The sequence below is a fragment of the Frigoribacterium sp. CFBP 13712 genome (genome assembly GCF_014842255.1).
Taxonomy (GTDB): domain Bacteria; phylum Actinomycetota; class Actinomycetes; order Actinomycetales; family Microbacteriaceae; genus Frigoribacterium.
Map to the genome: position 1 here is coordinate 1 of NZ_JACYVH010000003.1, position 56032 is coordinate 56032.

A 56032-nucleotide genomic window follows, 5' to 3' on the forward strand; every position below is an offset into this window, starting at 1 on the left:
GTGTCGACCGCGAGGGCGCTGTAGGTGGTGAACCCGCCGAGAACGCCTGTCCCGATGAACAGACGCAGGTCGCGTCGGCGACCCGCGTCCGGCCCTCGTCGCATCAGCGACTCGAGCAGGAGACCGAGCGCGAACGCACCGACGACGTTGATCAGCAGGATCGTCACGGGGATGCTGCCGGGTGCGGCGGGGAAGCTCAACGCCAGGGCTTCGCGCAGGCCCGTGCCGATCGTGCCTCCGAGGGCGACGAGTCCGATGAACCGCCACCGCAGGTGCACGGGCCGTTCGGTACCCGTGGAGTCGTCGACATCGAGGTCCGGGTTCTGGCCCAGCCCTTCGAAGTCGTCGCCTCTCCTCGACGGCAGCGGCGGAAACGGTGAGTCAGGTGAGGGGGAGGTCATGCATCGTCTTTCGAGCTGAGGCCGGAGGGGAGTCCGGGCAGCGGTTGAGAGGACGACGTCGCCGTCCGGGCATGTGCGCCCACGACGATGTGTCGATGGTCATCTGGTCTCCTATCTCGGTTTCCGGGCTCGCCAGCGGTTGAGATAGGGACTGTTGTCGACCTGAGTCGAGGTTGGTGACGGCGAGCCCCACCGCCGTGGCGTTTCCGCCACGCTCAGTGAAGCACTTATCCGATCGGGCTGCACCTCCCCGTGGAGATCCATCCACGGCTGGGGAGATGCTGGAGCAGCATGTCCCCATAGGACGTCCCTGGTCATCTCGATCATCGTGATCGGCGTCGACGCCGGCGGTCTCTTGACGTCGTCCCTCCGGCGAGAGACCGTAGAACCATGGATACCGACGGCGGCCAGAGCACGAAGCGGTCTGTGGCCGTGTTCCTGCTGATCGTCGCGTCGCTCGTGGCCATCGCTGCAGTGACACTGCTCGTGATCGATCCCTCTCGCACGAGCATGTACTTCACGCTGGGCGGCGCACTCATCACGATCTATCTCAACGCGCGGATCCTCAAGGGCGATCCGACCGCACGGTAGGCGAGTCGGAGGTCGCCGCCTCGAGGCGGACGAGATCGCCGCCTCCTTGACACGATCGCTCCTGGTCAATAGGTTCATCACTGAACCAACTAACCAATGAGGAGGGTCGCCGTGTTCGATGAGAGCAGCCCGATCTTCCAGCAGCTGGCCGACCGCATCGCGGACGACGTGCTCGCCGGCACCTACGCGGAAGAGCAGCAGGTGGCGTCGACGAACGAGTTCGCAGCGTTCTACCGCATCAACCCGGCTACGGCGGGCAAGGCGATGAACCTGCTCGTCGACCGCGGGGTGCTCTACAAGCGACGGGGCATCGGCATGTTCGTGGCCCCCGGCGCCCGTGACCTGCTCGTCGAGCAGCGTCGTGCCCGTTTCGCCGAGCAGTACGTCCGACCGCTCGTCCGCGAGGCCGCCGCGCTCGGCATCGACGCTGCAGCCCTCACGCGCATGATCAATCAGGAGGATCCGTCATGAGCACCGCCGTCGAAGTCTCCGGGGTGCACCGCACCTACGGGTCGACCACCGCCCTCCGGGGCGTCAGCACGACCGTCCGGGAGGGCGCCATCTGCGGCCTGCTCGGCCGCAACGGGGCGGGGAAGACCACCCTGCTCTCGATGATCGCCGGGCAGGAGCGTCCGAGTTCGGGCACGGTCCGCACTCTGGGGCACGACCCGGTCGAGAGCGTGGAGGTCCTGTCGCGCACCTCCTTCGTACGGGACAGCCAGCGCTGGCCCGACGACTTCCGCATCGGTCACGTGCTCTCGGTCGCCCCGGCCTTCCACGCCGGCTGGGACCCGGCACTGGCGCGCGACCTCGTGGCCGACCTGCGCGTTCCGACTCGGACACCGATCAAGAAGATGTCGCGGGGTCAGGCCTCGAGCGTCGCGATCGTGCTCGGGCTCGCATCGCGGGCGCCGCTCACGATCTTCGACGAGCCCTACCTCGGCCTCGATGCCACCGCTCGCCAGATCTTCTACGATCGCCTGCTCGCCGACTACGCCGAACACCCCCGCACCGTCCTGCTCTCCACCCACCTCGTCGACGAGTCGGAATCCCTGTTGGAGCAGGTCGTCGTGCTCGACGAGGGACGGGTCGTCCTCGACGCCGACGTCGACACGGCTCGCGCCTCGGCCTGGACGGCGGCAGGAGCCGCAGGTGCGGTCGATCGGGTCGTCGGCTCCCGGCGGGTGCTCGCCCGGCACGCCCTCGGCGGCCTCGCCAGCGTCACCGTGGCGGGGAGCGTCGACGACGCCCTCCGGCGCGAGGCCCGCGAGGCCGGGGTCGAGCTGGGATCCGTGTCGCTCCAGCACTTCGTCGCAGCCCTGGGCGCCGGTACGCCGACGCCCGGCGTGGACGACCGTGCCGCATCCGTCACCACTGAAGGAGCCCTGTCGTGAGCCGTGCAACCGCTGTCGTCCGACTCCAGCTCGTGCGCCGCACGACATGGTTCCTCGTGCCTCTCGGCATTATGCTCGTCGCGGGCGTGGCGACCGTGATCATCCAGCTAGCGATCCAGCGCGCCACGGGGATGTCTCCGACCTCACCCGGGTACGCCGACAGCGCCCGGAACAATCCGGCCCTCGCCTGGTCCGTCTGCGGGTACCTCGTGGCGACGGGGGTCGCCAGCATCTCGTCCGTGTTCCCGGTGGCGTCGTCGCTCGGCACCACACGCCGCGGCTTCGCGGCGGGCACGTTCCTCACTCACGCGCTGGTGTCCGCCTACCTCGCCGTCGTCGCGGCCGCGATGCTCGGCCTCGAGCTGCTCACCGGCCATTGGTTCGTCGGCATCTACGTCTTCGACACCGCCATCCTCGGCGCGGGGAACGTCGTCGTACTGCTGCTCGTGATGTTCCTCGGCTCGCTGACGGCGTTCACGGTCGGTGCGGTCTTCGGCGGGGTCTGGCTGCGGTTCGGCCCGCGCGGCCCTCTCGGAGTGGCCGTCGTCGCGGTCCTCGTGCTCGCAGGCCTCCTGCTGGCGCTCGCCCCGTCGCTGGGCGACATCGCTGCGGCGTTCGAATTCTGGTGGCTCGCCGTCGTGGGTGTCGCGCTGGTGCTCGTCGCCGCAGGAGGCACGAGCCTGTCGCTGCGCGGAGCGAGCGTCCGATAGATGGAGGGGGAGAGGCGCTCGTCACCCGAGGTCCCGACGGTGACGGGTGTCCGGCCGGTCGGCGATGCTCAGGGCGTGTCGTGGCCCCGGGCCGATGCCCTGCGAACGGATCGTCTCTCGCTGGAGCCGCTCGCCGTGCGGCACGCGAGCGAGATGACGAGGGCACTGGCGCCCTTGGCGCTCTACCGGTTCACCGGTGGGGAACCCCCGACGTACGACGAGCTCGGGGCGCGCTACCGACGTCAGGCACGAGGCCGGTCCGACGACGGACGCGCCGGGTGGTTGAACTGGATCATCCGGCCCATCGGCGGCGGGCCGGCCATCGGATTCGTCCAGGCGACGCTCACGCGCAGGGGCGTCGAGCTCGTCGCCGACCTCGCGTGGCTGGTCACCGTGTCGGAGCAGGGCCGGGGGCTGGCGCGGGAAGCGGGTGCGGCGGTCGTGGCGTGGTTGCCGTCGATCGGCGTCGGACGCCTGCAGGCTCACGTCCATCCGGACCACACGGCGTCAGCACGTGTGGCCGAGGGGCTCGGGCTCGCGCCGACGACGACTCTCGTCGACGGAGAGATGCTCTGGGAGGCCATGACTGCTCCATGACCCGATGGTGGGAACATGCCCGCCAGCCCACGGCCGAGCGTCCGGCTACGAGTCGGATGCGAGCACGAGTCCTGAGCTGCTAGCTTCCGGGCATGACCTGGCCCGCCGTCCACATCTCGCGCTCGCTCGTCCACGATGTCACCACGGTGTCCCGCGTCGCCGGGGACCCTGCGAACCTCCCCGAGTGGGCGGCCGGTCTGAGCACCGGTATGCGTCAGGAGGGCGGGCGGTGGATCACGGACTCGCCCCTGGGCGTCGTCGAGGTGACCTTCACCGGGCCGGTGGAGTTGGGGATCCTCGACCACGACGTGACCCTGCCCGACGGATCGGTGGTGCGGAACCCCTTCCGCATCGTCGCCAACGACGAGGGCAGCGAAGCCGTCTTCACCCTGTTCCGCCGTGAGGGCATGTCGGAGGAGGAGTTCCAGGCCGATGCTGACGCGGTCCGCCGAGACCTCGACCAGCTCGCGGTGCTGCTCGCCGAGCGTTTCCCGTCCACCCGTTAGTCGAACGCCGGCCGAGTGTCGAGCTCTCATCCGGGTGTGTCGAGGGGGCCGGCTCGACCCGTGGAGTGCGGGTCCGGATCGTGCCGACGGTGCTCTCCCTGACGAGACGCCTCGTCAGATCAGCAGCAGTCGCAGGCCTCGACCCGGCGCTCGCCCGTCAGAGCCGACACGGGCGTCTTGCAGGCGTCGCCCCGCCACGCCTCGAGTCCTTCCCGCACGGCGAACACGACGATGACGAGCCCCGCCACGGGGTCGGCCCAGGTCCATCCGAACGCGAGATTGAGCACGAGGCCGACGAGGACGGCCGCCGACAGGTACGAGCAGACGAGCGTCTGCTTCGAGTCGGCGACCGCGGACGCCGAGCCGAGCTCGGTGCCGGTGCGGCGCTCGATCAGGCTCAGGAACGGCATGACCGCAAGGCTCACCGCAGCCAGCACGATGCCCACGGGGGAGTGGTCGGGCTCTCGGATGCCGGTGAGGGTCAGAACGGCATCGACGGACACGTAGGCGGCCAGGCCGAAGAACGACACGGCGATGACACGCAGCGCGAGCCGTTCCCGCTTCTCCGGGTCGGGGGCGGCGAACTGCCACGCGATCGCGGCGGCCGAGAGCACCTCGACGATCGAGTCGAGGCCGAATCCGATCAGGGCGGTCGAGGAGGCGACGGTGCCGGCGGTGATGGCGACGATCGCCTCGATCACGTTGTACGTGATCGTGACGGCGACGATGAGTCTGATCCGGCGTTGCAGCAGGAGGCGGCGGGCCGGAACGAGGAGGCGCGGGTCGGCCGTCGTGGTCATGCGCCCGTCCCGCAGCAGAAAGGGACGTCGCAGGCGTCGTCCGTGCAGGCCTCGCCGTCGTCGACGGCGAGCACGACGTCGACCAGAGCGGTCAGCGACCTCGTGAGGTGAGGGTCCGCGATCTCGTAGCGGGTGGACCGCCCCTCGGGGACGGCGACAACGATGCCGCAGCCGCGGAGACACGAGAGGTGGTTGGAGACGTTCGAGCGCGTGAGGCCGAGACGCTCGGCCAACGCGCCGGGGTAGCCGGGCTCGTCGAGGAGGTGGAGCAGGATGCGCGATCGGGTCGGATCGGCCATGGCGCGCCCGAGGCGGTTCATGACATCGACACGCGACGAAAGGGTCAGCATGTGCTGACTATACAGTCGACGCTGACTGGACGAGGTCGGTCAGCGGGCGCGGCCCGTGCGCCGGCGGACGTAGTCCGCGAAGCCGGGGACGGAGAACTCGAGCTCGCCGTAGACGGGCGCGTGGATGATGCCCTTGCGGATGATGCGGTCGCGGGTGGTCGCCACCTGCGTCAGCGACTTGCCCAGCTCGGCCGCCACCGCACCGGACTGGACCCGAGGCGAGACGCTCGGCTGGGGACGGGCGTCGTGCCCACTGTCGGGCGACGCGTCGGCCACGGCGACCATGGTGTCGACGTACTCGCGTTCGCGCTCGGAGAGCCGGTCGTAGCGCGCGGAGTAGAGGCCCGCGTCGAGCTGCCGCTGCACGGCCGGGATGGCTTCGTCGACGTGCGTCGACTCGATCCGAGCGGCGCCGGCGGCGCAGGTCCACGACTCGCTCGCGTAGAGCTGGAGGAAGTAGGGGTACCGATCGGCGAGCTCGAGGACCCGCTCGAGCGCGTCGTCGTCCCAGATGGTGCCGAGGTCGAAGGCGGGATCGGTGACCGCCGCGCGTGCGTCCGACTCGCCCAACCGGTCGATCAACTCGAAGCGGAACCGCTCGGCGTAGGTGTTCGCCTTCGACAGCTCGGACGCGAGGTAGGGCAGACCGGCGCCGATGAGCACGATCGGTTCGTCCTTGAGCGCCGACAGGGCCTGGACGAGGACGGCGATGTCCCGTTTACGGAAGACCTGCAGCTCGTCGATCAGAAGGGCCACGCCGACCCCGTTCTGACTGGCGTCCCGTCCGAGCAGTCGGAGGAACCGGACCAGTTCGGGGAACGGGTCGGAGTCGTCGCGTCGAGGTGAAGCGGCATCGACGGCGAAGGTGAAGCCGGTCGGCCCCAGCGACAGCTTCATGCCCCCGATCGAGTGCGCCCCCGAGGACAGCGCCTTCCGGAGTCTGCCCTGCGTGAGGTCGGCGCTGTCCCGGACGATGGACCTCACGGCGACACCCGGTTCGACGTCGCGCCGCACCTCGTAGTAGCCGGCGAGCCATCCTCTGGAGCGCAGCACGGCGCCGACCTCCTGGAGGAGCGACGTCTTGCCCACTCCTCGCAGGCCGGTGAACACGACGGGGTTCGACGAGCGGCCCGCTTCGACGAGCTCGGCGAGAGAGCCGACGACCGCCAGCTGGGACTCCCGACCGATCAGGGTCGGCGGTCGGGTGCCGGCGCCGGGCGTGAAGGGGTTGAGAGTCACGGGGCCTCCTGAGCGGACTTGCTATAATATAGCAAATCTCCGCACTGCTCCCGGGTCAGTCGTTCGGGAGGGGGATCGGCGTCGGGTTCTGATCGTCGTTCGTGCAGAACGTCGTCTCGGTGGGGCTCACGTCGGGGTCGCAGATCCTGACGTCCACGTCCTCGCCGTCGATCTCGAGGGTGATGTGGAAGGCGCCGTACGCCACAGCCTCGTAATCCTCGCCGGAGAGGTCGGACCCGTAGGCCTCGTACGTCTCGTTCAGGTGCTTCGCCGCCTCCTGCGATTCCGGTTCGGACTGGTCCACCAGGCCGCACGACGTGAGCATCGTGACGGTGGCGAGCGCCGCGGCGGCTCCGAGCGCGAGACGGGTCAGGCCTGCGGACCGGCGGGGGAGGGAGGCGGTGGTGGAACCATTCTTCGTCATGTCGATGACGCTAGCGCCTTCCAGACCGACAGGTCTGCACCGAGCGCCAGGCGGTCTCCGCCCGATGCACGTCGCATCGCGGTCAGCCGGCGCCTGGCGTCGATGTGAGCCCCGTCAGCAGCACACCGCCCCCGGCGGCGATCATCACGACGGCCCACGCCGGCACCCGCCAGACGACCAGCAGCACGAAGCAGACCAGGGCCAGGCAGAAGGCGCCGACGTCGGTCACCGCCGTGACGAACACCGGGTCGTAGAGCGCCGCGGCCAGCAGCCCGACGACGGCCGCGTTCGCCCCGCGGAGGAGCGCGCCGACGAGGCGGCGCCCCCGCACTGCATCCCAGAACGGCAGCACGCCCGCCAACAGCAGCAGCCCCGGCGCGAAGATCGCGAGGGTGGCCAGCAGGGCGCCGAGCGCGCCTCCCGGCCCGAGATCGGCGACGGCCCCGAGGTACGTCGCGAAGGTGAAGAGCGGACCCGGCACGGCCTGCGCCACCCCGTAGCCGGTCAGGAAGACGCCGTCGTCGACCCAGCCGGGCTCGACCAGCCCCGCGTGCAGCAGCGGCAGCACGACGTGACCGCCACCGAAGACGAGCGCCCCCGCCCGGTAGAAGACGTCGATCAGGGCGATCGTCTCGGACCGCGTCGCGGCGGCCAGCACGGGCAACCCGGCGAGGAGGGCGACGAAGAGACCCAGGCAGACCGCACCCGCCCGCCGACCGATCGGGAACGGCGCGGACCCGACCCGCGCCTCCTCGTCGGACCGGCAGAAGAGCAGCCCTCCTGCGAGCCCGACCGCGATCGCGACCAGCTGCCCGGCCGGACCGGTCAGCACGAGGGCGGCGACCGCGGCGACGACGGCGAGGGAGGCGCGGGTCGGGTCGGGCGCCAGCGACCGCGCCATCCCCGTCACGGCGTGGGCCACGACCGCCACCGCGCCGATGGTCAGTCCCCTCACGACGGCCGAGCCCACGGGCCCGTCGAGCGCCCCGAGGCCGAGCGCCACCGCGAACATCAGCAGGGCCGATGGCAGGGTGAACGCGACGAACGCCGCCAGCGCGCCGAGTGGACCGGCCCGCAGCAGGCCCAGCCCGAAGCCGACCTGGCTCGACGCCGGCCCGGGCAGGAACTGCGCCAGCGCGACCAGCTCGCCGTACCGCCCGTCGGCGAGCCAGCGACGGCGCTCGACCAGCTCGGAGCGGAAGTACCCGAGGTGCGCGACCGGCCCGCCGAACGACGTCAGCCCGAGCAGAGAGAAGACCCGGGCGACCTCGAGGGGGTTCCCTCGGTCGCCCGGGTCTGCGCTGTCTCGTCTCATCACGGGGTCATGATGTCAAACCCCGGTGACTCGTCTGTGACGCGTCGGTGACGCGTCGGTGCCGCGTCGGCCCGGCGAGGCGTCGACTCAGTGCCCGGCGACGTACAGCTCGGGCTCGGGCAGCCCCTTCGCCGAGCGGATCGACCGCGACAGGCGCTCGATCGACACGAGCGCGGCGACCACGTCGGCGGACGTCACCGGGAACGGCATGTTGTGGATGGTCTCCGTCTCGACGGTCGCGGCCTCGGCCACGGCGGTCAGCTCGTCGAGGTCGTCCACCGTCAGGCCGATCTCGGTGAGCGTGTTCGGCAGACCGACGCGGGTGGTGAACTCGACGAAGTCCTCGATCTCGTCGCGGGGCGCCCCCTCGAGCACGAGCTGCGTCATCGAGCCGATGTTGACCTTCTGCCCGTGCGTCAGCCCGTGGGTCTGCGGCGCCGCGGTCAGGCCGTTGTGGATGGCGTGCGCGGCGGCGAGTCCGCCTGACTCGAAGCCCAGACCCGACAGCAGCGTGTTGGCCTCGACGAGGGCCTCGAGGGCGGGGGTGACGACGCCGTCCTCCGCCGCGGCGAGGGCCGAGAAGGCGTTCTCGTGGATGATCCGCCACGACAGCTCGGCGAGCGCCGTGCCGGCCTGCGTCGGGAGGCCGCCGGCCATCGTGGTCGCATGCGAGCTGGCCGAGGCGCGGGCCTCGAGCCACGTGGCGAGGGCGTCGCCGATCCCCGCGACGAGGAACTTGACGGGCGCGTTCGCGACGAGCTGCGTGTCGATCAGCACGAGGTCGGGGTTCCGCGGGAAGAACCGGTACTCGATGAACTCGCCCTCGTCGGTGTAGACGACGGCGAGCGCGGAGGTCGGCGCGTCGGTGGAGGCGACCGTGGGCACGCTGACCCAGCGGATGCCGGCGAGGTGCCCGGCGGCCTTGGCGGCGTCGATGGCGCTGCCGCCGCCGATCGCGACGACGACGTCGGCGGACGTCCCTCGGATGGTCTCGACGAGCTCGTCGATCGAGGCGGGTGTCGCGAAGCGACCGAATCCGACGCGCTCGATGCGCAGGTCGGCCGACTCGAAGCTGGTGGTGACCGACTGCTCGACGAGGCCCCAGACGACGTCGTCCGACACGATCAGCGGCTTCGAGCCGATCGGGGCGACGAACTCGCCGAGCCGGGTGATGGCGTCCTTGCCCTGGACGTAGCGGGCGGGGCTCATGACGGTGCGGATGGGAGTGGTCATCGTGCGGTCCTCTCTGGTGGTGCGTGTCGTCCCGACGGTACGCGCGCCTCCTCCGTGGCCCCTCCGTGCTCGCGTCGCGGCGGGGGTGCGCGGGGTACGGTCGGCGCATGAGCACCCGCGGCCGTCGCCCAGCCCCCTCGTCCGACCTCCGTGCGAAGGTGCCGACGGCGGCGAGTCTCGTCGTTCCGCAGTCGATGGTGGTGGGGTTCCTGCGTCTCACGGCGGCGAACCGGACCTTCGTCAGCGCGGCGGGCGCCCGTCGTCGCATCCGTGCCCGGTCGCTTCGTCCTGCGCCGTTCGGTCCGCCGAGCGCCCTGCGGTCGGACGTCCGCGTCGACGTCGAGCAGCGCTCCGGCTGGCCGGTGTACCGCGTCTCACGCCGCGACGGAGCGTCCCGCGGCACCGTGGTCTACGCCCACGGCGGCGGCTGGGTCGGCGAGATCGTGTCGCAGCACTGGCATCTCGCCGCGCAGATCGCGGCCGAGGCGGGCACCACGGTCGTGCTCCCGATCTACCCCCTCGTCCCGTTCGGGACCGCCGAGGAGGCGCGGGTCGGCATCATCGACCTCGTCACCACGGCGGATGGTCCCGTGGCTCTCGCGGGGGACTCCGCCGGCGGTCAGATCGTCCTCTCGGCGGCGTTGTCGCTGCGCGACGAGGGCGTCGTCGTGCCTCGGACGGTGCTGATCGCCCCCGCGCTCGACCTCACCTGGAGCAACCCGCGGATCCCCGTGGTCCAGCCGAGCGACCCGTGGCTCGGCACCCCCGGCGGGCGGGTGCTGTCCGAGCACTGGCGGGGCGGTCTCGACCTGCGCGACCCCACGGTCAGTCCGCTGTTCGGCGATCTCGCCGGGCTGGGTGCGCTGACCGTGTTCTCGGGGACGCGCGACGTCCTGAATCCCGACGCGCACCTCCTGCGCGACCGTGCTCGCACCGCGGGGGTCGACCTCGACTGGCACGAGGGTCGGGGGCGGATCCACGCGTACCCGCTGCTGCCGACACGGGCCGGCAGGGAGGCGCGGGTCGAGATCGTGCGGACGCTCCGGGAGACCCTCGCCGGGTGAGCCGCGGGCTACTGGACCGCGGCCGTGAGCCGGGCGACGTTGTCGAGCACCTGCAGCCCGGCGGGTCGTGACAGCCAGGCGGCGAGAGTGAGCTCGTGCGACCGCGAGCGGTAGTCGTCCTCGATGAGACGCACCTCGTCGACGAAGCCCGACCCGCGCACCATCAGCGAGACCTCGAAGTTCAGGCTGAACGAGCGCATGTCCATGTTGCTCGACCCGATGACGGCCACGTCGTCGTCGACCGTGAAGTGCTTCGAGTGCAGCACGGTCGGCTTCTCGTAGAGGAAGATGCGGACGCCCGCACGAAGCAGCGTCTCGTAGTACGAGCGCTGCGCGTGGTAGACCATGAACTGGTCGGCCACCTCGCAGGCGAACAGCTGCACGTCGACGCCCCGCTCGGCCGCCGTGGTGATCGCGTAGAGCATCGACTCGTCGGGCACGAAGTACGGGCTGGCGATGATCAGGCGCTCCTGGGCGCCGTAGACGAGCGCGTTGAAGAGGCGCAGGTTGTTCTCGCCGTCGAACCCGGGGCCGCTCGGCACGACCTGGCACTCGATGGTGTCCGGGCCCGTGCGCTGCTCGACGATCGGCTCGGCCTCCGCGTCGGTCGGCAGCTCGTCGGTCTCGCTGTACCAGTCGGTGATGAAGAGGGCGTTGAGGCCGATGGCGGCGGGCCCGTCGAGTCGCACCATGAGGTCCTTCCACTGCAGGCCCCGGCGCATGTTGCCCCGCTTGTTGTAGCTCGGGTCGATCATGTTCTGCGACCCGGTGAAGGCCACGTGACCGTCGACCACGACGATCTTGCGGTGGTTGCGGAGGTCGGGACGCCGCCACATGCCCTTCGTCGGGTGGAACGGCAGCATCTCCTCGAAGCGGATGCCGGCGTCGCGCAGCCAGCGGCGGGTGACTCGGCCCTGGGGGTTGCGGATGGTCGCCCAGTGGTCGTAGAGCACCCGCACCTTGACCCCGCGGTCGTGGGCGCGCTTCAGCGCGTCGAAGAAGAGGTAGGTCGTCTCGTCGCGGGTGAGGATGTAGAACTCGACGTGCACGTAGCGCTCGGCGTCGTCGACCGCCGCGGTCATCGCGGCCACCGAGTCGGCGTAGTCGGGCAGCAGCGTCGCGGTGTTGCCCGGGATGAGCGGCATGGCGCCGAGCGTGCGGTTCAGCTGCACGACGGTGCCGAACCACGGCGGCTGGGTGACCGTGGGCACCCGCGAGTCGAGACCCTGCGTGTTCTCGAGGATGAGGCTGTTGATCTCGCGCTGCTTGTCGCGGCGGTCCTGCGGCAGCTTCGTCGAGCCGATCAGCCCGAAGAGGACGCTGCCGGGGATGGGCGCGACGAAGATCGCCATCAGCCACGCCATCGCCGAGCTCGGGCGCCGATTGCGGGGGACGAGCACCACGGCCACCACGCGGATGACGATGTCGACGACGAGCACGACGGTCGGGAAGGCCTTGAGGACTCTGCGCCAGGTCATGCCTCGATCCTCGCAGGCCGCGAGGCCGGGTGCGTCGGGCTGGCCGACTTCGGCTGTTGCACTCTGGGTCTCAGAGTGCAATAGTGCATCTCGGGCATTCCGCCCTCGGCACCGTCGCCGCACCATCGGGACGACGATCGAGCAGGAGGCGCGATGACCGACACGAGCACCGGGGCCGCCCCCGAGACGATCGGCAAGACGGCCCTCCGGCGGGTCCGCGTCCGTGCCGAGCTGATCGCCGAGGCCCGCCGACGGACGGCGGCCGACGGGCTGGCCGGCTTCACCCTCGACGAGCTGTGCGCCACCGTGGGCATCTCGCGTCGCACGTTCTTCAACCACTTCGCCTCGAAGGACGACGTCGTCGTGGGCACGGCCATCGACGACGACGACCACGCCCTCGAGGCGTACGCCGCCTCGTCACGCGACCCGCGCCTCCTGCCCCTCTCGTCCGTGTTCGACGACCTGTCGCGCCTGATCGTGGCCCGGATCGAGCAGGTCGGGCTGACACGCGAGCGCGCCGCGGCCTTCCGCGCCGTGCTCGAGCGCGAGCCCAGGCTCTTCGCCGCGATCATGCGCCAGGGCGACGAGCAGAAGCGCCGGGTGATCGCCGCCATCGCCCGCCACGAGGGGCTCCCGGTCGACGACCCGCGCGTCGACGCCGCGTTCACGCTCGCCACCGCGCTGACCCAGCGCGCCGTCGAGCAGTTCTTCTTCGAGCTCGACGCCCCGTCGCGCCGGTTCGACGACGTCCTCGCGAGCTGGTTCGACCTCGCCCGCGATCTGCTCGCCGTCTCGAGCACGACGGCCGCCGCGAGCCCCGCCGCGACCCCCATCACGACCCCCGCCATCACCGAACCGTCCGACCGAGAGGCCCGTTGAGTCGACCATGACCACGTCCACCACCGCCACCGCCACGAAGGGCGACGCGCCGTTCCTCCTCACCAAGAGGCGGATCTGGATCATCTTCGGCGCCCTCATCTCGGGCATGCTGCTCTCGAGCCTCGACCAGACCATCGTGTCGACCGCCATGCCGACCATCGTCGGCGAGCTCGGCGGCGTCGAGCACCAGGCCTGGATCACCACCGCCTACCTGCTCGCCACGACGATCGTCATGCCGATCTACGGCAAGTTCGGCGACGTGCTCGGTCGACGCAATCTGTTCCTGGCCGCCATCGCGATCTTCACGCTCGCCAGCATCGGCTGCGCCTTCGCCGACGACTTCTGGATGTTCGTGGTGTTCCGCGCCATCCAGGGGCTCGGCGGCGGCGGGCTCATGATCCTGTCGCAGGCGATCATCGCCGACATCGTGCCCGCCTCCGAGCGCGGCAGGTACCTCGGCCCGCTCGGTGCCGTCTTCGGCCTCTCGGCCATCGGCGGCCCGCTGCTCGGCGGCTTCTTCGTCGACCACCTCACGTGGCAGTGGGCGTTCTACATCAACATCCCGGTCGGCGTCGCCGCGTTCATCATCGCGTGGATGGCGCTCACCCTGCCCGGGAAGAAGGCCACCAAGCGGATCGACGTGCTCGGCGTCGTGCTGCTGTCGGCGGCGACCACGTGCCTCATCTTCTTCACCGAGTTCGGCGGTCAGGCCGACCACGGCTGGGGCGCCGGCGAGACCTGGCTCTGGGGCGCGGGCGTGCTCGTCGCCGTCGGGCTGTTCGTGTTCGTCGAGTCGCGGGCCGACGACCCGATCATCCCGCTGTCGTTCTTCCGCAACAAGGTGTTCGTGCTCGCCACGGGCATCGGCTTCGTGCTCGGCATCGGCATGTTCTCGGCGATCGCCTTCGTCCCGACGTTCCTGCAGATGTCGTCCGGCGCCTCCGCGGCGGTGTCGGGACTCCTGCTGCTGCCGATGATGGCGGGTCTGATCGGCACGTCGATCCTCTCGGGCAACCTGATCTCCAAGACCGGCCGATACCGCATCTTCCCGATCGTCGGCACGATCCTCACGGGCATCGCCATGCTGCTCTTCACGACTCTGACGGCCGACACCCCGCTGCCGCTGATCTGCGTGTTCCTGTTCGTCTTCGGCGCGGGGCTCGGCCTCATCATGCAGGTCGTGGTGCTCGTCGTGCAGAACTCGGTCGACGCCGCGAACGTCGGCACCGCGACCAGCACGAACAACTACTTCCGCGAGGTCGGGGCGGCGCTCGGCGTCGCGGTCTTCGGCGCCATGTTCACCAGCCGCCTGACCTCGAACCTGACGACGGTCTTCACCGACGCGGGGGCGTCGCCGAGCGACGCGTCGTCCGCGACGGCGACCCTCGACCCGGCCGCGCTCAACGAACTGCCCGAGGCCATCCGCCGCCTCGTCGTCGAGGCCTACGCCGACTCGCTCGCGCCGGTGTTCGCGTACCTGGTGCCGTTCATCGCGGTGGCGCTGATCCTGGCGCTGTTCCTGCCGCAGATCGCGCTGAGCGACGTGGCCGGGATGGTCGCGCGGGGCGAGGCCGTCTCGGGGGACGAAGCGGAGGAGCTGGAGGCGGCGAGCCGCGGTCGCTCGACACCTGCGCCGTCGGCCGCGACGTCTGCTGCGACCTCCGCCGCCGGCGAGTCGGCCACGGCCGCCGCGGTCGCGTCGGGTGCTCCCGTGGTGCCGCCGGCCGATGCGGATGCCGACACCGCGCCCCCTCGGGAGCCCCGCGGCGACTAGGCGCCGCTGCGGCCGTCGGGGCGCGGACCGCCCGACATCGGGTGCAGTCTGCGCCCCGCCGTCCGCAGCACCGCCTCCGTCACGGCGTCGAGCAGGGGCGACCCGAGCGTCCACCGCTGCCAGAACAGGGTGACGTCGACGGGGGAGTCGGGGGCGAGCTCGATCAGACGGCCCGCCTCGATCTCGGGCCGGGCCTGCTCCTCGGGCAGCATGCTCCATCCGAGTCCGAGCACGGTCGCCCTGGCGAAGTCGGCCGAGGCCGGCACATGGTGGCGAGGCGAGCGGGCGTCTCGGCCGCTGACGCGTCGGACGAACTCGTGCTGCAGGGTGTCCGTCCGATCGAAGACGACCATCGGCACCCGGTCGACGAGGTCGAGGTCGACGCGGCCGCCGAACCGGCGCTCGACGAAGGCGGGGCTCGCCACGGCGCGGTAGCGCATGACGCCGAGCGGTTCGACGACGCAGCCCTGCACGGGCTCCCGGGTCGCAGTGACCGCGGCCAGCACGTCGCCCGCCCGGAGCAGCGCCGAGGTGTGCTCCTGGTCGGCGCGGCGGAGGTCGAACACCACCGGATGACTCGCCGCCACGTCGGCCAGCGCGTCGAGGAACCACGTCGCCGACGAGTCGGCGTTGACGGCGATCGGCAGGGTGGACGGTCCGTGGTCGGTGCCCGCGCCTCCCAGCTCGGAGGCGACGTCGGCGGACAGCAGGTCGATCTGCCGGGCGAGACGGAGCACGACGTCCCCCGCCGGGGACGTCGCGACCGGGCTCGTCCGTCGGAGGAGCACCGCGCCGGCCGCCGTCTCGAGCAGCTTGATGCGCTGCGAGACCGCCGACTGGGTCATGTGCAGCCGCTGAGCCGCCGCCTCGAACGTGCCCTCGTCGACGATCGTCCGCAGGGTGTCGAGCTGATCGAGGGTGAACCGGGCCATGAGCTGAGCTTATGCGCCATCGAGAACATGAGCTGGATAGATGCCGAAGGGGCCCGTACCGTCGACGTCGTGCACCTAGAGACCAGCCTTCCGATCGCCCTCCTCGGCTTCGGCACCAGCCTCGCGCTCATCGTCGCCATCGGTGCGCAGAACGCGTACGTGCTGCGGGTCGGTCTGACCGGGGTGACCCGCGTGGTCGTGCCCGTCGTGGTGGTCTGCGCGGTCAGCGACGCCGTGCTGATCAGCGCCGGAGTGGCCGGTGTCGGCGCCCTCATCACGGCCGTGCCCGAGGTCGTCGTCGTGGTGCGACTCGTGGGTGCCGGGTTCCTCCTGGTGTACGCGGCGTTCGCGGCGGTCCGCGCGCTGCGGCCGGTGGGTGCGCTGGTCCCCGTCGCCGCCCCGGGCGGTGCTGACGGTCGCCAGCCGGTACAGACGGTCCGCGTCTCGACGGCCGTGCTGACGGCCCTCGCCTTCACATGGTTGAACCCGCACACCTATCTCGACACGATCGTCTTCCTCGGTTCGGTGGCGAATCAGCAGCCGGGGGAGCTCCGCTGGTGGTTCGCGGCGGGTGCGGTGGTGGGCAGTCTCGTCTGGTTCTCGGCCCTGGGATTCGGCTCGCGCCTCCTGCGTCCCGTCTTCGCGAGGCCCGGGGCCTGGCGGGTGCTCGACGCCATCATCGCGGTGGTGATGACCGTGCTCGGTCTGCGCCTCCTCCTCGGCGCCTGACCCCGGACCGCGGCGTGTCCCGACTCGTCGACCAGACCCGGGGGCCCCGAGGAGGCGCGGGTCGACTCAGCCGCGCCGCGTCGACTTCCAGAGACGGCCGGCCAGGCGCCCCACCGCGACGAGGGCGAACGACAGCGCGATGAGGGCGAGCAGCAGCACCCCGACGTAGATCGCCACGCCACCCGCGCCGCCCTGGGCCGCCGGGTCGTAGAACGGGTACGGGTAGAAGCCGATGAGGGCCCCGCGCACGATCGTGTAGACGCTGTAGACCACCGGGGTCACGAGGCCGACCAGGGCGGCCGACCAGGGGAGTCGTCGACCGGCCGGCAGCACGAGCCAGTCGATCAGCGCGGCCACGGGCACGAGCATGTGCACGACCACGTTCACCCACGGGATGACTCCGCCCCCGACGCCGGCGAGCAGCAGGTTGAAGACGAGACCGACGAACACCATGTTGACGACGTTGACGAGTCGAACGGTGTCCCAGGCGCGACTGCCGGGTCTCCGTCGCAGGGTGCGCACCGCCCCGACGGTGAAGACGACCACGGCGAACAGATTGCTGAGGTTCGTGTAGTACGAGAAGAAGTTGACGATGCCGTAGTCGTTCGTCAGGGTGACGCCGAACTGCGTGCCGACGGCCGCGAGGCCGAGCACGGCGAGGACGAGTCGGAAGGGGACCATCAGCCGGGCGCGCGTCATGGCGACAGCCTACTGAGCGGCGCTCCGGTCGCCGCTCCCGACCCGGAGCCGCCGATGCCGTCGAGGAGGCGCGCCCCGCCGCTCCTAATCAGTCGACGTCGACGACGGTCAAGGAGGCGCGGGCCGCCTCGATCGTCGACAGGATCGACCTCGAGTCGGCCAGCGAGTGCAGGGGCGAGTCGCGGAGCCCGGCGTCGACGAAAGAGGCGAGCGCCGCGGCCTGGTAGGCGAGCCCCTGGCGTCCGGTCGGCACGGACGGGTCATCCCAGATCGCCGTGCCGCTCGCCGTGGTGAGCTCGAACGAGGTCGGGAAGACGAGGTTCCGCAGGGTGCGGAGCGACCCGCCCGACCCCAGCACGGCTCCGATGCCCGGCGATGTGGCCCGCAGGCTCGTGGCCGCCGTCGCGAGCACCCCGTCGGCCGTGCGGGTGACGACGGCCGCGTCGAGGTCGACGCCGTCGGCTCGGGTCGATCCGGTGGCGTGCCGTTCGACGGGGTGGCCGGTGGCGAACTGGGTGAACCAGAACGCGTACACGCCGATGTCGAGCAGCGCCCCGCCGCCGAGGGCGGGGTCGGTCATGCGGCCGGGCGCCGAGAGGTCGTTCGCCCACGCGACGTCGGCCGTCGCGAGACGCACGTCGCCGATCGCGCCGTCGGCGAGGAGGCGCGCCATCACCGTCGTGTGGGGCAGGTAGCGCGTCCAGAGCGCCTCCATGGCGAGCACCCCGGCGTCGCTCGCGGCGGCCCCGATGAGGTCGGCCTCCGCCGGAGTCGTCGCGAGCGGCTTCTCGATCAGCACGTGCTTGCCGGCGGCGATGGCGGTCAGCGCGTCGGGCAGGTGCCGGGTGTGAGGAGTCGCGACGTAGACGACGTCGACGTCGGGGGAGGCCGCCATCGCCTCCGCGCTGCCGAAGGCGGACCCGACGCCGTGTGCTCGGGCGAACGCCTCGGCCCGCTCGAGGCTGCGCGACGCGGCGGCCACCACCCGCTGATCGGTGTGCGCATGCAGGGCGTCGGTGAAGTCGCCGGCGATCTCCCCGGGGCCGATCACCCCCCAGCGCAGAGTCGGCCCACCGCGGAGGGGCGTGTGCGTCGCAGAGGGGAATGCTGGTGCGGGCATGGCTGCTCCTCGGGGTCACGTCGTCGTGCGCCCATCATGCCGTGCCCCGCAGTCTCGCCGGCGGACGACCCGCCTCCTCACCCCGCGAAGCGCTGGCTGCCGATCACCCCGAGCAGTCGCAGCTTCTCGGCGTCCGGCGACCCGGGGCGAGCGGTCAGGACGAGCAGGGTCTGCGACTGATCCTCCGTGAAGAGCGCCTGGCAGTCGACCTCGATGAGCCCGAGCTCGGGGTGCACGAGGGTCTTGCGGTCGTCGAAGCGCTGGTGCACCTCGTGCCGCCGCCACAGCGCGGCGAACTCGTCGCTCGCGTCCAGCAGCGCCTCCACGAGCTCGCGCGGTCGGCCGCCCCCGCCCGCCATGCTCAGGGCGGCACGCAGACCCGACGCCTGCAGCGCGAGCTGGTGCTCGTGGTCGGCGGCGGGGTAGGAGGCGCGCTCGGCCGGATCGGTGAACCACCGGTAGAACGCACTGCGGGCCAGCCCCTCGTGCCGACGCTGATCACCGAGCAGGGCCACCGCGAGCGGATTCTGCGCCAACGTCTCGGCGAGGTCGCTCAGCACGAGCGCCGGGGTGTCGTCGAGCCGGTCGAGCACCCGCAGCAGGGCCGGGCTGACGTGCTCCCCGCCCCTGGTGCGACGCGGCGGATGGTGCCCGGTCAGCCGGTAGAGGTGGTCGCGCTCGTCCAGACCGAGGCGCAGTCCGCGGGTCAGGGCGATCAGCATCTGCTCGGAGGGCTGGGGCCCGCGCTGCTGCTCCAACCGGGCGTAGTAGTCGGTCGACATGCCGACCAGCGCGGCGACCTCCTCCCGGCTGAGACCGGCGGTGCGCCGACGCTCTCCGTCGGGCAGACCGACGTCGGAGGGGCGGAGCGACTCGCGTCGGTGACGCAGGAAGTCGGCGAGCTCGGCACGGTCCATGCCGCCATGCTGTCAGCCCCGGTGGCGCCCGACCAGGGAGCGTCGATCCCTGGACAGGCGCGCTCTGCCGCGCCGCGCCTCCTCGGGCGAGGGTGGTGTCACATCCATTACGAGTAGGAGCACCTCATGAAGATCAGCGGCAACACCGTGTTCATCCCCGGCGGCACGTCGGGCATCGGTCTGGGGCTGGCGCTCCGGCTGCAGGCGGCGGGCAACACCGTCGTCGTGGCGGGCCGCCGTGCCGCGCTGCTCGACGAGATCGTGCTCGACCACCCCGGCATCGAGTCGATCGTGCTCGACACCACCGACCCGGAGGCCGTGGTCGCGGTCTCGCGCGAGGCGCAGCGGCGCTGGCCCGAGACGAACGTCGTCGTCGCGATGGCCGGCATCATGCTGCCGGAGGACGTCACGACCGCCGCGTTCGTCGAGACGGCCGAGGCGACGGTCACGACCAATCTGCTCGGGCCCATCCGACTGCTCGCCGCCTGGACCGAGCATCTGCAGGCGCGACCCGCGGCGGCGTTCGTCACGGTGTCGTCGGGGCTCGCGAGCGTGCCCCTGCCGATGACGCCGACCTACAACGCGACCAAGGCGGCGATCCACTCGCTGAGCGAGGGCATCCGCGTCCAGTTCGCCGACACGTCGGTGCAGATCGTCGAGCTCGTACCACCGGCGGTGCAGACCACCCTGCTCGGTCAGCAGGACGACCCCTCGGCCATGCCGCTCGACGAGTACCTCGACGAGACGATGATGCTGCTCGAGTCGCAGCCCGACGCCCACGAGATCCTCGTCGAGCGGGTCGGGTTCCTCCGTCATGCCGAGGCCGAGGGGCGCTACGCCGATGTGCTCGCGTTGCTGAGCGGCACGCACTGAGCGGTGTGCGCGGAGCGGTGTGCGCGGAGCGGTGTGCACGGATCGGCACGCCCACCGGGCGGCACCCGTAGTCTGTCGGCATGAGCGGATGGGGCGAATGGGGCACGGTGGTGCTCGCGGTGGTGGCCGTGGCCGTCTACGCGGCGATCGTGCTGAGCATCGTGCGGGCAGTCCGGCGACGAGCCGACACGACAGCGCTCGAGCAGACCATCTGGACCATCGCCGTCGTGCTGTTCCCGATCGGCGCCGTGGCCGTCTGGCTGCTGCTCGGGCCGCACCCGCTCGGCCTCCGCGTCGACCGAGAGCTCGACTGACCGCTCGGCCGCGAGCTCCACTGACCGTTCGACCGCGAGCTCGACCGGCAGCTCGACTGACGGCTCGGTCGGCAGCTCGACCGGCAGCGCGACCGCGACCGCGACCGCGACCGCGACCGCGATCGACGCGCGGCCTCGGCGGCCGACTGTCGGTGGCCCCGCCTATCGTGCCGACATGGACACCTCCGAGCTCGGACCCGTCGACACCTGCCGAGGAGGCGCGGGTCGACCCGCCGAAGCACCCTGCGATCACCCCGTGGTCGCCGGCAGCCCCGTCGCCCTCTGTGAATGCCATCTGGTCGTCGCGACCGAGTGGGCGGCTGCCCGCGCCGCCGTCGTCGACGGCGCGACCGACCTCCTGCCCTCGCCCTGCGCGGCCTGCGGGTCGCGGCTCGGCGTGCACTGGCCGTCGGGGTGGCTCTGCGCCGTGTGCGAGTGGCGGCAGGGTGACGTGCCCGACCATGACCTCGCGCCTCCTCGGGTCGACGTCGTCTACTACATCCGCTTCGACGACCGGATCAAGATCGGCACGACGGCCAACCCTCGGCAGCGTCTCGGGCGCCTCTGGCATCACGAGGTCCTCGCGTTCGAGCGCGGCGACCGGGGTGTCGAGCAGCGTCGCCACGAGCAGTTCGGGGCCTGGCGGTTCGGACGCACCGAGTGGTTCGCCGTCAACGAGGTGCTCGACGTGCACGTGGCGACCCTCGCCGCCGGCACGGACGACCCGTGGAGTCGACACGCCCGTTGGACGAGCGAGGCGCTCGCGCTGCAGGGCTGAGGCGCGCAGGGCTGAGACGCGCAGGGGTCACCCCCTCAGGTAGGCGTCGACGAACAGCGACCCGCGGATGACCCGCAGCTCGTCGAGCAGTCTCGGCACCGTCTGGCGGGTGAACCCCGACAGCTGCAGATCGTGGGGGCCGAGCATCGGCAACCTGCCCGTCCTCAGCCGGACGACCTGCCAGCCCGCCGCCCGCAGCGCCGCGTCCTTGCGGCGGTCGGCGACCTCGCGCCGGCCGACGTGCTCGAGTCCGTGCCGGCCGGTGGAGTCGTACTCGATCGCGACCCGCAGCTCGGAGAGGACGATGTCGGGCCACACCTCGACGTGGTCGAAGAACGGCCGACCGACCCGCACGGCGTTCAGGCCGGGTTCGAACTCGAGTCGGGCGGTCAGCTCGGCCCGCAGCTCGGCCTCGACCGCCGAGGCCGGTCTCGGCGCGCAGACGCTGACGAACGGGGTGCCGGTCGTCACGGCGGGGGTCTTGTCGCAGATCGGCTGGGAGGCGCGGGTGGGCTTCGCCCGTCGAACCGCGGTCGGGCGCACGGGGGGAGCGGGGCGCACGGGCGCGAGCTCGGCCGGCGGCGGCCCCGCCGTCTGCGCGACGCGAGGCGATCCGACCACCGGCGCCGCGCCTCCCAGGCTCGCCGCCTGCTCCCGTACGGCGGCTGCCGGTGCCATCGGCGGTCGCATCGGCAGCGCCCGCGGCTTCGCCTGCTCGCTGCAGTCGGGGCACCACGACGAGCGGCGCCGTTCGCGCCCCGGTCGGTTCCGCTGCTCGTCGGGAGTGGCCACGAACAGGTGCCCGGCGTCGCACAGCCAGCAGAGGTACACGTCGGCGGCGGGCGGGATCTGACTGAGCACGATGCCGCCGTTGTGCTCGGGTCGGTACTGCCGCACGAGCACCGGGAACGACGCCCACGCCTCGCGGTACGTTCCCACCGCGTAGGGCACGGCGAGCCCGCGCGACGTCCGCCGTCGCGCCCACCAGCTGTCGATCGGCTCAGGCACGCTGCCACGCTACGAGCGACCACCGACATCCGAGGCCACGCCGGTGGCCCCCCGCCGCCGTGCACCTCTACCATCGACCGGATGCCCGACACCGCGCCTCCCGACCTGCCCCGCTCCGAGATCGACGTGAACGCGCGGGGCTTCGTCAGGGTCCGCGGCGCCCGCGAGAACAACCTGCGGGCGGTCGACGTCGACGTGCCGCGCGACAGCATCGTGGCCTTCACGGGCGTCTCCGGCTCGGGCAAGTCGTCGCTCGCGTTCGGCACGATCTACGCCGAGGCGCAGCGCAGGTTCTTCGAGTCCGTCGCCCCTTATGCGCGTCGACTGATCGCGCAGGGCGGGTCGCCCCACGTCGACGAGATCACCGGCCTGCCCCCGGCCGTCGCCCTGCAGCAGCGCCGCGGCGCCCCGAGCTCGAGGTCGACCGTCGGCACCGTGACCACCCTCTCGAACTCGATGCGCATGCTGTTCTCGCGGGCGGGCACCTACCCCGCGGGCGCGGCGCGCCTCGAGTCGGACTCGTTCTCGCCCAACACCGCCGCCGGGGCCTGCCCGCGCTGCCACGGGCTGGGCGTCGCCCACGAGGTCACCGAGGCCTCCGCGGTGCACGATCCCGGTCTGAGCATCCGCGACGGGGCCATCACCGCCTGGCCGGGGGCCTGGCAGGGCAAGAACCTCCGCGATGTGACGGCCGGGCTCGGCTACGACATCGACCGCCCGTGGCGCGAGCTGCCGCAGGCCGACCGCGACTGGCTGCTCTACACCGACGAGCAGCCCGTCGTCGAGGTCGTCCCGCAGCGCGATCGCGTCGCCAAGCCCTACAAGGGCCGGTTCTGGAGCGCACGGGCGTTCGTGCTGCACACCCTCGCCGACTCGCAGAGCGAGACCCAGCGGACCAAGGTGCTGCGCTTCGTCGAGAGCGGGCCCTGCACGCTCTGCGGCGGCAGCGGTCTCACGCGCGCGGCCCTCGCCGTCACGTTCGCCGGTCGCACGATCGCCGATCTGAACGCGCTGCCCCTGGCCGAGCTGGGCGAGGTGCTGCGCCCGACCGCGACCCTGACGTCGGCGACGGCGGCCGTGTCGAACGCGTCCTCCGGCGAGGTCACCGAGGTCGCGGTGACCCTGGCCGCCGACCTCCTGGCCCGAACGGCCGTCCTCGACGGTCTGGGGCTCGGTTATCTCAGCCTCGGGCGCGCCACTCCGACGCTCTCGCCCGGCGAGATGCAGCGCCTGCGCATCGCCACGCAGCTCCGCTCCGGTCTCTTCGGCGTGGTCTACGTGCTCGACGAGCCGAGCGCGGGTCTGCATCCGGCCGACGCCGAACCGCTGGTCGCCGTGCTCGAGGAGCTGCGCGAGAGCGGCAACTCGGTCTTCGTCGTCGAGCACGACATGAGCATCGTCCGTCGCGCCGACTGGGTCGTCGACGTCGGACCGGGTGCCGGCAGCGAAGGAGGCGCGGTGCTCTACAGCGGCCCGGTCGCCGGCCTCGCCGGGGTCGACCGCTCGGTGACGCGGAGGTTCCTCGACCCCGCGCCCGATCCCGCGTCCAGGGCGCGCCCGCGGCGTGAGCCCACCGGGGTCCTGGCGCTGCGAGGCGTGTCGCGGCACAACCTGCAGGGCGTCGACGTCGACGTGCCGCGCGGCGTCCTCACGGCGGTGACCGGCGTGTCCGGCTCCGGCAAGTCGACGCTGGTCGGCGGCGTCCTCGCCGAGACGGCGGTCGACCACGAGGGCGTCGATCGCGTGGTGCAGGTGGATCAGCGTCCGATCGGTCGCACGCCGCGCTCGAACCTGGCGACGTACACCGGGCTGTTCGACGCGGTGCGCTCGGTCTTCGCGGCGACCGACGAGGCGCGGGCCCGCGGCTACACGGCGGGGCGCTTCTCGTTCAACGTGGTGGGCGGCCGGTGCGAGGTCTGCCAGGGCGAGGGGGCCGTCTCGGTCGAGCTGCTCTTCCTCCCGGGCAGCTACGCGCCGTGCCCCGAGTGCCACGGCGCCCGGTACAACGCGGAGACCCTCGAGGTGGCCTGGAACGGTCGCAGCATCGCCGACGTCCTCGCGATGACCGTCACCGAGGCCGCCGCGTTCCTCGGCGAGGTGCCGGCCGCCTCCCGCGCCCTCGAGACCCTGCTGCAGGTGGGGCTCGGCTACCTGCGCCTCGGGCAGCCGGCGACCGAGCTCTCCGGCGGCGAGGCGCAGCGCATAAAGCTGGCGACCGAGCTGCAGCGCGCCCGCACGGGTCACACCCTGTATCTGCTCGACGAGCCGACCACGGGTCTGCACCCCGCCGACGTCGAGCTGCTCGTGGCGCAGCTGCAGGGGCTGGTCGACGCGGGCAACACGGTGGTGGTCGTCGAGCATCACATGGGCGTCGTGGCGGCCTCCGATCACGTGGTCGACATGGGTCCGGCGGGCGGCGACGCCGGGGGCCGGGTCGTCGCGGTCGGCACCCCGGAGGAGGTCGCCGCCTCGTCGGAGAGCCGCACCGCCCCCTACCTCGCCGAGGCGATCGCCGGGCGCTGACCGCCTCGTCGCCCGCGGGGGCCGCGCCGCGCCTTCTGCGGAACGCTTTTGTCCCGGTCGGCCCGGCGAGCCGCCCGGATATCACGCCCCCGCGGACGTACCATCCACGCATGACCGAGAATGCGAACCTGCTGTGGACGGCCGCCGACGCGCCTCCCGAGGGCGATCCGCATCGGTTCCGCTCGTCGTTCGTCGAGCCCACCCCCACCCCGGCGCCGTTCACGACGCCGACCCCGCAGGAGCTCCACCCCGTGTCCCAGACAGTCCTCCCGGAGGCGCGCGAGAGCATCGCCCCGCGCCCCGCCTCGATCCCCACCCACCGTGCCGACGTGCCCGCGCCGACCGTCGTCGAGAACGACGTGGCCGACTCCCGTCCGGCCAGCGCGCCCCGGCACTCGGTCGCCACCTCGGCGATCACCATCCCCGTCTTCGCCGTGCCCGTCGGCCCCGACCTGCCCCAGCCGCCCGAGCGCGTGACTCTCGACGACGACGTGCTCGCCCGGCTGGTCACCAGGCGGTTCGACGACACCGCCACCGTCGACCTGATGGCCGTCGTCCAGGCCCAGATGCTCGCGCGACGTGCCGAGGCTGCCCGTTTCGCCCGCTGGGAGAACGAGATCAGCCGAGTCGGGACGGACGAGGCGGCACTCGTGCTCGAGCGCACCCGTCTCCGGTTCACCGGGGTCATCGACGTCATCGGGGGAGGCGCGGGTGCAGCAGGTGCGCCGGGTGCCGCCGCACCGGTCGCCCCCGATCTCGACGACAGCGACACCAACCTGATCCCGATCGTCACCCCGGAGGAGGTCGCGGCCGATCTGGCCGCCCGCCAGGAGACCGCCCGCATCGCCGAGCGCGAGCGGCTGGCCGCCGGGTCGACGGGGGAGGCGGCGGTTGCGGCCGCCTCGACCCCGATCTCGACCGGCTCCGCTCCGGCAGTCGTGCCGTCGCCCTTCGTCGGCACCTCCGACGTCGCCTCCTCGTCCGAGGTCGCCTCAACGGGTGCCGCCGCCTCCACAGGTGCGGTCGCCTCCACACGTGCGGTCGCCTCCACACGTGCGGTCGCCTCCACAGGTGCCGCCGCCTCCACCTCCGATGCGGCCGCCGCCTCCGACACCCCCGCCGTCGCCCCGTCCGCCGCGGGCGAGGGCCGTCTGGCGACCCTCCGTACGTCGATCACCCGGGCCAACCCCGTGCTGACGATCTCGGCCGGTGCCGTCGTCGTCGTGGTCGCGCTCACCCTCGTGCTCGCTCTGGTCGCGGGGGAGTCGCTCGGCACGGCCGTCGTCGCCACCCTGGCCGTCCCTCTGATCGGCGCCCTCGCAGCCTTCGTCGGCGTCGTCGCGGTCTCGCGCCGCGCCGGCGACGCCGGGCTCGTCGACCGCCGCGGCCCCATCGCCGTCGTCGCGGCCGTCGTGATCGCCGCGGTGCTCGGCTTCGGCATCCTGTCGCCCGTGGCCGCCGCGCTCGGCTGGCAGGGCTACCTCGTCTCCGGCGTCGGCGCATCCGGCCCCGCCGCCGGGGTCGCCGTGGTGCTGGCGCTGCTCGTCGCCGCAGTGTCGGCGCTCGTGGTCGCCGTGCTGCTCACCGGGGTCCGCCGCTCCGCTCGCGACTAGGCTGACGGGGTGTCCACCCTCGCGTCCGTCTCCGCCGTCATCGAACGTCTCTGGCCCCTCAGCGGCGCCGAGTCGTGGGACTCCCCGGGTCTCGCCGTCGGCGATCCCGAGCGGCCGGTGACGCACATCCACCTGGCCGTCGACGCCGTGCTCGACACCGCCGACGAGGCGATCGCCCTGGGCGCGGACCTCCTGCTCGTCCATCACCCGCTGCTCTTCCGAGGTGCGCGCACGGTGTCCGAAGACACGACGAAGGGCGCGGTGATCGCGCGGCTGATCCGAGCCGACTGCGCTCTGGTCGCCGCCCACACGAACGCCGACGTGGTCGAGACCGGCACCTCGAGGGTGCTCGCCCACCAGATCGGTCTCCTCGACCAGCGGCCGATCACGGCGGGCGGCAGCGAGACGACCGGGCTCGGCGTCGTCGGCCGGCTGTCCGAGCCGATCCCGCTGGTGGCCCTCGCGACGCGACTCCGCGACGTGCTGCCGCCGACCGCCTCCGGCATCCGGGTCGCCGGTCATGCCGAGCATCTCGTCCAGACCGTCGCGCTCTGCGCCGGCGCGGGCGATTCGCTGCTCGACGACCCGGCCGTCCGCGCGGCCGACGTCTTCATCACCAGCGACCTGCGTCACCACCCCGCCTCCGACGCCCGCGAGCTCATGCTCCTCGGTCGCGGCCCGGCCCTGGTCGACATCTCGCACTGGGCGGCCGAATGGCTGTGGCTCGACACGGCCGCCGTCCAGCTCCGTGAGGCCCTCGACGACGTCGAGGTCACGCTGAGCGATCTGCGGACCGACCCGTGGGACTTCGCCGTCGTCCAGTGACGCCGACCCGCCCGCCGGCACCGCGCCTCCTCGGCACCTCCATCCCAGACCATCTGCACCGACACGAAGAAGGCCACGCATGCCGTTGACCGCCAGCCCCGACGACCAGGCCCTGCTGCTCGATCTCCAGAAGCTCGACACGACCCTGCAGCAGCTCGCCCACCGGGCGCGCAACCTCCCCGAGACCGCCGTCCTCGCCACGATCGACGGCGACGCCTCGCGACTGCGCAGCCGACTCGCCTCCGAGCAGGGCGCCCTCGAAGACGCCGAGGTCGAGCTGAAGCGCATCGAGTCCGACGTCGCCGTGGTGCAGGCACGGGTCGCGCGTGACCAGCAGCGTCTCGCGTCGACGTCGTCGGTCAAAGACGTCCAGGCGCTCGAGGGCGAGCTGGCGGCGCTCTCGAAGCGGACCTCCGACCTCGAAGATCTGCAGATGGACGTCATGGAGCGCGTCGAGAGCCTCGGCGCCGTCGCCCGACTGACCCAGAGCGAGCTCGACCAGATCGACGGTCGGCGCGACGAGGCGACCACGTCGCGCGACGAGTCGCTGGCCGGTCTCGAGCGCGAGCGCGTTCAGGTGGCCGCCGACCGCGACACCATCGCCGCCCGCGTGCCCGCCGACCTCCTGGCCCTCTACGAGCGTCAGCGCGAACGCTACGGCGTCGGGGCGTCGCTGCTGCGCGGTGGCGTGTCGAGCGCCAGCGGGGTCACCCTCACCGGCAGCGACCTCGCCGCCGTGCGGGCCGCCTCGGCCTACGACGTTCTGCTCTGCCCCGACAGCGACGCCGTGCTGGTGCGCACGCAGGAGTCCGGTATCTGACCCGAGGGCCACGACGGCCGCGGTCGCCGCTAGGCTGGGTGCGCGAATGGGTCGGCAAGACGGTCGCGTCGGCACGGGTCCGCCCGTGCCGCCGAGGAACGTCCGGGCTCCACAGAGCAGGGCGGTGGGTAACACCCACCCGGGGTGACCCGCGAGACAGTGCAACAGAGAGCAGACCGCCACGGTCGTCGCCGCGAGGCGCGACCGGGGTAAGGGTGAAACGGTGGTGTAAGAGACCACCAGCGGTTCGGGTGACCGACCGGCTAGGTAAACCTCGCCCGGAGCAAGGTCAGACAGAGGGCGTCGAGGTTGCTCGCCGAGTCCTCGGGTAGACCGCTGGAGGGCTGCGGCAACGTAGTCCCGAGAGAGATGGCCGTCCACGGTGCGAGAGCATCGAGACAGAACCCGGCGTAGCAGCCGGCCCATTCGCACCACGTGACATGCCCTGCTGCAGGAGGCGCGCCTCCTGCAGCAGGGCATCGTCGCGTCCGGCCCGGCTGCCCGCACCGCCCTGACTGTCGGTGCTGGCCGCGACCCGACGTGTGTGCAGATCGCGACCGGTCAGCCGGTGCTTCGTGTGCCGAACCCGACCGCTCAGCCGGTGCTCCGTGTGCCGAACCCGACCTGAGGCCCGCGACACGCCGTCTGCACGCGAACGTGAGCGGCGTGCCGACCTCCCCTGGTCGCGAATGGCACACCCGGGGAGGGCGGGTCGGGAGGCGCCGGCCGGGAGGCGCGCCCCGGGAGGCGCGGGTCGCGAGGCGCGCCCCGGCTCAGGCCGCGGGGTGGGACGACGCGGCGAGGGCCGCGGCGCCCATGATGCCCGCGTTGTTGCGGAGCGTCGCCGGCACGATCTCGGCGCGGAGGTCGAGCAGCGGCAGGAACTCGGCGTGGTGCTTCGAGACGCCGCCGCCGACGATGATCAGGCGCGGGTAGAGCAGCGCCTCGAGGTGCGAGTAGTACTTCTGCAGGCGCTTCGCCCAGTGCTTCCAGGTGAGGTCGTCGCGCTCCTTGGCGGCGAACGAGGCCTTCGTCTCGTAGTCCTTGCCGCCGATCTCGAGGTGGCCCAGTTCGGCGTTGACGATCAGGACGCCGTCGTTGATGAGCGCCGTGCCGATGCCGGTGCCGAGGGTCGTCATGATGACCAGCCCCTTGACGTCGCGGGCCGCACCGAAGCGCGTCTCGGCGTAGCCGGCGGCGTCGGCGTCGTTGACGAAGTGGATGTCGCGGCCGAGGGTCTCCTCGAAGAGCTTCTCGGCCTCGAAGCCGATCCACCTCTTCGAGACGTTCGCGGCCGAGAGGGTCGTGCCGTCCATGATCGCGGCGGGGAAGCACACGCCGACGGGCATCGAGTCGTCGTCGACCCCGAGCTCGTCGACGATCTGCTTGACGACCGCGACGATGTCGTCGGGCTCGCCGCCCTCGGGGGTCGGCTTCTTGATCCGGTCGGTGAGCAGCTCTCCCGACTCGAGATCGACGATCGCCCCCTTGATGCCGGTGCCGCCGATGTCGATGCCCACTGCCTTCTGTGCCACGGGTGGGTCCTTCCTAGAGGGGTCGAGAGGTGAGCGTCAGCTCAGGGTGAGGATGTCGGCACCGCGTTCGGTGACGACCAGGGTGTGCTCGAACTGGGCCGTGAGGCTCTTGTCGCGCGTGGTGACCGTCCAGTCGTCCGACCAGACGTCGGCCTCGATGCCGCCGAGGGTGAGCATCGGCTCGATCGTGAAGACCATGCCGACCTCCATGACGTCGTCGAACTGGGGCGCGTCGTAGTGGGGGATGATCAGGCCCGAGTGGAACGCGCGCCCGACGCCGTGCCCCGTGTAGTCGCGGACGACGCCGTAGCCGAAGCGCTTGGCGTACGACTCGATGGCGCGGCCGATCACATTGACCTCGCGGCCGGGGGCCACCGCCTTGATGCCCCGGCGGAGGGCCTCGCGGGTGCGCTCGACGAGGTCGACCGTCTCGGGTGCGCCCTCGCCGACGATGAACGTGCGGTTGAGATCGCCGTGCACCCCGTTCGCGAAGGCGGTGATGTCGATGTTGATCAGATCGCCCTCGACCAGCTCGGTGTCGTCGGGGATGCCGTGGCAGACGACCTCGTTCACCGAGGTGCAGACCGACTTGGGGAACCCCCGGTAGCCGAGCGTCGACGGGTAGGCGTCGTGCGAGACGACGAACTCGTGCGCGATGCGGTCGAGCTCGTCGGTGGTGACGCCGGGGCGGAGGGCCGCCTCGACGGCGTCGATGGCCTGCGACGCGATGCGACCGCTCGCGCGGATCAGCTCGACCGTCTCGGCGTCGTAGACGTCGCCGCCCGTGTAGGGGGTCGGCCCCTTCTTGCCCACGTACTCGGGGCGGGGGATGGATGCGGGGACCGGACGCTGCGCTGAGACCCGGCCCGGAGTCAGGGTTCCGTTGCTGTCCCGGGGCATGGGGTCAAGCTTAGGGGGAGTGTCCGACGACGGGGCGCCTCCTTGCCGTGCCGCGCCCGACGCGCGAGAATCGACGGCATGGTCGCCATCGTCATCGCCCTCATGGTCGTGGGCTCACTCGTCATCATCGCCGGCATCCTCGTGATGCTGCTGTCGCCGGTCGTCTCGGCGCTCCTCGCCCGACGTGCGGGGTCGGCGGCCGGGCCGCGGCCGCAGGTCCGACCGCGGTCGGTCGGCGGGCGGTAGCCTCCACGCATGTCAGAGTTCTGGTTCAACACGAAGACGCACGAGGTCGAAGAGGGCAAGGTCTCGCCCGCGATCGACCGCGCCGGCCCCTACGCCACCCGCGAGGAGGCGGCGAAGGCGATCGAGACCATCAAGGCCCGCAACGCCCGACTCGACGCCGAAGAGGCCGCAGACGACTGATCGCCGTCGGCCCGGCGCCCCTCGCGACACCCGGCTCGTCCAGTAGCCTGGACGCCGAGCAGAAAGGCCGTGAATGGACAAGCAGAGAGACTTCGTTCTTCGAACGATCGAAGAGCGCGGCATCAAGTTCATCCGCCTCTGGTTCACCGACGTGATCGGCACCCTCAAGTCGGTGGCCATCGCCCCGGCAGAGGTCGAGGGCGCCTTCGCCGAGGGCATCGGGTTCGACGGCTCCGCCATCGAGGGTCTCACCCGGTCGTACGAGGCCGACGTGCTCGCGCAGCCCGATCCGACCACGTTCCAGATCCTGCCCTGGCGGGGCGAGATCGACCCCACGGCGCGGATGTTCTGCGACATCACGACCCCCGACGGCCAGCCCGCCGTCGCCGACCCCCGCAACGTCCTGAAGCGCACGCTGGCCCGCGCAGGAGACCGCGGCTTCACGTTCTACACGCACCCCGAGGTCGAGTTCTACCTCCTGAAGAGCGCCCAGATCGGCGAGCAGGGGCCGCAGCCCGTCGACTCGGCCGGCTACTTCGACAACGTCCCCGGGGGCACGGCGCACGACTTCAGGCGTCGCTCGGTCCGCATGCTCGAAGACCTCGGCATCTCGGTCGAGTTCAGCCACCACGAGGCGGGCCCCGGTCAGAACGAGATCGACCTCCGTTACGCCGACGCCCTGACGACGGCGGACAACATCATGACCTTCCGCACGGTCATCAAAGAGGTCGCCATCGAGCAGGGCGTCTACGCGACGTTCATGCCGAAGCCCTTCAGCCAGCACCCCGGTTCGGGAATGCACACCCACATGTCGCTCTTCGAGGGCGACTCGAACGCCTTCTACGAGGCGGGTGCCGAGTACCAGCTCTCGACCATCGGGCGTCAGTTCATCGCCGGTCTGCTCAAGCACGCTCCCGAGATCACGGCCGTGACGAACCAGTTCGTCAACAGCTACAAGCGTCTCTGGGGTGGCGACGAGGCCCCGAGCTTCGTCACCTGGGGGCACAACAACCGCTCCGCTCTGGTGCGCGTCCCGCTCTACAAGCCCAACAAGGGCAACTCGAGCCGGGTCGAGTACCGTGCGATCGACTCGGCGGCGAATCCGTACCTCGCCTTCTCGCTCATGCTGGCCGCCGGTCTCAAGGGCATCGAAGAGGGCTACGAGCTGCCCGCCGAGGCGGAGGACAACGTCTGGGGCATGAGCGACGCCGAGCGTCGCGCCCTCGGCTACAAGCAGCTCCCCGCCAGCCTCGACCACGCGCTGTCGATCATGGAGGACAGCGAGCTCGTCGCCGAGACCCTGGGCGAGCAGGTCTTCAACTACGTCCTGCTCAACAAGCGTCAGGAGTGGAAGGCCTACCGGGCACAGGTGACGCCGTTCGAGCTCAGCTCGAACCTCGAGATCCTCTGAGCCCACGACAGATGCCCCGTCCCGCCGCAGCTCTCTCCGAGCTGGCCCGACTGGGCTTCGCCGAGCTCGGCGAGGCGCGTGACCGCCTCGCCGAGCTCTCGTCGCGGGTCCCCGCGGTGGCCGAGCTGCTGCCCGCCTTCGCGAGCAGCGCCGACCCCGACTCCGCCCTGCTGCAGCTCGAACGTCTGGTCGACCGTGACAGGTCGGCGGTCGAGTCGCTGCTGACCGACGGCTACGGGCCCCGTCTCGTCGTCGTGCTGGGCGCCTCCTCGGGGCTCGGCGACTTCGTCGTGCGTCGCTCCGCCGAGCTCGAGGCGCTCCGCGATCCGCTCGTGCAGCCGCCGTCGGTGGGCGAGTACACCGCCGACCTGCTCGAGTCCGTCGGCGAGCGGGTCGGCGACGAGGCGCGTGTGGCCCTCAGGGTCCGCTATCGGCGGCACCTGCTGCGACTCGCGTCGTTCGACCTCGACTCGCCCGACCCGCTGGCGGTCCTGCCGGTCGTCGCCACCGCCCTCGCCGATCTCGCGGGTGCGGCGCTCGACGCGGGTCTCGCCGTCGCCCGTCGCGAGGTGGCGTTCCCCGCGGAGGACGTCGACCGCACCCGACTGGCCATCATCGGGATGGGCAAGGCGGGGGCGCGCGAGCTCAACTACCTGAGCGACGTGGACGTCGTCTACGTGGCCGAAGGCGCCGACGGCCTCGAGAACGGCCGCGCGGTCGAGATCGCCACCCGCCTGGCCGTGCACACCGTCCGTGTCGTCTCCGAGCTGTCCCTCGAGACCGAGCTCTGGGAGGTCGACGCGAACCTCCGACCGGAGGGCCAGGCCGGGGCGCTGGTCCGCACCCTCGAGTCGCACGTCGCCTACTACGAGCGGTGGGCGAAGGGGTGGGAGTTCCAGGCGCTGCTCAAGGCCCGGCCCCTCGCCGGCGACACCGAGCTGGGCGACCGGTACGTCGAACGCGTCGCGCCCTTCGTCTGGGCCGCCGCGTCGCGGGAGAACTTCGTCGAGTCGGTGCAGCGGATGCGCGAGCGCGTGACCGACCTGATCCCCGCCGACGAGGTCGACCGGCAGCTGAAGCTGGGCCCCGGGGGTCTCCGCGACATCGAGTTCACCATCCAGCTCCTCCAGCTCGTGCACGGTCAGGCCGACGACGGGGTGCGTCAGCGCGCGACTCTCGACGCGCTCGGGGCGCTGGCCCGTCGAGGTTACGTCGGTCGCGCCGAGGCCGCCGAGTTCGACCGCGACTACCGCCTCCTGCGCCTCCTCGAGCACCGCATCCAGCTGTCCCGGCTGCGGCGCACCCACCTCATGCCGGTCGACGAGGGGGCGCTGCGCGTGCTCGCCCGCTCGTCGAGGCTGGGCGCCACGGCGGCCGAGCTGGTGACGACCTGGCACGACGTGCGTCGTCGCGTCCGCACCCTGCACGAGCGGCTCTTCTACCGGCCGCTGCTCTCGGCCGTCGCGGCGCGTCCCGAAGAGGAGCTCGCGCTCAGCAGCGACCAGGCGGCGGCGCGGCTCGCGGTGATCGGCTTCGTCGACCCCCGGGGTGCGCTCGGACACATCGCCGCGCTGACCGCGGGGGTGTCGCGACGGGCGAGCATCCAGCGCCACCTGCTGCCGGCGATGCTGCAGTGGTTCGCCGACGGCACCGACCCCGACCTCGGTCTGCTGGCCTTCCGGCGGTTGAGCGACGGCCTGGGCGAGTCGTACTGGTTCCTCCGCATGCTCCGCGACTCCTCCGGCGCGGCCCACCGGCTCACCACCGTGCTCTCGAGCTCCCGCTTCGTCGCCGATCTGCTCGACCGGATCCCCGAGGCGGCGGCCTGGTTCGAGAACGACCACGAGCTGCGGCCCCGACCCCTCGCCAGCCTGCTCGACGAGGCGCGGGCGACCGTCGCCCGGCACTCCTCCGTCGACGCCGCGGCGGCCGTGCTGCGGCAGTCCCGTCGGCGCGAGATCCTCCGTCTCGCCATGGGCGGCATCCTCGGCCTGCTGAGCATCGACGAGCTCGCTCGCGGACTCTCGGCGGTGACGACGGCCGCCATCTCGGGCACGCTCGCCCTCGCTCGCCGCGACGCCGGCGACCTCGAGTTCGCCGTCATCGCGATGGGTCGCTACGGCGGTGAAGAGCTGGGCTTCGGCTCGGACGCCGATGTCCTCTACGTCTACCGGGCCGAGGGAGACGACGGCACCGCGCACCGGCGTGCCCTGGCCGTGGTCGCCGAGCTGAACCGTCTGACCTCCGACGCCCTCGTCCCGCTCGACCTCGACACCGGGCTCCGCCCCGAGGGCAAGAACGGCACCGTCGCGCGCTCATTGTCGTCGTATCGCGCCTACTACGCGCGCTGGTCGCTCACCTGGGAGGCCCAGTCGCTGCTGCGTGCGCGCCCGGTCGCCGGCGACGAGGGTCTGGCGGCCGAGTTCATGGCCGTCGCCGACGGTGTCCGGTACCCGGAGGCCATATCCGATCAGGAGGTGCGCGAGGTCAAGCGCATCAAGGCCCGTGTCGAGGCGGAGCGGCTCCCGAAGGGCGCCGAGCCGTCCCGTCATCTCAAGCTCGGGCGCGGATCGCTCAGCGACGTCGAGTGGTACGTGCAGCTCCTCCAGCTGCAGCATGCGCACGACACCCCGGGTCTGCGGACGCCGTCGACGCTGGAGGCCCTGGCAGCGGCCGCCGAGGCGGGTCTGCTGTCGAGCGACGACGCTCAGAAGCTGCGGGACGCCTGGACCATCGCCTCCCGGGCTCGCTCCGCCGTCGTGCTGTGGACGTCACGGACGTCCGACGTCCTGCCGACCGACCGGCGCCTCCTCGAGGGGGTCGCCCGGCTCATGGAGTACCCGCCGGGCTCCGCGACCCGGCTCGAAGAGGACTACCTGGCGGCGACCAGGCGGTCGCGGGCCGTCTTCGAACGCGGCTTCTACGGTCTCGACGAGACCCCCGAGCCCACCGGCTGAGTCCCGCTCGGCTGTCTGCCCCGCTCGGCCCTGCGCGAGCCCGCTCGAGTGCGCCGTCCTCCGACCGGCCCTGAACGGCAGGAGGCCCGCACCCCGAGAAGGGGAGCGGGCCTCGTGCGGTGCTCGGAGGTCAGACGCCGAAGTACAGCTCGAACTCGAACGGGTGGGGACGCTGCGCCATGGGCAGGATCTCCTTCTCGCGCTTGTAGGCGATCCAGGTCTCGATGAGGTCTTCCGTGAAGACGTTGCCCTTGGTGAGGAACTCGTGGTCGGCCTCGAGCGCGTCGAGCGCACCGTCGAGCGACGCGGGCACCTGGGGGATGCCCTTCGCCTCCTCGGGGGGCAGCTCGTAGAGGTCCTTGTCGACCGGCTCGTGCGGCTCGATGCGGTTCTGGATGCCGTCGAGGCCGGCCATCAGCTGAGCCGCGAACGCGAGGTACGGGTTCGAGGCGGCGTCGGGGACGCGGAACTCGATGCGCTTGGCCTTCGGATTCGTGCCGGTGATCGGGATGCGGATCGCGGCCGAGCGGTTGCCCGCCGAGTACACGAGGTTGACGGGGGCCTCGAAGCCGGGGATCAGACGGTGGTACGAGTTGATCGACGGGTTCGTGAAGGCCAGGACGGCGGGGGCGTGCTTGAGCAGGCCGCCGATGTACCAGCGGGCGAGGTCGGAGAGACCGCCGTAGCCGTTCTCGTCGTAGAACAGGGGCTTGCCGTCGCTCCACAGCGACTGGTGCGTGTGCATGCCCGAGCCGTTGTCGCCGAAGAGGGGCTTGGGCATGAAGGTCGCGACCTTGCCCCACATCTCGGCGGTGTTCTTGACGATGTACTTGAACTTCAGGATGTCGTCGGCCGCGTGGACCATCGTGTCGAACTTGTAGTTGATCTCCTGCTGACCGCCGGTGCCCACCTCGTGGTGCGCGCGCTCGAGCTCGAGGCCGGCGTCGATCAGCCGCAGGCTGATGTCGTCGCGGAGGTCGGCGGTCTTGTCGACCGGGCTGACCGGGAAGTACCCACCCTTGTAGGCCGTCTTGTTGGCGAGGTTGCCGCCTTCTTCGACGCGACCGGTGTTCCAGGCGCCCTCTTCGCTGTCGACGCTGTAGAAGCTGGCGTTCTGCTTCACCTCGTAGCGGACGTCGTCGAAGATGTAGAACTCGGCTTCGGGGGCGAAGAACGCGGTGTCCGCGATGCCCGTCGATGCAAGGTACTTCTCGGCCTTCTTGGCCACCTGACGCGGGTCGCGGCTGTAGAGCTCGCCGTTGCGCGGGTTGAAGATGTCGAAGACGAGGATGAGCGTGCGCTCGGCACGGAACGGGTCGACGTATCCGGTCGTGACGTCGGGGATGAGCTGCATGTCCGACTCGTGGATGGAGGCGAAGCCACGGATGGACGATCCGTCGAAGAGCTGCCCGACGGAGAAGAACTCCTCGTCGACCGTGGAGGCGGGGATGTTGAAGTGCTGCTGGACACCGGGAAGATCGGTGAAGCGGATGTCAAGGAACTTGACGTCGGTGTCCTTGATGAACTTCAGCACCTCGGAAGAATCAGTGAACATACGAGATGTCTCTCCAATGGGCTTGACTGGAACGGATCGGCCACGGCTGCAGCCTGTATCGAGGGTATTGAGGGGCCGTTTCGCCGCAGTGTCCCTGATGTTTCCGGCATGTTACGGCTGCCCTGATCGGTAGGCTCATGGGCATGCCTCAGACCCCTCGAACACCGCCCGGCGGCCCCGACAGGGCAGGAGGCGCGGCGGGCGGACAACAGGCCTGGCCCGGTCGTCGACTCGGTCTCCCCGAGAGCGGACCGCGGTCGATCGCGAGACTCGGGCGCCGCGTCGCCGCCATCGCGATCGACTGGGCTCTCGCCTACATCGTGGCCTTCGCGTTCTTCGGGGGCGAGGGCATCGCCATCACGATCGTCTTCGTCCTCGTGCAGATCGTCTTCCTGATCACGCTCGGCGGCACGATCGGTCATCTCGCCCTGCGGATGCGGGTGGTGCCGATGGCCGGCGGGTACCTCGGCCTCTGGCGCCCTGTCGTGCGGACTCTGCTGGTCGCCCTGGTGATCCCCGCCGTGGTCTTCGACCTCGACCAGCGCGGTCTCCACGACCGGATCGCCGGCACCGTGCTCGTCCGCGTCTGACCGTCCGGTCACGACGAAGCCGCCGCCGTTCCCGAGGGGGAGCGGCGGCGGCTTCGTGATCGCAGGAGGCGCGGGTCAGCGCGGTCGACCGGCGCGGGCCTTGAACGGGTCGACGCCCTTGGGGATGGGCAGGCCGTTCTGACCGAGCGACTGCAGGCGGTTGCCCACCGCCAGGACCTCGTTGCGGTTGATGGCCTTCTTCAGCTTGTTCATCCGACCGGCCAGCTTGTGCAGCGGCACGGCGTCCGAGTCGGGGCCCACGTGGAGGACCGTGATCGGGACGTTGGGGAGGACCCGGGCGACCTTGCGACGCTCCTCGTCGACCAGGCGCTTCGTCTGGCCGGCCGCGCCCTCGGCGATGAGCACGACGCCCGGCTTGCCGACCGCGCGGTAGACCGCGGCCTGGCTCCGGCCCTGGACGGCGACGGGCATCTCGTTGGCACGCCAGGCGCGTCGGAGTCCGCTCTTCATGACCGCGCCCACGGCGCCGGGCTGACCCTCGATCTGCGAGTAGGCCGCGCGCTCCGCACGACGACCGAGCACGAGCAGCAGCAGCAGGATGCCGAGCATGACGCCGACCACGATGTAGAGGACGAGCGCGAGGACGTTCCCCTCGGAGAGCAGGATGCCCGCGGCCACACCGAGCAGGATCGGGACGATCAGCACCGCCAGCATCAGCGGCAGCGCCGTCTTGTCGATCCGGCGGGTCATCTGGAAGACCTGCCACATCTGCTTGAAACGGCCCGGTTCCTTGGGCGGTTTCGGGGTCGTGTTCTCCGGAGACTTACGTGCCATGCTCACAGGATACGGGTTCGCCCGCCGTCACGAGTCCTCCCCGAGACCGCCGTCCGCGAACGCGTCCCCAGACGGCCGCCGGCTCCGCCGTCCCCGTGCCGGCGTGCACGACTCTCGAGTCATGTCGAGCACCCGTGTCGGGCCCTACGAGGCCGAGCCCGTCGACGGGCCTCCGCCGTTCCGGTGGTGGACCTCGACGTGGTCGTCGGGCGAGCCCGTGCTGCTCCGCGCCTCCCCCTCCTCGACCCGTGAGGCCCTCGTCGAGGCAGCGGCCCTGTGCTGCGCCGACCACCCCCATGTGGTCGAGGTGCTCGACGTCTTCCACCTCGACGGCCGACCGGTCGTGGTGACCCGGGGTGTCCCGTCGATCAGACTGGACGCCTGGCTCGCGGGCCGCGGCACGCTCGCGCGCGGCGAGGCCGTCACCCTCGTCGTGCCCCTGGCCTCCGCCCTCGGGCACCTGGCCGCTCGGGGCGTGGTCCCCGCGGGGCTGCCGCCTCACGACATCGGCATCGACGATCGCGGTGCACCGGTCATCATCGGTCTGAGCTCCGGCGACGTCGCGGTCTCGACCGCGCCGCCGGATTCCCTCTCCGGCACGCTCTCGACCGCGGCTCTCGCCGGCCATCCCGGGGTGGCCGATCTCTGGTCGCTGGTCGTCGACCGCCTCGACGACGACTCGTGCCGGGGCGTGCCGCCGACCACTCCCGACGAGCTGCTCGAGTGGGCTCATGACCTCGGCGAGCCCCGGCCGTTGCCGACGGTGTTCCTCACCCCATCGGTCGGTGCGGTGGGGGAGCAGTCGACGGCGACCCTGCGGGCGGCGCCCCGCGAGACACCCGCCTGGCTGGCCGTGCTGCCCGAGAGCGCCCTGATCGACCGGGCCCTCGCGTGGTGGCACGATCGACCGCGGGCTCCGCTGCGGGATCGACTCCGAGTCGTCCGCCCACGCTTCTGGGTCGTGGCCGGCGTGCTCGTCCTGTCTCTCGTGGGGGCGTCCCTCCTCTCTCCGAGGGAGGATGCCGCGACGGACGCCGACGGGCTTCCCCGCCCGTCGACGTCCCCGCTGTGGGCGGATGCGTCGGGAGGGCCGCCGCCGGGCATGTCGCCGACCGCCACGCCCTCCGCCGAGGAGGCCGTGCTGCGAGGTGACGACGCAGCAGCCGCGACGGCCGTCCTGCTGGAGGCACGGGTCGAGTGCCTGAGAGACCCCACCCCCTCCTGCATCGCCGCGGTCGACCACCACGGGTCACCCCTCGCCCGGTCGGATTCCGCCCTGGTCGACGACCCCGCCGCCACCGCCCAGGCACTCCTGCCGACCCGCCTGGGCCCGGAGACCCAGCGTCTCGGCGAGAGCGTGCTGTTCGAAGCTCACACCGCGGACGACGAACCGGCCTCGGTCCTCGTGGTGAGGACCGAGGCCGGTTGGCGGCTTCGCGAGATCATCGCCCGTCAGTGACGGGCTGCGGATCAGATGCCGAGCTTCGCGGTGAAGTCGCCGGCCTCGAGGCGGTCCTTGACGGCGACCAGGAATCGCGCAGCGTCGGCACCGTCGACGATGCGGTGGTCGTACGACAGGGCCAGGTACACCATCGAGCGGACGGCGATCGCCTCGCCACCGTCGGTCTTGACGACCACGGGGCGCTTGACGACGATGCCTGTACCGAGGATGGCGACCTGAGGCAGGAACACCACCGGCGTGTCGAACAGCGCGCCCCGCGAACCCGTGTTCGTCACGGTGAAGGTGCCACCGGCCAGCTCGTCGGGCTTCAGCTTGTTGTCGCGGGTCCGCTGCGCGAGATCGGCGATCTGGGCGGCGATGCCGGCCAGGTCGAGATCGGCGGCGTTCTTGATGACCGGAGTCAGGAGACCCCGTTCGGTGTCGACCGCCATGCTGATGTTCTCGTGGTCGGGGTAGACGATCGAGTCACCGTCCACCGTCGCGTTGAGCTTCGGGTGAGCCTGGAGGGCCTCCGCCGCCGCGAGGGTGAAGAACGGCAGGAAGGACAGCTTGTTGCCGGTCTTCTCCAGGAAGGCGGCCTTGTTCGCGTCGCGGAACGACGCCACCTTGGTGACGTCGACCTCGACGACGCTGGTCAGCTGGGCCATGGCCTGCATCGACTGCACGGCGCGCTCGGCGACGACCTTGCGGAGTCGCGTCATCGGGACGGTCGTTCCACGGAGGGGCGAGATCTCGAGGGGCGCCGGCGCTGCGCTCGTCGACGCCGTGCTCGACTCGGCGGTCTTCGCGGACGCGGCCTCAGCGGCTGAGAGGACGTCCTCCTTGCGGATGCGCCCGCCGACACCGCTGCCCGAGAGGGACGACAGGTCGACGCCCTTCTCGTTCGCGAGCTTGCGGACCAGAGGCGTGACGTAGCCCGCGGTCGAACCGGAGTCCGACGACGGGGCGGCGGCGGGTGCCGCGGCAGCGGGAGCAGCAGCGGCCGGCGCGGCTGCGGCCGGCGCGGCGGGAGCCGACGGCGCTGCGGCGGGGACGGCCGGAGCGGCCTGCGGTGCCGCAGCCTGAGGAGCCGCCGGGGCCGGGTCGACGGCGGGAGCGGGCTCGGGGGCCGAAGCCTCGGCCTCCTCGCCGGGTGCCGGAGCAGCGGACGAGGGCAGCTCGGCGTCCCCGGCGTCGTCGCCATCTTCGGCGGCGGCTTCGGGCTCGTCGGACTGCTCGGCGTCGTCGCTCGACTCGCCGGCGTCCTCGGCCGGTGCGTCGGACGAGCCGTCGCCGATGCGGACGAGTGCCGTGCCGACCTCGACGGTCTCGTCTTCCGGCACGAGGATCTCTTCGATCACACCGGCCACGGGCGACGGGATCTCGGTGTCGACCTTGTCGGTCGAGACCTCGAGCAGCGGCTCGTCGACCTCGACGCGGTCACCGACATTCTTGAGCCAGCGGGTGACCGTGCCCTCGGTGACGCTCTCACCGAGTGCCGGGAGGTTGACGGATTCGCTCATCTGTGGAACTCCTTTGACGACATTGCGTGTCTTTGTGTGTGTAAGTGCGGTGGGTGCTACATCGCGTGAAGCGGCTTGCCGGCCAGAGCCAGCATCGCCTCACCGAGAGCTTCGTTCTGCGTCGGGTGCGCGTGGATCAGGGGCGCGACGTCCTCGGGGTAGGCCTCCCAGTTGACGGCCAGCTGAGCCTCGCCGATCAGCTCGCCCACGCGGGCGCCGATCATGTGGACGCCGACCACGGGCCCGTCGACGACGCGGACGACCTTGACCGAACCCGCAGTGCCGATGATGTGGCTCTTGCCGTTGCCGGCGAGGTTGTAGTCGTAGCTGGTGATCTTGTCGGAGCCGTGCTTCTCCGAGGCCTTCGCCTCGGTGAGACCGACTGAGGCGACCTCGGGGTCGGAGTACGTGACCTTGGGGATGTTGACGTCCTCGATCACGACGGGCTTCAGGCCCGCGATCTCCTCGGCGACGAAGATGCCGTGCTGGAAGCTCCGGTGCGCGAGCTGGAGTCCGGGGACGATGTCGCCCACGGCGTAGACGCCGGGCACCGAGGTGGCGAGGCGCTCGTTCGTGATGACGAAGCCGCGGTCGACCGTCACTCCGGCCTCCTCGAAGCCGAGACCAGCAGTCGAGGGGCCGCGACCCACCGCGACCAGCAGGAGGTCGGCGTCGAACGTCTTGCCGTCCTCCAGCGTCACGACGACACCGTCGTCGTTCTGGGTGACTCCCTGGAATCGCACACCGAGCGAGAATTCGATGCCGCGTTTGCGGAACGCGCGCTCGAACTGCTTGCTGATCGATTCCTCCTCGTTGGGGACGAGGTGGGGGAGCGCCTCGATGATGGTCACCTCGGCGCCGAAGGACTTCCAGACGCTGGCGAACTCGACGCCGATCACGCCGCCGCCCAGGATGGCGACCTTGTTCGGGACGTGGTCGAGGGAGAGAGCCTGCTCGCTCGTGATGACCTTCCCTCCGATGTCGAGCCCGGGGAGGCTGCGCGAGTACGAACCGGTGGCGAGGACGATGTTCTTCGCCTTCAGGGTCGTGTCGCCGACCTGGACGGTCGACGGCGACGTGAGTCGACCCTCGCCCTCGACGGTCGTGATCTTGCGCGCCTTCAGCAGACCCTGGAGACCCTTGTACTTGCTGGCGACGACACCCTCGCGGTAGGTCGTCACGGCCGGGATGTCGATCCCGTGGAAGTCGGTGTGCACGCCGTACTTGGCCGACTCGCGCGAGACGTCGGCCACCTCGGCCGAGTGCAGGAGCGCCTTGGTGGGGATGCATCCCCGGTGGAGGCAGGTCCCGCCGACCTTGTCCTTCTCGACCAGCGCGACGCTCAGCCCCAGCTCGGTCGCCCGCAGCGCCGCGGCGTATCCGCCGCTCCCGCCACCGAGCACCACCAGGTCAAAATTCTGTTCCGACACCCAGCAACTCCCTCGTGCGTTCGGAGGTACCCCGCGCCGGGTGGGGAGGCGCCGTCGTGGTGACGACGACACGTCGCCCGCTTCGCCTCCGACGTGTCGTGGAGGCGGACCGGCGTTCAGGGACCGTTCTCGACGGGATTCTCCCGCCTCGTCGACCCTACTACGCGGCCGAAAAGTCGGAGGCCAGCTCTAGCAGGGTTCTCACGGAAACGCCGGTAGAGCCCTTGCCGGTGTAGCCGTAGCCGCCGGCCTTGTTGTTCGACGGGCCGGCGATGTCGAGGTGGACCCACGGGAGTGCGGTGTCGGCGCCGTCCTTCTTCCCCACGAACTCGTTCAGGAACACCCCGGCGAGCAGCATCCCCGCGGCGGTGTTGCCGGGGGTCGCATTCACGAGGTCCGCCACGTCGGACGCCAGGCGCGCCTTGAGCTCGCCGGGCAGGGGCATGCGCCAGAACGTCTCGCCGATCGAGTCCGCCAGCTCGACCACGCGGGAGGCCAGCGCGTCGTTGCCCATGACTCCGACGGTGCGCATCCCGAGTGCGACCACCTGGGCGCCGGTCAGGGTCGCCACGTCGACGATCGCGTCCGGCTGCTCCTCGCTGGCCGCGACGAGACCGTCGGCCATGACCAGGCGGCCCTCCGCGTCGGTGTTCGTCACCTCGACGGTGGTGCCGCCCTTGATGGTCAGGACGTCGTCGGGCCGGATCGCCGTGCCGCTCGGCATGTTCTCGGCGACGCACAGCCAGGCGGTCAGACGCACGGGCAGCGCCAGCTCGGCGGCCGCGACGGTGACGGCGAGCACGGTGGCCGCACCCGTCATGTCGTCCTTCATGCCGAGCATCGAGGCTGCGGGCTTCAGCGAGAGCCCGCCGGTGTCGTACGTGATGCCCTTGCCGACCAGGGCCAGGTGCTTCGTCGCCCCCTCGGGGCGGTATTCGACCTTGACCAGGCGCGGGCCCCGGCTCGAGCCCTGGCCGACGCCGAGGATGCCTCCGAAGCCGCCCGCCAGCAGTTCGTCCTCGGCGAGCACGGTGACCTCGAGGGCGGTGCCCTCGGCCAGCGAGACGGCCTTGTCGGCGAGCGCCTGGGGGAACATCTGCTGCGGGGGAGTGTTCGAGAGGTCACGGACCGTGTGCACGGCGGTCGCGACGATGCGGGCCCGCTCGGCGGTCGCCGGATCGACCGGCACGTCGGTGGCGAGCACGATGTCGTGTGCGTGTCGACGGGAGTCCGACGCGGTCGTGGAGCGGAACGCGTCGAATTCGTACGAGGCGATGGCGGCTCCCTCCAGCGCGGCCAGCGCCTCCTGGGTGCCGGTCACGGGGAGGGCGATCACGACGCGGTCGACGCCCGTCAGCTGACGGACGGCCGATCCGGCCGCGTAGCGCAGCGATTCGGCGTCGACGGTGTCGCCGAGTCCGATCAGTGCGATTCCGGAGGCGCGCACGGCCGTGCCGGGCAGCCGGACCAGCTCGTCGCGCGCCCCGGTCACGCCGACGGCGGAGAGGACGTCGGCCAGGCCTTCGACCGGAGTGGTGAGCTCCGGGCCCGACGAGGTCTTGCGGACGCCGACGACGAGGACGTCCCCCTCGATCTCGGCGGGGGTGGTCGTGCTGGTGGTCAGAGTCGAAACGGTCATGCCTCGATGGTAGCCACGGCTCTGTTCGCTCTCGGCACGTGGCGACGGCCTGCGGAGCACCTCGCCGGTATCTAGGCTTGTCGACATGCACGACCCCGCCGGACTCTACGACCTCTCGATCGACGCCCCGAACGTCCCCGACGGGCTGCCCCTCGTCGCGGGCCTGACCGGTTTCGCCGACGCCGGCTCGGCGGTGAGTCAACTCGCCGAGTACATGATCGACACTCTCGACAGCACGCTGGTCGCGTCGTTCGACACCGACGAGCTCCTCGACTACCGGGCGCGTCGTCCGGTCTTCACCTTCGACCAGGACCACGTGAGCGAGGTCTCGGTCGCCCGTCTGTCCCTGCACCTGATGAGCGACGACATCGGTCAGCCGTTCCTCCTCCTGTCGGGCTTCGAGCCCGACTTCCAGTGGAACCGCTTCACGGCGGCCGTCGTCCAGCTCGTGGAGCGCTACCGGGTCTCGACGACGACCTGGGTCCACTCCATCCCGATGCCCGTGCCTCACACCAGGCCGATCGGCGTCACGGTCAGCGGCAACCGCGCGGACCTCATCGAGTCGCTCTCGGTGTGGAAGCCCGTCACGCAGGCGCCGGCCAACGCTCTCCACCTCATCGAGCACCGTCTCGGCCAGGACGGTCACCCCACGGCCGGGTTCGTCCTCCTCGTGCCGCACTACCTCGCCGACACGGAGTTCCCCGACGCGGCGGTCGCCGCGCTGTCGAGCATCAGCGCGGCCACCGGGCTCATCTTCCCCACCGACCGTCTCCGCGAGGAGGGGCGCGAGTTCCTCGTCAAGGTGGAGGAGCAGGTGCACGGCAACACCGAGCTGTCGAGACTCGTCGCGACCCTCGAAGAGCGCCACGACACGTACATGGAGGGCAACCCCCTGCCGTCGCCGCTCACCGACCAGGACGGCAAGGTGCCGACGGCCGACGCGCTGGCGGCCGAGCTCGAGAAGTTCCTGGCGCGACGGACCGACGGCGACACGTCCGCCTGACCCGCGCCTCCTCGGCCGTCGTCCCGTCCACGGGCACGCGTGGTCGGCGGCGGATGCGCTCGTCGCTCGGGTAGATTCGTCGGGTGAACTCGAAGCGCGCCTGGCTCGTCTGGGGCGCGGCCGTCTTCGCCTACATCGTCGCGGTGATGCAGCGATCGTCCCTCGGGGTGTCGGGCGTCGAGGCCCGCCAGCTCTTCGACGTCTCCGCATCGACCCTCTCGACCCTGGCCGTCGTCCAGCTGGTGGTCTACGCCGGTCTGCAGATCCCGGTGGGCGTCATGCTCGATCGGGTCGGACCGAAGGCGCTGATCGTCACCGGAGGGGTGCTGCTCGGCGTCGGACAGCTCGTGGTCGCCGTCTCACCCCCGACGATCGGCTTCGCGATCGTCGGCCGCATGCTCGTGGGCGCGGGCGACGCGATGACCTTCATCTCGGTGATGCGGTTGCTGCCGTCGTGGTTCCGGGGGCCGATCCTGCCGCAGGTGTCGCAGTGGACGGGGAACATCGGTCAGTTCGGTCAGATCCTCTCGGCCGTGCCGCTGTCGATCGTGCTGCACGGCGTGGGATGGTCGCCGGCCTTCATCAGCGCCGCGGCGCTCTCCGTCATCGCGGTCGCCGTCGTGGTCATACTCGTGTCCGAGGCGCCCGAGGGCGTGATCCCGCGCTCTACGACCACGACCTGGCGATCCGCCGGGCGTCAGCTGGTCGAGAGCGCCCGCCGCCCGGGGACCCGTCTCGGATTCTGGTCGCACTTCGTCACGCAGTCCTCCGGTACGGTCTTCAGCCTGCTCTGGGGCGTGCCGTTCCTGGTCGGGGGCCTGGGGCTGAGCTCGGGCGAGGCGTCCGGTCTGCTCGCCGTCCTCGTCGCCTCGGGTGTCGTCGCCGGCCCCATCCTCGGCCTGCTCGTCGCCCGGTTCCCCCTCCGGCGCTCGAACCTCGTGCTCGGCATCGTGTTCGCCATGGCCGCCGTCTGGACCCTCGTGCTGGCCTGGCCCGGGACCCCGCCTCCCTGGCTCGCCGTCGTGCTCGTCGTCGTCCTGGGCGTGGGCGGACCGGGGTCGATCATCGGCTTCGACTTCGCACGGACCTTCAACCCCCTGCGCAGTCTCGGCGTCGCCAACGGCATCGTCAACGTCGGAGGTTTCCTGGCGAGCTTCGTCATGATGTTCCTCATCGGCGTGGTGCTCGATCAGCTCGACTCCGCCCGCGTCGCCTCCGGGGCCCCGAGCGACATCTTCGCGTTCGAGTCGTTCCGGATCGCGTTCCTCGTCCAGTACCTCGTCGTCGGGACGGGCGTCGCCTGCCTCGTCGTCGAGCGACGTCGGACCCGCCGGGGCCTGCGACACGAGGAGGGCATCGAGGTCGCGCCCATCTGGGTCGCGGCTCTCCGGCGCTGGCGGATGCGGCGCGGGCCACGGGGCTGAGAGCCGCCTCCGCGGTGTCGGGCCGTGGGCGCGGGGCGTGTAATAATGGATCACGGACCCGTTCGTTTCTCGTTCACCCCGTCGTCGCTGTCGCGATCGACTTCCGGCACGAGACTTGACATGGGTCCTAGTACTGCCCGAAATCGACCGACGCCATCCGTTTGCCGGTCGAGGTCCGACGAGCACGGTCCCACCGATCACGCTGGTCGCACCCGGACCCGAGCAATAGAGATGTGAAAGGTGTTCGCATGGCTACCCGCAGCAAGGCGACCACGGCCTCAGACGAGTCCGTGACCGACGAGACGAAGGTCGCGGCCGACGTCCCCGCGAAGAAGGCGCCCGCGAAGCGCGCTCCGGCGAAGAAGGCCGCCCCCAAGGCTGCCAAGGCCGCCGACGAGGCTCCGGCCGACGACGACGCCGAGTCGCAGGAGGCCCCCGCCGAGACGGACGCCGACGCGACCGACAAGGCCCCCGAGATCCTGCCCAAGGGCGCACTCGTCATCTCTCAAGACGACGACGACGAGATGCCGGTCTACTCGACGACCATCACGGGCGCCACGGCCGACCCGGTCAAGGACTACCTGAAGCAGATCGGCAAGGTCGCCCTTCTGAACGCCGCCGAAGAGGTGGAGCTGGCGATGCGGATCGAAGCCGGTCTGTTCGCCGAAGACAAGCTGGCGGCCAGCTCCGGTTTGAGCAAAGAGCTCGAGCGCGAACTCCGCTGGGTCGCGCGCGACGGACAGCGTGCGAAGAGCCACCTGCTCGGTGCCAACCTCCGCCTCGTGGTCAGCCTCGCCAAGCGCTACACGGGCCGTGGGATGCAGTTCCTCGACCTGATCCAAGAGGGCAACCTCGGTCTGATCCGCGCCGTCGAGAAGTTCGACTACACCAAGGGATTCAAGTTCTCGACCTACGCCACCTGGTGGATCCGTCAGGCCATCACCCGGGCCATGGCCGACCAGGCCCGCACCATCCGCATCCCCGTGCACATGGTCGAGGTCATCAACAAGCTCGCCCGCGTGCAGCGTCAGATGCTGCAGGATCTCGGTCGCGAGCCCACGCCCGAAGAGCTCTCGCGCGAGCTCGACATGACCCCCGAGAAGGTCGTCGAGGTCCAGAAGTACGGGCGCGAGCCGATCTCGCTGCACACTCCTCTCGGTGAAGACGGCGACAGCGAGTTCGGCGACCTCATCGAAGACACGGAGGCTGTCGTCCCGGCCGACGCCGTGGGCTTCACGATGCTGCAGAAGCAGCTCGAGTCGCTGCTCGACAGCCTCTCCGAGCGTGAGGCGGGCGTCATCCGGATGCGCTTCGGCCTGGGTGACGGCATGCCCAAGACGCTCGATCAGATCGGCGACACCTTCGGCGTGACGCGCGAGCGCATCCGCCAGATCGAGTCCAAGACGATGGCCAAGCTGCGCCACCCGTCCCGATCGCAGTCGCTCCGCGACTACCTCGAGTAGAGACATGAAGTACGTCGTCCCCGTCCTGGCGGGCCGGATCGTCCGCGCCCTCGCGCGCCTCCGAGGCGGGGGATCCGCCTATCCGGGGCGCACGGTCCTCGCCCTCGCCCCCGACTTCCTCACCCATGTCTCGTCGCAGTTCGAGCGCGGGGTCGTCTTCGTCCTCGGTTCGAACGGCAAGTCGACGACGACGATGATGCTGACCGAGACGCTGCGGGCTCACGGTCTCACGGTGTTCACGAACCCCACCGGCGCCAACCTGCCGCAGGGGATCGCGTCGGCGTTCCTCCGTGAGGTCACGCCGTTCGGCGACGTGAAGCACGACATCGGCGTGATCGAGGTCGACGAGGCCTTCGCCGTCGAACTGACGAAGTCCCTGAACCCCTCGACCGTGCTCATGCTGAACGTGCAGGTCGACCAGCTGTACCGCTTCTTCGAGACGGAGCGCGTCGGCACGATGATGACCGACACAGCCGCCCTGGCGACGTCGTCGGTGATCACCAACCGCGACGACCAGCACCTCGGGCCGTACACGGCCCGTCCCGGTCAGTCGGTCACGCGTTTCGGCGCCGCACCGGCGGTCGTCGCGGCATCGCCCAACGGGCTCCAGAACGCCAACGACTTCACCAGGCGGGCCGACGACTCGCTCGACGCGCAAGCCGAGGTCCTGACTCTCGACGGCGCGGGTGCGACCATCCGGGTCGGCGACGTCACGGTCGACGTGCAGCTGCCGGCCCGCGGTCTGCACTACGCCGTCGACGCGGCGGCAGCTCTGCAGACGGCCTCCGTCGTGCTGGGCGGGCCGGTCGACGCCGTGGCCGTCTCTCGCGCCTTCGACGGCATGAAGCCGGCCTACGGGCGGGGTGAGCGCATGTCGCTCGGCACCGACGAGGCCGAGTTCATCATGTTCAAGAACGCAGCGAGTCTGCAGATGAACCTCGACGCGCTTCCGCAGGGGGTCGAGCAGGTGATGCTCGCCATCGACGAGGGCACGCCCGACATCTCGTGGATCTACGACATCGACTTCTCCCACCTCGATCACGTCGACGTGCTCGCGGGCGCCAAAGCCTGGCAGCTGGCCCTCCGGCTCGAGCACGAGGGGATCCCCGTGCACGTCATCGAGGAGGACATCTCGAAGGCCATCCGCCTCATGCGCGCTCTCCCGTCGCCCGGTGATCGCACCAAGCACTTCGTGACGAACTACGAGCAGATGATGCTCGCGCGCCGCATCCTCGGCCACCCCGATCTGGAGAAGAGCGCGTGAGCGACGACGTCCTGAGAATCGTCCACGTCTACCCCGAAGAACTCGGGGTGAGCGGTGATCGTGGCAACGTGACGACCCTGGTCGAACGTGCACGACGCGCCGGGATCGATTCGGAGGTCACCGAGTACCGCATCGGGGACGACGTCCCCTCGGTGGCCGACGTGGTCGTGCTGGGCCACGGTCCGCTCTCGGGCGTCCGCTCAGTGAGCGTCGACGCCGTCCGACTCCGCGACGCCTTCGAGGGCTTCGCCCGGTCGGGGGTCCCGGTCGTCGCCGTCGGCGGCGGCATGGAGCTCCTCACACGAGGCGTCGTCACGGTCGAGGGCGACACCGTCGAAGGCGTCGGGTTCTTCGATGCGCTCGTCCGTCGCGGCGCACCGCGACGCACGAACTACTTCCAGGTCACCACCCAGTACGGGGGAGACGACCTCACCCTCTTCGGCTTCGAGGACCACGCCGCCCACCTCGAGCTCGGCGCGGGCTCGCGTCCGTTCGCGACCGTCGTCCACGGCGGCGGCAACGGGTCAGACGGCGCCGAGGGTGTCGTCCGGGGCACGTCGTTCGGCACGCAGCTGAAGGGCCCCCTGCTTCCCCTCAATCCCGGTCTCACGGACCGGATCCTCCGGACGGCGCTCTCGCGTCGCGGCATCTCGTACGGTCTCACCCCGGCCCACGAGAAGCTCGATCAGTACGCGGCCGCGTCGCAACGGGTGATCGCCGACAACCTGGAACGGTCGTTCAAGGCGATGTGACCGCGAAGAAGCCCGCACCCTCTCGGAGGGTGCGGGCTTCTTCGTCGAACAGGGCGCCTTGAGGCGCCGAGAGTCCGGTCAGTGCTCGGAGAGCTTGGCGCTCTCGTCGAGCCACTCGATCGCGGTCGGCTCCAGCTTGTCTTTCAGCTTCGCGCCGTGGTGGGCGCAGAAGAAGAGTTGACCGGTGGCCAGGGTCGCACGGATGTACGCCTGGGCTCCGCAGCTGTCGCAGCGGTCGGCTGCGCTCAACTGGTAGCGGGAGCCGAACTCGTCGACGGCTGTCTGGTCGGTGGCCATCTGAGTCATAGGGGTGCTCCTCCTGACGGTGGTGCTGTGGATACGTGTCCTCATCAAAACACGGCTGTGGAGTGATGGTGAGACATTCGGGGTGATTTCGCTCATCGCGTAGACGCTCGACGACGAGAGAGTGTCGGGGTCTCCGTGTCGGTGGCCCTCGTTACCATGGAACGCGACCACCGCCTCCGGAATTCCCCGCTCGTGGTCGCCCGCAACGCGTCAGGAGCACCCATTGGCCACGTCCGACTACTCGGCCCGTCATCTGTCCGTCCTCGAGGGGCTCGAGGCCGTGCGCAAGCGGCCGGGCATGTACATCGGCAGCACCGACTCCCGAGGTCTTATGCACTGCCTGTGGGAGATCATCGACAACTCCGTCGACGAGGCCCTGGGGGGCCACGGCGACTCGATCGACGTCCTGCTGCACGCCGACGACAGCGTCGAGGTCCGTGACACCGCCCGCGGCATCCCCGTCGACATCGAGCCGAAGACGGGCCTGACCGGGGTCGAGGTCGTGTTCACGAAGCTGCACGCCGGCGGCAAGTTCGGCGGGGGGTCCTACGGGTCGTCGGGCGGGCTGCACGGCGTCGGCGCCTCGGTGGTCAATGCGCTCTCCGAACGTCTCGACGTCGAGGTCGACCGGAACGGCAAGACCTACGCCATGTCCTTCCGGCGCGGTGAGCCCGGCACCTTCGACGACACCGGCGAGCCCACCCCCGACGCGCCGTTCACGCCGTTCGTATCGGGCAGCGTGCTGCGCGAGGTCGGCAAGGTCAAGCGAGGCGTCACAGGCACGCGCATCAGGTACTGGGCCGACCGGCAGATCTTCACACGCGGCGCGACCTTCCAGCCCGACGACCTCACGGCGCGTGCCCGCCAGACGGCCTTCCTCATCCCGGGACTCACCCTGCGCATCCGCGACGAGCGCCCCGGCTCGCTCACCGACGGCGGGTTCCCGCTCGAGAGCACCTTCCGCTTCGACGGCGGCATCAGCGAGTACGTCGAGTTCCTCGCCCCCGACGCCCCGGTCACCGACACCTGGCGCATGACGGGCACCGGCTCGTACACCGAGACCGTGCCGGTCCTCACCGACGGCGGCGCCATGGTCGCCACCGAGCTCACGCGTGAGTGCGAGGTCGACATCGCCCTCCGCTGGGGCAGCGGCTACGAGACGGTCTTCCGGAGCTTCGTGAACATCATCTCGACACCCAAGGGCGGTTCGCATCAGGCCGGGTTCGAGGCGGGGCTGCTGAAGTTCCTCCGTCAGCAGGTCGAGCAGAACGCCCGTCGGCTGAAGGTCGGCACCGACAAGATCGACAAGGACGACGTGCTGGCAGGGCTCACGGCCGTGCTCACGGTCCGCCTCCCCGAACCGCAGTTCGAGGGTCAGACCAAGGAGATCCTCGGCACGCCGGCCGTGAGGGCCATCGTGGCCAACGTCGTCGCGCAGCAGTTCGCCGAGCGCTTCGCTTCGACGAAGCGCGACGACAAGACGCAGACGGCGCTCGTGCTCGACAAGGTCGTCGCCGAGATGAAGTCACGCATCGCGGCACGCGCCCACAAAGAGACCCAGCGGCGCAAGAACGCCCTCGAGAACTCGTCATTGCCCGCGAAACTCGTCGACTGCCGGTCGAACGACGTCGCCAACAGCGAGCTGTTCATCGTCGAGGGCGACTCCGCGCTCGGCACGGCCAAGGTCGCCCGCAACAGCGAGTTCCAGGCGCTGCTGCCGATCCGGGGCAAGATCCTGAACGTGCAGAAGGCCTCGGTCAGCGACATGCTCTCGAATCTCGAGTGCGCCTCCATCATCCAGGTGCTCGGCGCGGGGTCCGGGCGCTCCTTCGATCTCTCGTCCGCCCGGTACGGCAAGGTCATCATCATGAGCGACGCCGATGTCGACGGCGCCCACATCCGCACTCTGCTGTTGACGCTGTTCTTCCGCTATATGCGACCGATGATCGAGGCCGGGCGTGTCTTCGCGGCTGTGCCGCCCCTCCATCGCGTCGTGGTCATGCACCCCGGCAGCAAGCCGAACGAGACGATCTACACGTACTCCGAGAAGGAACTGCACGGCGTGCTCGCCGGGCTGAAGCGGACGAACAAGAAGTTCCAGGACCCGATCCAGCGGTACAAGGGCCTCGGCGAGATGGATGCCGAGCAGCTGCGGACGACGACGATGGAGCGGCAGCATCGCATGCTCCGCCGCGTCAAGGTCGACGACGCAGAGAACGCCGCCCGGGTCTTCGAGCTGCTGATGGGCAACGAGGTGGCTCCGCGCAAGGAGTTCATCATCGACGGCTCGGGTATCAGCCGCGACCGCATCGACGTCTGAGACAGGGGGCGCACGGAGGCCTCAGGCGGCTTGCCGGCCCCCTCGGCACCGCGGCGCATGATCGTCGCGTGAGGCGGGCACAGCGCGGCTCGGCGCGGTCAGGCGCGTGAGACGGGCGAGCGGACCACGCGGTCCGCTCGCCCGCCGTCACTCTGCGGGGGCCGACTGGACGGCGCCGGCCGCCGAGTCGTCACCGGCGTCCGCGCCCGCGTCCGCGCCTGCCTCCGCGCCGGTGGCGGAGTCCGCGATGTGCGCGACGGACGCCCCGATCGAGCCGATCTCCGCGGCGAGGGGCGTGCCCGACGCATCGCGTCGCGACAGCTCGGCCGGGAGCTCGCGGACTGCGCCGTCCGCACCGACGGCACGAGCGGGCGCGGGTCCGACCCAGGCGAGGGTGAGGCCGTCCTCGCCCTTGAGCAGGGCGTGCGACCGGACACCGCCGGTGGCCCTGCCCTTGCCGGGGTACTCGTCGAACGCGCTGGTCTTGCCGCGCCCCGGGTCCGTGCCGGCGATGGTGGAGGAGCTGGTCGACACCGTCACGACGACCGCCTCGTGCCCGGCGGGCACGGCGCCGAAGAACAGCACGGTCGACGATTCGGGGAGGTTGATCCCGGCCACGCCACCACCCGCCGGGCCCTGCGGACGGACGGCCGACGCCGGGAATCTCAACAGCTGCGTCGACGACGAGACGAAGACGAGCTCGTCGTCGTCGCCGCCCTGCGCCACTCCGACGACCGAGTCGCCCTTCTTCAGACCGATGACCGGGAAATCGGGGCGGGAGGGGTACTGACCCGGGGCCACGCGCTTCACCACGCCTCGTGCGGTGCCGAGGGCGATGGGCCGGTCGGCCGTCAGGGAGACGAGGGCGAGCACCCGTTCGGTGCGATCGGTCAGTCCGATGTAGTCGCGGACGGGCACACCCGCACCGAGCTGCACCGAGGTCGGCGGAACCGACGGGAGGTCGACCGGGGTGAAGCGGATCAGACGACCATGGGTGGTCACCGCCCCGATCTCGGTCCGACTCGTGGTGTCGATCGACGACAGGACGGCGTCGTGCTTCGTCCGACGCGGTGGGGGAGTGGGCAGCCCCGAGTCCGGGTCCTGGTGGTCGACGCGGAGGATGCGACCCGTCGTCGAGAGGAAGACCCTCGTGGGGGTGTCCGCGATCTCGAGCACGGGCGACTTCTTACTGCCTCGACCCACGGTCGCCACACTGGGCGCGGCTTCGGTCAGGAGGGTGCGGCGGGGCGTGCCGAACTGCTCGGCGATCTCGCCCAGCTCGCTCGAGACGAGGGCGCGCAGGCGGCGCTTGTCGGCGAGCAGCGCCTTGAGGTCGGCGATGGCGGCGAGCAGTTCGTCGCGCTCGGCCTCGAGCTCGATGCGGCTGAACCTCGTGAGGCGGCGCAGCTGCAGATCGAGGATGTACTCGGCCTGGATCTCGCTCAGGTCGAAGACCTCGCGCAGACGAGCCCTGGCCGCGGCGGTGTCGTCGCTGCTGCGGATGACCTGGATCACCTCGTCGATGTCGACGATGGCGACGAGCAGCCCCTCGACCAGGTGGAGGCGGTCCTCCTTCTTCGCGAGCCGGTACCGCGTGCGCCGGGTCACCACGTCGATGCGGTGGGCGACGTAGACCTCGAGCATCTCCTTCAGCCCGAGCGTGCGCGGCTGCCCCTCGACGAGGGCGACGTTGTTGATGCTGAAGCCGTCTTCGAGCGGCGTGTAGCGGTAGAGCTGCTCGAGCACGGCCTGCGGGCTGAACCCGGTCTTGATGCCGATCACGAGTCTCAGGCCGTGCTTGTGGTCGGTCAGATCGGTGACGTCGGTGATGCCGGTCAGCTTCTTGGCCTGCACGCCGTCCTTGATCTTCTCGATCACCTTCTCGGGCCCGACGAGGTACGGCAGCTCGGTGACGACGAGGCCGTTCTTCCGGGCCGTGATGCTCTCGACCGACACCTTCGCGCGGGTCTTGAAGCTCCCCCGGCCGGTGGCGTAGGCGTCACGCACACCGGCGAGCCCCGAGATGGTGCCACCCGTCGGCAGATCGGGGCCGGGCACGAAGGCCATGAGGTCGTCGAGACTCGCGGAGGGGTGGTCGATCAGATGCCGAGCCGCCCCGACGACCTCGATGAGATTGTGCGGGGCCATGTTGGTCGCCATGCCGACGGCGATGCCGCTGGCGCCGTTGACGAGGAGGTTCGGGAACGCGGCGGGCAGCACCTCGGGCTGCATCAGCTGGTTGTCGTAGTTGGGCACGAAGTCGACGACGTCCTCGCCGAGCCCCTGCGTCATCGCCAGCGACGCCTCGGCGAGTCGGGCCTCCGTGTAGCGGGGGGCGGCCGGCCCGTCGTCGAGCGAGCCGAAGTTGCCGTGCCCGTCGATGAGGGGCACCCGCATGGTGAACGGCTGGGCCTGGCGCACCATGGCGTCGTAGATGGCGGTGTCGCCGTGCGGGTGCAGCTTGCCCATCACCTCGCCCACCACGCGCGCGCTCTTGACGTGCCCGCGGTCGGGACGCAGCCCCATCTCCGACATCTGGTAGAGGATCCGCCGCTGGACGGGCTTCAGCCCGTCGCGGGCGTCCGGCAGGGCCCGCGAGTAGATGACCGAGTACGCGTACTCGAGGAACGAGCCCTGCATCTCGAGCGAGACGTCGATGTCCTCGATGCGTTCGCCGTCGTCGGGAGTGGAGAGGGTGTCGGTCGTCGTCATGCACTTCTCGGGGGCAGGAGGCGCGAAGCACCTCGGATGGATGGTTCGGCTATGGCAGACTGGTGCCGATGACGTCCATCGTACCGGGGCGCCCCCCGCACGCCGTGAGCCTGGCCGACGTGCTCCCCTCTTCGGTCGCCTCGCTCTCGGGCGCGGCGAACCCGCTCGCTCTTCCCCCCGCGCGGTCCGCCGTGGTCCTCCTCGTCGACGGTCTCGGCAGCTCCTCGCTCGGTGCTCGGAAGGGCCACGCCCGCACGCTCGCCTCCGCCCCGGGCGGCAGCATCTGGTCGGGCTTCCCCACGACGACGGCGGCCGCGCTCACCACCTTCGCCACCGGGGTCCTCCCCGGCGAGCACGGGCTCGTCGGCTACTCGGTGCTCGACCGCGACCGCGATCGCGTCGTGAAGCAGCTCTCGGGCTGGGACGCCGGCATGCGGCCCGACACCTGGCAGCGCAGCAGCACCGTCTTCGAGCGAGCCGCCGACGAGGGAGTGACGAGCTTCTCGGTCGGCCCGAAGCGCTACGCGACATCCGGGCTGACGGAGGCCATCCTCTCCGGCACGACCTATCTGTCGGCGGAGTCGATGGCCGACCGATTCGACGCGGCTCGCGACGCCGCTCAGGCGACCCGCGCCTCCCTGGTGTATCTGTACGTCCCCGAGCTGGACATGATCGCGCAT

General features: G+C 70.9%; 52 protein-coding genes and 1 other RNA gene (1 of these 53 cut by a window edge). 31 read left to right on the forward strand and 22 right to left on the reverse strand.

Translation table 11 applies throughout. From position 1 onward, the window contains the following. The coding region (locus tag IFT51_RS06175) for a CrcB family protein (RefSeq protein WP_371740714.1) at positions 1 to 278 on the reverse strand (278 nt) is incomplete at its 3' end. A 513-nt stretch (positions 279 to 791) separates the two neighbouring features. Here IFT51_RS06175 and IFT51_RS06180 point away from each other — a divergent pair. The 6 genes from IFT51_RS06180 (at position 792) to IFT51_RS06205 (ending at position 4199) form a co-directional block, all read left to right on the forward strand. Further along, on the forward strand, positions 792 to 992 hold the full coding sequence (locus IFT51_RS06180) for a hypothetical protein (RefSeq protein WP_192060222.1): 201 nt from the start codon (positions 792 to 794) through the stop codon (positions 990 to 992). 111 nt (positions 993 to 1103) lie between these two features. Then, positions 1104 to 1463 carry a GntR family transcriptional regulator gene (locus IFT51_RS06185; protein ID WP_371740715.1) on the forward strand — a complete coding sequence of 120 codons (360 nt, stop codon included), beginning with the start codon at positions 1104 to 1106 and terminating at the stop codon, positions 1461 to 1463. Further along, positions 1460 to 2386, forward strand: coding sequence for an ATP-binding cassette domain-containing protein (locus IFT51_RS06190; protein WP_192060224.1), 927 nt, complete (start codon positions 1460 to 1462; stop codon positions 2384 to 2386). The genes IFT51_RS06185 and IFT51_RS06190 overlap by 4 nt, the downstream gene beginning before the upstream one ends. After that, positions 2383 to 3096, forward strand: coding sequence for a hypothetical protein (locus IFT51_RS06195; protein ID WP_192060225.1), 714 nt, complete (start codon positions 2383 to 2385; stop codon positions 3094 to 3096). The genes IFT51_RS06190 and IFT51_RS06195 overlap by 4 nt, the downstream gene beginning before the upstream one ends. A gap of 75 nt (positions 3097 to 3171) precedes the next feature. Further along, positions 3172 to 3693 (forward strand): GNAT family N-acetyltransferase, encoded by a 522-nt coding sequence (locus IFT51_RS06200; RefSeq protein WP_371740716.1) that lies wholly within the window; start codon positions 3172 to 3174, stop codon positions 3691 to 3693. Positions 3694 to 3785: 92 nt separating this feature from the next. Further along, positions 3786 to 4199, forward strand: coding sequence for an SRPBCC family protein (locus IFT51_RS06205; protein ID WP_192060227.1), 414 nt, complete (start codon positions 3786 to 3788; stop codon positions 4197 to 4199). A 119-nt stretch (positions 4200 to 4318) separates the two neighbouring features. Here the strand turns inward: IFT51_RS06205 and IFT51_RS06210 are convergent, their stop codons facing one another. The 6 genes from IFT51_RS06210 to IFT51_RS06235 all read right to left on the reverse strand — a co-directional run bounded on the left by IFT51_RS06210 (position 4319) and on the right by IFT51_RS06235 (position 9560). Beyond that, entirely contained in the window at positions 4319 to 4999 is a 681-nt protein-coding gene (locus IFT51_RS06210) for a cation diffusion facilitator family transporter (protein WP_192060228.1), read from the reverse strand. Continuing rightward, on the reverse strand, positions 4996 to 5349 hold the full coding sequence (locus IFT51_RS06215) for a helix-turn-helix transcriptional regulator (RefSeq protein WP_192060229.1): 354 nt from the start codon (positions 5347 to 5349) through the stop codon (positions 4996 to 4998). Before IFT51_RS06215 ends, IFT51_RS06210 begins: the two co-directional genes overlap by 4 nt. A gap of 39 nt (positions 5350 to 5388) precedes the next feature. Next, positions 5389 to 6588 carry an ATP-binding protein gene (locus IFT51_RS06220; protein WP_192060230.1) on the reverse strand — a complete coding sequence of 400 codons (1200 nt, stop codon included), beginning with the start codon at positions 6586 to 6588 and terminating at the stop codon, positions 5389 to 5391. 55 nt (positions 6589 to 6643) lie between these two features. Then, positions 6644 to 7012 (reverse strand): hypothetical protein, encoded by a 369-nt coding sequence (locus IFT51_RS06225; protein ID WP_192060231.1) that lies wholly within the window; start codon positions 7010 to 7012, stop codon positions 6644 to 6646. Positions 7013 to 7094: 82 nt separating this feature from the next. Further along, on the reverse strand, positions 7095 to 8327 hold the full coding sequence (chrA, locus tag IFT51_RS06230; protein ID WP_192060573.1) for a chromate efflux transporter: 1233 nt from the start codon (positions 8325 to 8327) through the stop codon (positions 7095 to 7097). Positions 8328 to 8414: 87 nt separating this feature from the next. After that, positions 8415 to 9560 carry a glycerol dehydrogenase gene (locus IFT51_RS06235; protein ID WP_192060232.1) on the reverse strand — a complete coding sequence of 382 codons (1146 nt, stop codon included), beginning with the start codon at positions 9558 to 9560 and terminating at the stop codon, positions 8415 to 8417. Positions 9561 to 9667: 107 nt separating this feature from the next. Here IFT51_RS06235 and IFT51_RS06240 point away from each other — a divergent pair, with 107 nt between their 5' ends. Then, complete coding sequence (locus IFT51_RS06240; RefSeq protein ID WP_197981863.1) at positions 9668 to 10624, forward strand: alpha/beta hydrolase fold domain-containing protein; 957 nt, start codon at positions 9668 to 9670, stop codon at positions 10622 to 10624. 8 nt (positions 10625 to 10632) lie between these two features. Here the strand turns inward: IFT51_RS06240 and cls are convergent, their stop codons facing one another. Further along, entirely contained in the window at positions 10633 to 12102 is a 1470-nt protein-coding gene (cls, locus tag IFT51_RS06245) for a cardiolipin synthase (RefSeq protein WP_192060233.1), read from the reverse strand. A 153-nt stretch (positions 12103 to 12255) separates the two neighbouring features. On the opposite strand from cls, the gene IFT51_RS06250 reads away from it, so the two are divergent. After that, entirely contained in the window at positions 12256 to 12981 is a 726-nt protein-coding gene (locus tag IFT51_RS06250) for a TetR/AcrR family transcriptional regulator (RefSeq protein WP_192060234.1), read from the forward strand. A gap of 7 nt (positions 12982 to 12988) precedes the next feature. After that, complete coding sequence (locus tag IFT51_RS06255; RefSeq protein WP_192060235.1) at positions 12989 to 14755, forward strand: MDR family MFS transporter; 1767 nt, start codon at positions 12989 to 12991, stop codon at positions 14753 to 14755. Here the strand turns inward: IFT51_RS06255 and IFT51_RS06260 are convergent. After that, on the reverse strand, positions 14752 to 15687 hold the full coding sequence (locus tag IFT51_RS06260) for a LysR family transcriptional regulator ArgP (protein ID WP_192060236.1): 936 nt from the start codon (positions 15685 to 15687) through the stop codon (positions 14752 to 14754). The two genes, IFT51_RS06255 and IFT51_RS06260, sit on opposite strands and share 4 nt — an antisense overlap. Positions 15688 to 15714: 27 nt before the next feature. Between IFT51_RS06260 and IFT51_RS06265 the strand changes: the two genes are divergently transcribed. Further along, the gene (locus IFT51_RS06265) at positions 15715 to 16416 is read left to right on the forward strand and encodes a LysE/ArgO family amino acid transporter (protein ID WP_192060237.1); all 702 of its coding nucleotides are present in this window, start codon (positions 15715 to 15717) and stop codon (positions 16414 to 16416) included. 66 nt (positions 16417 to 16482) lie between these two features. Here the strand turns inward: IFT51_RS06265 and IFT51_RS06270 are convergent, their stop codons facing one another. The 3 genes from IFT51_RS06270 to IFT51_RS06280 form a co-directional block, all read right to left on the reverse strand. Next, on the reverse strand, positions 16483 to 17115 hold the full coding sequence (locus tag IFT51_RS06270) for a Pr6Pr family membrane protein (protein ID WP_192060238.1): 633 nt from the start codon (positions 17113 to 17115) through the stop codon (positions 16483 to 16485). A gap of 88 nt (positions 17116 to 17203) precedes the next feature. Continuing rightward, positions 17204 to 18235 carry a Gfo/Idh/MocA family protein gene (locus tag IFT51_RS06275; protein WP_192060239.1) on the reverse strand — a complete coding sequence of 344 codons (1032 nt, stop codon included), beginning with the start codon at positions 18233 to 18235 and terminating at the stop codon, positions 17204 to 17206. A gap of 77 nt (positions 18236 to 18312) precedes the next feature. Further along, a complete protein-coding gene (locus tag IFT51_RS06280) occupies positions 18313 to 19152 on the reverse strand; it encodes a helix-turn-helix transcriptional regulator (RefSeq protein ID WP_192060240.1) in 840 nt (279 codons plus the stop codon). Between the two features lie 126 nt (positions 19153 to 19278). On the opposite strand from IFT51_RS06280, the gene IFT51_RS06285 reads away from it, so the two are divergent. From IFT51_RS06285 to IFT51_RS06295, 3 genes are all read left to right on the forward strand, one after another. Continuing rightward, positions 19279 to 20025, forward strand: coding sequence for an SDR family oxidoreductase (locus IFT51_RS06285; RefSeq protein ID WP_192060241.1), 747 nt, complete (start codon positions 19279 to 19281; stop codon positions 20023 to 20025). Between the two features lie 80 nt (positions 20026 to 20105). Then, positions 20106 to 20339 carry a hypothetical protein gene (locus IFT51_RS06290; RefSeq protein WP_192060242.1) on the forward strand — a complete coding sequence of 78 codons (234 nt, stop codon included), beginning with the start codon at positions 20106 to 20108 and terminating at the stop codon, positions 20337 to 20339. 175 nt (positions 20340 to 20514) lie between these two features. Next, the gene (locus IFT51_RS06295) at positions 20515 to 21117 is read left to right on the forward strand and encodes a GIY-YIG nuclease family protein (RefSeq protein ID WP_244637018.1); all 603 of its coding nucleotides are present in this window, start codon (positions 20515 to 20517) and stop codon (positions 21115 to 21117) included. Between the two features lie 27 nt (positions 21118 to 21144). Here IFT51_RS06295 and IFT51_RS06300 read toward each other — a convergent pair whose 3' ends face one another. After that, the gene (locus IFT51_RS06300; protein ID WP_192060243.1) at positions 21145 to 22125 is read right to left on the reverse strand and encodes a hypothetical protein; all 981 of its coding nucleotides are present in this window, start codon (positions 22123 to 22125) and stop codon (positions 21145 to 21147) included. A gap of 81 nt (positions 22126 to 22206) precedes the next feature. Between IFT51_RS06300 and IFT51_RS06305 the strand changes: the two genes are divergently transcribed. The 5 genes from IFT51_RS06305 to rnpB all read left to right on the forward strand — a co-directional run bounded on the left by IFT51_RS06305 (position 22207) and on the right by rnpB (position 28335). Then, positions 22207 to 24648, forward strand: a complete 2442-nt coding sequence (locus tag IFT51_RS06305; protein ID WP_192060244.1) for an excinuclease ABC subunit UvrA — start codon at positions 22207 to 22209, stop codon at positions 24646 to 24648. Positions 24649 to 24758: 110 nt separating this feature from the next. Then, positions 24759 to 26261: a hypothetical protein gene (locus IFT51_RS06310; RefSeq protein WP_192060245.1), complete on the forward strand. Its 1503-nt coding sequence runs from the start codon at positions 24759 to 24761 to the stop codon at positions 26259 to 26261. 9 nt (positions 26262 to 26270) lie between these two features. Beyond that, entirely contained in the window at positions 26271 to 27086 is an 816-nt protein-coding gene (locus tag IFT51_RS06315; protein WP_192060246.1) for a Nif3-like dinuclear metal center hexameric protein, read from the forward strand. Between the two features lie 79 nt (positions 27087 to 27165). Next, entirely contained in the window at positions 27166 to 27906 is a 741-nt protein-coding gene (locus IFT51_RS06320) for a zinc ribbon domain-containing protein (RefSeq protein ID WP_243215311.1), read from the forward strand. 47 nt (positions 27907 to 27953) lie between these two features. Continuing rightward, positions 27954 to 28335, forward strand: an RNA gene (gene rnpB / locus IFT51_RS06325) — RNase P RNA component class A. Between the two features lie 344 nt (positions 28336 to 28679). On the opposite strand, the gene ppgK is transcribed toward rnpB, so the two are convergent. Both ppgK and map read right to left on the reverse strand, forming a co-directional pair. Then, positions 28680 to 29441 (reverse strand): polyphosphate--glucose phosphotransferase, encoded by a 762-nt coding sequence (gene ppgK, locus IFT51_RS06330; protein ID WP_192060247.1) that lies wholly within the window; start codon positions 29439 to 29441, stop codon positions 28680 to 28682. A gap of 36 nt (positions 29442 to 29477) precedes the next feature. Further along, positions 29478 to 30341: a type I methionyl aminopeptidase gene (gene map / locus IFT51_RS06335; protein ID WP_192060248.1), complete on the reverse strand. Its 864-nt coding sequence runs from the start codon at positions 30339 to 30341 to the stop codon at positions 29478 to 29480. Between the two features lie 78 nt (positions 30342 to 30419). On the opposite strand from map, the gene IFT51_RS06340 reads away from it, so the two are divergent. From IFT51_RS06340 to IFT51_RS06355, 4 genes are all read left to right on the forward strand, one after another. Further along, the gene (locus IFT51_RS06340) at positions 30420 to 30587 is read left to right on the forward strand and encodes a hypothetical protein (protein WP_192060249.1); all 168 of its coding nucleotides are present in this window, start codon (positions 30420 to 30422) and stop codon (positions 30585 to 30587) included. 9 nt (positions 30588 to 30596) lie between these two features. Next, the gene (locus tag IFT51_RS06345) at positions 30597 to 30767 is read left to right on the forward strand and encodes an SPOR domain-containing protein (RefSeq protein ID WP_192060250.1); all 171 of its coding nucleotides are present in this window, start codon (positions 30597 to 30599) and stop codon (positions 30765 to 30767) included. A 73-nt stretch (positions 30768 to 30840) separates the two neighbouring features. Continuing rightward, positions 30841 to 32178 carry a glutamine synthetase family protein gene (locus IFT51_RS06350; protein WP_192060251.1) on the forward strand — a complete coding sequence of 446 codons (1338 nt, stop codon included), beginning with the start codon at positions 30841 to 30843 and terminating at the stop codon, positions 32176 to 32178. A gap of 11 nt (positions 32179 to 32189) precedes the next feature. Beyond that, the gene (locus tag IFT51_RS06355; RefSeq protein WP_192060252.1) at positions 32190 to 35135 is read left to right on the forward strand and encodes a bifunctional [glutamine synthetase] adenylyltransferase/[glutamine synthetase]-adenylyl-L-tyrosine phosphorylase; all 2946 of its coding nucleotides are present in this window, start codon (positions 32190 to 32192) and stop codon (positions 35133 to 35135) included. Positions 35136 to 35265: 130 nt separating this feature from the next. Here IFT51_RS06355 and glnA read toward each other — a convergent pair whose 3' ends face one another. Then, positions 35266 to 36690, reverse strand: a complete 1425-nt coding sequence (gene glnA / locus IFT51_RS06360; protein WP_192060253.1) for a type I glutamate--ammonia ligase — start codon at positions 36688 to 36690, stop codon at positions 35266 to 35268. Between the two features lie 143 nt (positions 36691 to 36833). Here glnA and IFT51_RS06365 point away from each other — a divergent pair, with 143 nt between their 5' ends. Beyond that, positions 36834 to 37280 carry an RDD family protein gene (locus IFT51_RS06365; protein ID WP_192060254.1) on the forward strand — a complete coding sequence of 149 codons (447 nt, stop codon included), beginning with the start codon at positions 36834 to 36836 and terminating at the stop codon, positions 37278 to 37280. A gap of 75 nt (positions 37281 to 37355) precedes the next feature. On the opposite strand, the gene IFT51_RS06370 is transcribed toward IFT51_RS06365, so the two are convergent. Beyond that, positions 37356 to 38075: a DUF4191 domain-containing protein gene (locus tag IFT51_RS06370; RefSeq protein WP_192060255.1), complete on the reverse strand. Its 720-nt coding sequence runs from the start codon at positions 38073 to 38075 to the stop codon at positions 37356 to 37358. 121 nt (positions 38076 to 38196) lie between these two features. Here IFT51_RS06370 and IFT51_RS06375 point away from each other — a divergent pair, with 121 nt between their 5' ends. Next, positions 38197 to 39534: a hypothetical protein gene (locus IFT51_RS06375; protein ID WP_192060256.1), complete on the forward strand. Its 1338-nt coding sequence runs from the start codon at positions 38197 to 38199 to the stop codon at positions 39532 to 39534. Positions 39535 to 39545: 11 nt separating this feature from the next. Here the strand turns inward: IFT51_RS06375 and sucB are convergent, their stop codons facing one another. The 3 genes from sucB to IFT51_RS06390 form a co-directional block, all read right to left on the reverse strand. After that, complete coding sequence (gene sucB, locus IFT51_RS06380; RefSeq protein WP_192060257.1) at positions 39546 to 41039, reverse strand: 2-oxoglutarate dehydrogenase, E2 component, dihydrolipoamide succinyltransferase; 1494 nt, start codon at positions 41037 to 41039, stop codon at positions 39546 to 39548. A gap of 56 nt (positions 41040 to 41095) precedes the next feature. Continuing rightward, a complete protein-coding gene (gene lpdA / locus IFT51_RS06385) occupies positions 41096 to 42469 on the reverse strand; it encodes a dihydrolipoyl dehydrogenase (protein WP_192060258.1) in 1374 nt (457 codons plus the stop codon). Positions 42470 to 42629: 160 nt separating this feature from the next. Next, complete coding sequence (locus tag IFT51_RS06390; protein ID WP_192060259.1) at positions 42630 to 44108, reverse strand: leucyl aminopeptidase; 1479 nt, start codon at positions 44106 to 44108, stop codon at positions 42630 to 42632. An 85-nt stretch (positions 44109 to 44193) separates the two neighbouring features. Between IFT51_RS06390 and IFT51_RS06395 the strand changes: the two genes are divergently transcribed. The 5 genes from IFT51_RS06395 to IFT51_RS06415 all read left to right on the forward strand — a co-directional run bounded on the left by IFT51_RS06395 (position 44194) and on the right by IFT51_RS06415 (position 50014). After that, positions 44194 to 45111, forward strand: a complete 918-nt coding sequence (locus IFT51_RS06395; RefSeq protein ID WP_192060260.1) for a proteasome assembly chaperone family protein — start codon at positions 44194 to 44196, stop codon at positions 45109 to 45111. An 83-nt stretch (positions 45112 to 45194) separates the two neighbouring features. Beyond that, on the forward strand, positions 45195 to 46535 hold the full coding sequence (locus tag IFT51_RS06400) for a nitrate/nitrite transporter (protein WP_192060261.1): 1341 nt from the start codon (positions 45195 to 45197) through the stop codon (positions 46533 to 46535). A gap of 248 nt (positions 46536 to 46783) precedes the next feature. After that, positions 46784 to 47998, forward strand: a complete 1215-nt coding sequence (locus tag IFT51_RS06405) for an RNA polymerase sigma factor (RefSeq protein WP_192060262.1) — start codon at positions 46784 to 46786, stop codon at positions 47996 to 47998. Between the two features lie 4 nt (positions 47999 to 48002). After that, entirely contained in the window at positions 48003 to 49262 is a 1260-nt protein-coding gene (locus IFT51_RS06410) for a MurT ligase domain-containing protein (protein ID WP_192060263.1), read from the forward strand. Continuing rightward, positions 49259 to 50014 carry a type 1 glutamine amidotransferase gene (locus tag IFT51_RS06415; RefSeq protein ID WP_192060264.1) on the forward strand — a complete coding sequence of 252 codons (756 nt, stop codon included), beginning with the start codon at positions 49259 to 49261 and terminating at the stop codon, positions 50012 to 50014. The genes IFT51_RS06410 and IFT51_RS06415 overlap by 4 nt, the downstream gene beginning before the upstream one ends. Before the next feature lie 78 nt (positions 50015 to 50092). On the opposite strand, the gene IFT51_RS06420 is transcribed toward IFT51_RS06415, so the two are convergent. After that, on the reverse strand, positions 50093 to 50320 hold the full coding sequence (locus IFT51_RS06420; protein WP_192060265.1) for a hypothetical protein: 228 nt from the start codon (positions 50318 to 50320) through the stop codon (positions 50093 to 50095). Positions 50321 to 50543: 223 nt separating this feature from the next. On the opposite strand from IFT51_RS06420, the gene IFT51_RS06425 reads away from it, so the two are divergent. Next, positions 50544 to 52640 (forward strand): type IIA DNA topoisomerase subunit B, encoded by a 2097-nt coding sequence (locus IFT51_RS06425; RefSeq protein ID WP_192060266.1) that lies wholly within the window; start codon positions 50544 to 50546, stop codon positions 52638 to 52640. A gap of 147 nt (positions 52641 to 52787) precedes the next feature. Here the strand turns inward: IFT51_RS06425 and IFT51_RS06430 are convergent, their stop codons facing one another. Continuing rightward, the gene (locus IFT51_RS06430) at positions 52788 to 55352 is read right to left on the reverse strand and encodes a DNA topoisomerase (ATP-hydrolyzing) subunit A (RefSeq protein ID WP_192060267.1); all 2565 of its coding nucleotides are present in this window, start codon (positions 55350 to 55352) and stop codon (positions 52788 to 52790) included. 68 nt (positions 55353 to 55420) lie between these two features. Here IFT51_RS06430 and IFT51_RS06435 point away from each other — a divergent pair, with 68 nt between their 5' ends. Further along, positions 55421 to 56032, forward strand: the 5' portion of a protein-coding gene (locus IFT51_RS06435; RefSeq protein ID WP_192060268.1) for an alkaline phosphatase family protein. The gene runs 528 nt beyond the window's last position; only the first 612 of its 1140 coding nucleotides appear in the window; the start codon lies at positions 55421 to 55423; its stop codon lies beyond the right edge, outside the window.

Excerpts from the sequence above, each read along its gene's own strand:
- IFT51_RS06320 (WP_243215311.1), top strand. The coding sequence starts at position 27,166 with ATGCCGTTGACCGCCAGCCCCGACGACCAGGCCCTGCTGCTCGATCTC.
- IFT51_RS06355 (WP_192060252.1), top strand. The coding sequence starts at position 32,190 with ATGCCCCGTCCCGCCGCAGCTCTCTCCGAGCTGGCCCGACTGGGCTTC.
- IFT51_RS06365 (WP_192060254.1), top strand. The coding sequence starts at position 36,834 with ATGCCTCAGACCCCTCGAACACCGCCCGGCGGCCCCGACAGGGCAGGA.
- IFT51_RS06280 (WP_192060240.1), bottom strand. The coding sequence starts at position 19,152 with ATGGACCGTGCCGAGCTCGCCGACTTCCTGCGTCACCGACGCGAGTCG.
- IFT51_RS06430 (WP_192060267.1), bottom strand. The coding sequence starts at position 55,352 with ATGACGACGACCGACACCCTCTCCACTCCCGACGACGGCGAACGCATC.
- IFT51_RS06255 (WP_192060235.1), top strand. The coding sequence starts at position 12,989 with ATGACCACGTCCACCACCGCCACCGCCACGAAGGGCGACGCGCCGTTC.
- IFT51_RS06410 (WP_192060263.1), top strand. The coding sequence starts at position 48,003 with ATGAAGTACGTCGTCCCCGTCCTGGCGGGCCGGATCGTCCGCGCCCTC.
- IFT51_RS06265 (WP_192060237.1), top strand. The coding sequence starts at position 15,715 with ATGAGCTGGATAGATGCCGAAGGGGCCCGTACCGTCGACGTCGTGCAC.
- IFT51_RS06205 (WP_192060227.1), top strand. The coding sequence starts at position 3,786 with ATGACCTGGCCCGCCGTCCACATCTCGCGCTCGCTCGTCCACGATGTC.
- IFT51_RS06285 (WP_192060241.1), top strand. The coding sequence starts at position 19,279 with ATGAAGATCAGCGGCAACACCGTGTTCATCCCCGGCGGCACGTCGGGC.
- IFT51_RS06390 (WP_192060259.1), bottom strand. The coding sequence starts at position 44,108 with ATGACCGTTTCGACTCTGACCACCAGCACGACCACCCCCGCCGAGATC.
- IFT51_RS06305 (WP_192060244.1), top strand. The coding sequence starts at position 22,207 with ATGCCCGACACCGCGCCTCCCGACCTGCCCCGCTCCGAGATCGACGTG.
- IFT51_RS06180 (WP_192060222.1), top strand. The coding sequence starts at position 792 with ATGGATACCGACGGCGGCCAGAGCACGAAGCGGTCTGTGGCCGTGTTC.
- IFT51_RS06350 (WP_192060251.1), top strand. The coding sequence starts at position 30,841 with ATGGACAAGCAGAGAGACTTCGTTCTTCGAACGATCGAAGAGCGCGGC.
- cls (WP_192060233.1), bottom strand. The coding sequence starts at position 12,102 with ATGACCTGGCGCAGAGTCCTCAAGGCCTTCCCGACCGTCGTGCTCGTC.
- IFT51_RS06420 (WP_192060265.1), bottom strand. The coding sequence starts at position 50,320 with ATGACTCAGATGGCCACCGACCAGACAGCCGTCGACGAGTTCGGCTCC.
- IFT51_RS06375 (WP_192060256.1), top strand. The coding sequence starts at position 38,197 with ATGTCGAGCACCCGTGTCGGGCCCTACGAGGCCGAGCCCGTCGACGGG.
- IFT51_RS06340 (WP_192060249.1), top strand. The coding sequence starts at position 30,420 with ATGGTCGCCATCGTCATCGCCCTCATGGTCGTGGGCTCACTCGTCATC.
- IFT51_RS06295 (WP_244637018.1), top strand. The coding sequence starts at position 20,515 with ATGGACACCTCCGAGCTCGGACCCGTCGACACCTGCCGAGGAGGCGCG.
- IFT51_RS06235 (WP_192060232.1), bottom strand. The coding sequence starts at position 9,560 with ATGACCACTCCCATCCGCACCGTCATGAGCCCCGCCCGCTACGTCCAG.
- IFT51_RS06210 (WP_192060228.1), bottom strand. The coding sequence starts at position 4,999 with ATGACCACGACGGCCGACCCGCGCCTCCTCGTTCCGGCCCGCCGCCTC.
- IFT51_RS06345 (WP_192060250.1), top strand. The coding sequence starts at position 30,597 with ATGTCAGAGTTCTGGTTCAACACGAAGACGCACGAGGTCGAAGAGGGC.
- IFT51_RS06395 (WP_192060260.1), top strand. The coding sequence starts at position 44,194 with ATGCACGACCCCGCCGGACTCTACGACCTCTCGATCGACGCCCCGAAC.
- IFT51_RS06370 (WP_192060255.1), bottom strand. The coding sequence starts at position 38,075 with ATGGCACGTAAGTCTCCGGAGAACACGACCCCGAAACCGCCCAAGGAA.
- map (WP_192060248.1), bottom strand. The coding sequence starts at position 30,341 with ATGCCCCGGGACAGCAACGGAACCCTGACTCCGGGCCGGGTCTCAGCG.
- chrA (WP_192060573.1), bottom strand. The coding sequence starts at position 8,327 with ATGAGACGAGACAGCGCAGACCCGGGCGACCGAGGGAACCCCCTCGAG.
- IFT51_RS06240 (WP_197981863.1), top strand. The coding sequence starts at position 9,668 with ATGAGCACCCGCGGCCGTCGCCCAGCCCCCTCGTCCGACCTCCGTGCG.
- IFT51_RS06290 (WP_192060242.1), top strand. The coding sequence starts at position 20,106 with ATGAGCGGATGGGGCGAATGGGGCACGGTGGTGCTCGCGGTGGTGGCC.
- sucB (WP_192060257.1), bottom strand. The coding sequence starts at position 41,039 with ATGAGCGAATCCGTCAACCTCCCGGCACTCGGTGAGAGCGTCACCGAG.
- IFT51_RS06250 (WP_192060234.1), top strand. The coding sequence starts at position 12,256 with ATGACCGACACGAGCACCGGGGCCGCCCCCGAGACGATCGGCAAGACG.
- IFT51_RS06405 (WP_192060262.1), top strand. The coding sequence starts at position 46,784 with ATGGCTACCCGCAGCAAGGCGACCACGGCCTCAGACGAGTCCGTGACC.
- IFT51_RS06260 (WP_192060236.1), bottom strand. The coding sequence starts at position 15,687 with ATGGCCCGGTTCACCCTCGATCAGCTCGACACCCTGCGGACGATCGTC.
- IFT51_RS06310 (WP_192060245.1), top strand. The coding sequence starts at position 24,759 with ATGACCGAGAATGCGAACCTGCTGTGGACGGCCGCCGACGCGCCTCCC.
- glnA (WP_192060253.1), bottom strand. The coding sequence starts at position 36,690 with ATGTTCACTGATTCTTCCGAGGTGCTGAAGTTCATCAAGGACACCGAC.
- IFT51_RS06275 (WP_192060239.1), bottom strand. The coding sequence starts at position 18,235 with ATGCCCGCACCAGCATTCCCCTCTGCGACGCACACGCCCCTCCGCGGT.
- IFT51_RS06215 (WP_192060229.1), bottom strand. The coding sequence starts at position 5,349 with ATGCTGACCCTTTCGTCGCGTGTCGATGTCATGAACCGCCTCGGGCGC.
- IFT51_RS06270 (WP_192060238.1), bottom strand. The coding sequence starts at position 17,115 with ATGACGCGCGCCCGGCTGATGGTCCCCTTCCGACTCGTCCTCGCCGTG.
- IFT51_RS06225 (WP_192060231.1), bottom strand. The coding sequence starts at position 7,012 with ATGACGAAGAATGGTTCCACCACCGCCTCCCTCCCCCGCCGGTCCGCA.
- IFT51_RS06190 (WP_192060224.1), top strand. The coding sequence starts at position 1,460 with ATGAGCACCGCCGTCGAAGTCTCCGGGGTGCACCGCACCTACGGGTCG.